The organism is Streptomyces sp. NPDC057002, from assembly GCF_042673825.1.
Classification (GTDB): domain Bacteria; phylum Actinomycetota; class Actinomycetes; order Streptomycetales; family Streptomycetaceae; genus Streptomyces.
Genome location: NZ_JBHURZ010000005.1, coordinates 261336 through 315896, shown reverse-complemented (window position 1 = coordinate 315896; position 54561 = coordinate 261336). Strand labels below are relative to the sequence as shown.

Genomic DNA, 54561 nt, shown 5'->3' with positions numbered 1-54561 from the left:
GCCCGGCTGGCACTCCCCGGTGACCGTCTCCATGGCCTACGAGGGGGAGCGCACGATGGTCTCGCACGGCCATGAGCCGCCCCCGGAGGAACCGGCCCCCGAGTGCCCGCCCCGCGCCCGTGCCGCCGTCGCCTCCCTCGCACCGGGCGTGAGCGCGCCCTGGATCGCCCAGGCCGCGAGCAAGGGCACCCGGGTCTTCGGCGACGTCGGCTGGGACGACACCGGCGCGTGGGACCTGGCGGCACTGCCCGACCTGCGGCACTGCGAGGCCTTCCTGCCGAACGCGGAGGAGGCCATGCGCTACACGGGCGCCGACTGCCCGCGGGCCGCGGCGCACGCCCTGACCGAGTACGTGCCGCTCGCGGTGGTCACGCTCGGGGCGGACGGGGCGTACGCGGTGGACCGGCGTACGGGGGAGACGGCGGAGGTGCCGGCCATCGAGGTCGAAGCCCTCGACCCGACGGGGGCCGGTGATGTGTTCGTCGCCGGGTTCGTCACCGGCACCCTGGCGGACTGGCCGCTCGCGGACCGGCTGGCCTTCGCCGGGCTGACCGCGGCGCTGTCGGTGCAGGAGTTCGGCGGGTCGTTGTCCGCGCCGGGGTGGTCGGAGATCGCGGCGTGGTGGCGGAAGGTGCAGTCGGTCCAGGGACAGTCGCCGACGGCGCTGCGACGGTACGGGTTCCTGGCGGGGCTGGTGCCGGAGAAGCTGGTCAGACCCTGGCCGTTGCGGCGGGCCGTTCCCACGATCGGCTTCAGGCGCTCGGCGTGATGTCCAGGCCTGCTCGGGGCTCCGGTTACGGGGAACTGTCGCCCCCGTTTCCAACCCCACCCCTAAAAGCCCTACGGCCTTGTCAGTGCTCCGTCGTACCCTTGGAATCGCGAGGCCGCCCTCAGCTACGCGGCCGTGACGAGGAGGAACCGCAGGCCTTAAGCGCCGGCCCATGACTCAGACACCCACAGCTCACACCCCCGCGCAGGAGCAGGCGAGAGCGCAGTTCACCGTCCCCGCCCAGCACCCCATGGTGACCGTGCTGGGGTCCGGCGACAGCCTCCTGCGCGTGATCGAGAAGGCCTTCCCGGCGGCCGACATCCACGTCCGGGGCAACGAGATCAGCGCGGTCGGCGACCCAGCGGACGTCGCCCTCATTTCGCGCGTGTTCGACGAGATGATGCTCGTGCTCCGCACCGGGCAGCCGATGACGGAGGACGCAGTGGAACGCTCGATCGCCATGCTCAAGGCGAGCGAGAACGGGGAGAGCGACGGCCAGGAGACCCCGGCCGAGGTGCTCACGCAGAACATCCTGTCCTCGCGAGGCCGCACGATCCGCCCCAAGACGCTCAACCAGAAGCGCTACGTGGACGCGATCGACAAGCACACCATCGTCTTCGGCATCGGCCCCGCCGGCACCGGCAAGACATACCTGGCGATGGCCAAGGCGGTGCAGGCCCTGCAGTCCAAGCAGGTCAACCGCATCATCCTGACCCGCCCGGCGGTCGAGGCCGGAGAGCGCCTCGGCTTCCTCCCGGGCACGCTCTACGAGAAGATCGACCCGTATCTGCGCCCGCTCTACGACGCGCTGCACGACATGCTCGACCCGGACTCGATCCCGCGGTTGATGGCGGCGGGCACCATCGAGGTCGCGCCGCTGGCGTACATGCGTGGCCGGACCCTCAACGACGCCTTCATCATCCTGGACGAGGCCCAGAACACGAGCCCCGAACAGATGAAGATGTTCCTCACCCGCCTCGGCTTCGAGTCGAAGATCGTGATCACGGGTGACGTGACGCAGGTCGACCTCCCGGACGGCACCAAGAGCGGTCTGCGGCAGGTGCAGGAGATCCTGGAGGGCCTGGACGACGTCCACTTCTCCCGGTTGTCGTCGCAGGACGTGGTCCGGCACAAGCTGGTGGGCCGTATCGTCGACGCGTACGAGCAGTACGACACCAAGCACGGCACCCAGAACGGCGGGCACAAGAGCCGCGGCAAGTCCGTGCACAAGGGGAAGTAGACAAGCACAACACCATGTCGATCGACGTCAACAACGAGTCCGGCACCGAGGTCGACGAGCAGGCGATCCTCGACATCGCCCGCTACGCACTCGCACGGATGCGCATCCACCCGCTCTCCGAGCTCTCGGTGATCGTCGTGGACGCCGACGCCATGGAGCAGCTCCACATCCAGTGGATGGACCTCCCCGGCCCCACGGATGTCATGTCCTTCCCGATGGACGAGCTGCGCCCGCCGTCCAAGGACGAGGACGAGCCGCCGCAGGGGCTGCTCGGCGACATCGTGCTCTGCCCCGAGGTCGCCACCAAGCAGGGAGCCGAGGCCGACACGCAGCACTCCATGGACGAGGAGCTCCAGTTGCTCACCGTCCACGGAGTGCTGCACCTGCTGGGCTACGACCACGAGGAGCCGGACGAGAAGGCCGAGATGTTCGGCCTCCAGGCGGCCATCGTGGACGGCTGGCGCTCGGAGCGGGGCCTGACCGGCCCGTCCCCGGCGCCGACGGTCTCGTAGAGCCGGCCGATGAATCCGCAACTCGCCCTGGGCGCGGTCGCCCTGGTCGTCGTGGCCTGGCTCGCCGCCTGTGCGGAGGCGGGCCTCGCGCGGGTCTCCAGCTTCCGTGCCGAGGAGGCCGTGCGTTCCGGGCGCCGCGGCAGCGCCAAGCTCTCCCAGGTCGCCTCCGACCCGACCCGCTATCTGAACGTGGCGCTGCTGGTGCGCGTCGCCTGCGAGATGGCCGCCGCCGCGCTGATCACCTACGGCTGCCTGATGGAGTTCGACAACACCACCGAGGCCCTCCTGGTCGCCATCGCGGTCATGGTCCTCGTGTCGTACGTCGCCGTCGGCGTGTCCCCGCGCACCATCGGCCGCCAGCACCCGCTGAACACGGCGACGGTCTCGGCGTACGTCCTGGTGCCCCTGGCCAGGATCATGGGCCCGATCCCCTCGCTGCTGATCCTCATCGGCAACGCGCTCACCCCCGGCAAGGGCTTCCGCCGCGGCCCCTTCGCCTCCGAGGCGGAGCTGCGCGCGCTGGTCGACCTCGCCGAGAAGGAGTCCCTCATCGAGGACGAGGAGCGCCGCATGGTGCACTCGGTCTTCGAGCTGGGCGACACCCTCGTCCGTGAGGTCATGGTCCCGCGCACGGACCTGGTGGTCATCGAGCGTTTCAAGACCATCCGCCAGGCCCTCACCCTCGCCCTGCGCTCCGGCTTCTCCCGCATCCCGGTGACCGGTGAGAGCGAGGACGACATCGTCGGGATCGTGTATCTGAAGGACCTGGTCCGCAAGACACACATCAGCCGCGACGCCGAGTCCGAGCAGGTGTCCACGGCGATGCGCCCGGCGTTCTTCGTGCCCGACACCAAGAACGCGGGCGACCTGCTGCGCGAGATGCAGAAGGAGCGCAACCACGTCGCCGTCGCCGTCGACGAGTACGGAGGCACCGCCGGCATCGTCACCATCGAGGACATCCTCGAGGAGATCGTCGGCGAGATCACCGACGAGTACGACCGCGAGCTGCCCCCGGTGGAGGATCTCGGCAAGGACCGCTTCCGGGTCACCGCCCGGCTCGACATCGGCGACCTGGGCGATCTGTACGGCCTGGAGGAGTTCGACGACGAGGACGTCGAGACGGTCGGCGGGCTGCTGGCCAAGGCACTGGGCCGGGTTCCCATCGCGGGTGCGTCGTCCGTGGTCGGCCTGCCCGACGGCAGGGAACTGCGGCTGACGGCGGAGGCCGCGGCCGGCCGCCGCAACAAGATCGTGACGGTGCTCGCGGAGCCGGTGGAGCCGGCGGACGCCGCTCAGGAGGAGACGCCGGAATGACCCCGCAGGAGCTGCGCGCGTTCTGCCTGTCCTTCAACGCGGCGGTGGAGGACTTCCCGTTCCGCCCGGAGATCTCGGTCTTCAAGGTCCAGGGCAAGCTGTTCGCCCTGTCGCATCTCGACGAGCGGCCCCTGAAGGTCAACCTCAAGTGCGACCCGGACGACGCGGTCCGGCTGCGCGGCGAGCACGAGGGCCTCGTCGTTCCCGGCTGGCACATGAACAAGCGCCACTGGAACACGGTCACGGCCGACGGCGAACTCCCGGACCGGCTGGTCCGGGAGCTCATCGAGGACTCCTACGACCTCGTCGTCGCGGGCCTGCCGCGAGCGGACCGCCTCCGTCTGGACCGTCCCTGAGACCGTCCCTGAGACCGGGCCGGGGCGGCCGCTACGTATGCTCGGATCATGACCGACAGCAGCGCGCTCGACCCCGAGGACCGCAAGATCGTCACCCTGGCCCGTTCCGCGCGGGCCCGCAACGGCGTGCCCGAGGGGGCGGCCGTACGGGACGAGACCGGACGTACGTATGTCGCGGGGACCGTGGCCCTCGACTCCCTGAAGCTCAGTGCCCTGCAGACGGCGGTGGCGATGGCGGTGGCCTCGGGGGCGACGTCCCTGGAGGCGGCGGCGGTCGTGACCGAGGCGGAGACCGCGGCCGCGGAGGACCGGGCGGCGGTACGGGACCTCGGCGGCGCGGGGACGCCGGTGTTGGTGGCCGGGCCCGACGGGACGGTCAGGACCACCGTGACCGCTGGTTGACGGGTTGGCCGAACTTCGATGTAACCGGCGGTAATTAGGCCAGATTTCAACCTTGCCGCCGCCTGCCCCACACGCATCAATGGAACCGTCAGTTCCGACGGACCGTCAGGTTCGACTCTCGGCAGTGTGTCCGCATCCATGTGCCGAGCGGTCCACCCCCCCCACGGAAACGGAGCCGGAATCCCATGAGATGCAAGCGAATCGGAGCAGGTGCGGCACTGGCGGCCGGGGCCCTCGCGGTCAGCGGGCTCGCCTTCGCCCCCGCGGCGCTCGCCGTCACCCCCCAGACGGCGACGATCAGCGCGGACTGCGGCACCTTCGGCAGTGGCGAGGCCACGCTCACGGCCACGCAGAACGGCACGGCCGCCACCGTCACCGTCAAGTCCTCGGCGATCACCGCGCCGATCGCCCTGGGCGCGGACTCGATCGCGTCCTCGCTCACCCTGGTGAAGTCCGGCGGCGGCACCGTCGTCTTCGCCGGTACGGAGAATCCGGCGATGGCCGCCGGTGCCCCCGTCGAGGTCGGCCCCCTCAGCGGCACCGTGGCCTCCGGCGACAGCCTGGAGGCCTTCGGCGGCTCGCTGAAGATGACCGTCTTCGGCATCACCATCACCTGCACGGCGACGGGGCCGCAGTCGCCGGGCCCGTTCGTGTTCGACTGATCCCGGCCGGGCCGGGCGCGACCTACAGCGCGTCCGGCCCGCGCTCGCCCGTCCGCACCCGTACGACGGTGTCGACGGGCAGCGACCACACCTTCCCGTCGCCGATCTTGCCGGTGTGCGCGGCCCTCACGACCGCGTCGATGACCGCCTCGGCGTCCGCGTCCTCGACGACGACCTCGATACGGACCTTGGGCACCAGGTCCACCTGGTACTCGGCGCCGCGGTACACCTCGGTGTGGCCGCGCTGCCGGCCGTAGCCGCTGGCCTCGCTCACGGTCAGGCCGTGCACGCCGAGCTCCTGCAGGGCGTTCTTGACCTCGTCGAGGCGGTACGGCTTGACGATCGCGGTGATGAGCTTCATGCCTGGGGGGTGACCTTCTGGGCGTGGGGGACGACGGAGGAGGAGACCGGGGCGCCGTGGCCCAGGACCCCGTGATCGTAGGCCGTCTCGGCGTGCACCGTAAGGTCCAGGCCGGTCCGCTCCTGCTCCTCGCTCGCGCGGAAGCCCATCGTGACGTCGATCAGCTTGCCGATGCCGTACGTCACGGCGAACGCGTACACCGCCACCACGACCACGGCCACCACCTGCTTGCCGAGCTGGGCGAGGCCGCCGCCGTAGAGGAGGCCCTCGGCGCCGCCGGTCATCGAGTCGACGGCGAAGACGCCGATGAGGAGCGTGCCGATGACACCGCCGACCAGGTGGACGCCGACGACGTCGAGGGAGTCGTCGTAGTCGAGCTTGAACTTCCAGCCGACGGCGTAGGAGCAGACGGCGCCGGCGGTGAGGCCGACGACCAGGGCGCCGAGCAGGGAGACCGAGCCGCAGGACGGGGTGATGGCGACCAGGCCCGCGACCGCGCCGGACGCGGCGCCCAGGGTGGTGGGGTGGCCGTCGCGCTTCTGCTCGACGAAGAGCCAGCCGAGCAGGCCGGTGCAGCCCGCGGCGAGGGTGTTGAGGAACGCGGCGGCCGCGAGGCCGTTGGCGCCGAGGGCGGAGCCGGCGTTGAAGCCGAACCAGCCGAACCAGAGCAGACCGGCGCCCAGCATCACCATGGGCAGGTTGTGCGGGCGCATGGAGTCCTTCTTGAAGCCCAGGCGCGGGCCCAGGACCAGGCACAACGCGAGCCCGGAGGCGCCGGAGACGATCTCGACGGGCAGACCGCCGGCGAAGTCCAGGGCACCCAGCTTGTCGAGGATCCAGCCACCCGGGCCCCACACCCAGTGCGCGACCGGAACGTATACGAGCAGCGCCCACACCGGTACGAAGACCAGCCACGCCCCGAACTTCGCCCGGTCGGCGACCGCGCCGCTGACCAGCGCGGCCGTGATGATCGCGAAGGTGAGCTGGAAGGTGGCGAAGAGGAGGGTGGGGACGGTCCCCTGGACGCTGTCCGGGCCGAGGCCGCTCATGCCGATGTGCTCGAGGCCGCCGATCAGCCCGCCCGCGGCGTCCTCGCCGAAGGTGAGGGAGAACCCGGCCGCCAGCCACACCACCGTCACCAGGGCGATCGACACGAAGCTCATCATCAGCATGTTGAGCACGCTCTTCGTACGGACCATGCCGCCGTAGAAGAGGGCCAGGCCGGGAGTCATCAGCAGAACGAGGGCGGTGGCGGCGAGCAGCCAGGCGGTGTCGCCGGTGTCGGCGCTTGCGGCGGCCAAGGACACGGTGTCTCCAACGGGGTGGGGCTCCGGGGGCTCGTCAGAGGTTCACCGGCGTCCGTTTCCGGTTGCGTACGGGTGTGTTTCCGTGACGTTTCGTTGCGTGAGGGTTTCCGGGAGCTCACGGGCCGGGCGGCGTTCGGGCGCCTGTGCGGCGGGGGTCTGTGGATCAGGGAGAATGGGCGCCATGAGCGTTCGTACCCAGTCATCCGAAGAGTCGGCCGAAGCTGTCCACAGGGCTGGCTTCGCCTGCTTCGTGGGCCGTCCCAACGCGGGCAAGTCCACCCTCACGAATGCTCTGGTCGGCCAGAAGGTGGCGATCACGGCGAACCAGCCGCAGACGACGCGGCACACCGTGCGGGGCATCGTGCACCGCCCGGACGCGCAGTTGATCCTGGTCGACACCCCGGGACTGCACAAGCCGCGCACGCTCCTGGGCGAGCGGCTGAACGACGTCGTGCGCACGACGTGGGCCGAGGTGGACGTGATCGGCTTCTGTCTGCCGGCGAACGAGAAGCTCGGCCCCGGCGACCGCTTCATCGCGAAGGAACTGGCGTCCATCAAGAAGACGCCGAAGATCGCGATCGTCACCAAGACCGACCTGGTGGACGGCAAGACGCTCGCCGAGCAGCTCATCGCGATCGACCAGCTCGGCAAGGAGCTCGGCTTCGAGTGGGCGGAGATCGTCCCGGTGTCGGCGGTCGGCGACCAGCAGGTGAACCTGCTGGCCGACCTGATCGTCCCCCTCCTGCCGGAGGGCCCGGCGCTCTACCCCGAGGGCGACCTGACCGACGAGCCCGAGCAGGTCATGATCGCGGAGCTGATCCGGGAGGCCGCGCTGGAGGGCGTCCGCGACGAGCTGCCGCACTCCATCGCCGTGGTCGTCGAGGAGATGCTGCCCCGCGAGGACCGGCCCGCCGACAAGCCCCTGCTCGACATCCACGCCTTCGTCTACATCGAGCGCCCCAGCCAGAAGGGCATCATCATCGGCCCCAAGGGCAAGCGCCTGAAGGAGGTCGGCATCAAGTCCCGCAAGCAGATCGAGGCGCTGCTGGGTACGCCGGTCTTTCTCGACCTCCATGTGAAGGTCGCGAAGGACTGGCAGCGGGATCCCCGGCAGTTGCGCAAGCTGGGTTTCTGAGGGCCGGCTTCTCGGTCATCCGGCTCCGCCCTTCAGGTCTGCCGTGCGCGGCACGCGGAGATCCCCGGGCTGCTGGGCGCGGAGGAGCGACCTGTAGTGCTCACTGCTGTCGAGGAGCTCCCCGTGGCTGCCCGTGGCGACGACCTGGCCGGCGTCGAGGACGACGATCAGGTCCGCGGCGCGGATGGTCGACATGCGGTGCGCGATCACCAGCAGCGTGCACTCGCGCGCCGTTTCCCGCATCGACCTGCGCAGCGCCGCTTCGCTGACCGCGTCCAGATGGGCGGTCGGCTCGTCCAGCAGGAGCAGGCGCGGCCGGGCCAGCAGGGCCCGGGCGATCGCGATCCGCTGGCGCTCGCCGCCGGAGAGCGCCATGCCGTGCTCCCCGGCGTCGGTCTCCAGCCCCTCCGGCAGTCGGGCGATCAGGTCCGTGAGGTGTGCCAGCTCGACCACCCGGTCCAGCTCCTCCGGCCCGGCGTCCGGAACGGCGTAGGTCAGGTTCTCCCGCAGCGTGCCGTACAGCACCGGGGCATGCTGTTCCACCAGACCGACCCGGGCCCGGTGTTCGGCTCGGCCGGTCTCCCGTATGTCACGGCCGCCGAAGAGGATGTGGCCGCGGTCCGGGTCGTAGAACCGCTCGATCAGCGCGAACACGGTGGACTTGCCGACTCCCGAGCTGCCGATCAGGGCGACATGGGAGTGCTTCGGCGCTTCGAAGGTCACGCCGCGCAGGACGGGGCGTCGTGGTTCGTAGCCGAACCACACGTCGCGGAACTCCAGCGCGGGCGGTGGCGGCCGGGCGCTGCCGCCGGCCGCCGGGCCGGCCGCCGGAGCCCCGGCTGCTGACACGGCGTCCTGCTCCGCGGGCAGCTCGAGCACTTCCGTGACCCTGCGGTACGCCCCGACGCCTTGCTCCATGGTGCTGAGCGACTGGAAGAGCATGCCGATCGGCTCCACCAGGTAGATCATGTACAGCAGGAAGGCGGCGAGGTCGGCGACGGACCCCTGCCGGTCGGCGACGCGCACGCCGCCGATGAGCAGCACGACGACGAACGATCCCTTGACGGCCAGTTGGATCGCCGGTGCCACCACGGCGTCCAGCTTCGCCATGCGCACGCTTCCCACGTAGGCCGATCTGGCTCCCCCCGCGATGCGGTCGGTCTCGCGCTGCTCGGCGCGGTTGGCCCGGACGGTGCGGATGGCACCGAGCGCGCGCTCCAGATCAGCGGTCATCGCGCCCGTCGCCCGCTGCGTGAACAGCGACGCCACCTCGATGCCGTGCAGCACCGAGACGACGATCACGGCGGCGATCGCCACCATGCCCAGCACGACAAGGAACATCAGCCAGTCGAGCCAGATCATCAGCACCACGATGCCGATCAGTCCGATCGCACCCGTGATCGCTTCGGTGAATCCCTCCGCGACGAGCAGCCGCAAGGTCGTGCTGTCGGTGCTGGTGCGCGAGATCAGGTCGCCGATGCGGTGGCGGTCGTAGACGGCCATGGGCAGCCGCAGCACGTGCTTGATCAGGCCGAGCCGGATGCCCAGGACGATTCCTTCGCCCGTGCGGGCCAGGACGAACTGGGCGAGGCCCTGCACCAGCGCCTGGGCGAGGAAGAGGACGACGAGCAGGGCCAGGGCGGGGCCGATCGCGGTGCCGGACGCGGTCGACTCGATCACGCGCTTGACCAGCAGCGGCTGGGCCAGGCTCAGAGCCGAGGCCCCGAGTGTCAGCAGGACGGCGAGGGCGACCCACCGCCGGTGGCCGTGCAGCAGGCGCAGAAATTCCCACGGGGCGGTCCGGCTCCGCTCCACGGTCTCATCCGTCGCGTCGGGCTTCATGGACCACGGCCTCGCGGCTGACGGAACCAGGGGCGCAGGGCACGGTGAACAGAGGGCGGAAGTAGTCGGGCGGGTGGTTCTCTCCCACCGGCACTCCTTCCGCCTCCACCCAGGCGTGCGCACCGAAGGGCGGCAGACGCCGCGCGCCCACGCACCAGGTCGGCCACTGGCCGTGCAGGCGGCACAGCAGGATGGTGGCCAGGGACCGGGGCAGGCACCCTTCCCGCCCTCCGCACGCCAGGCTGACGGCGACGACGGAGTCCCGGGCGGAGCGGGTCTGTTCGAGGGTGGCCGGACGGGCGCCCCGGCGCAGCCACTCCAGCACCGTCCTGATGCGCCGTGGGCGTCGGTGGGCCAGCAGCCGCGCGGCGCCGACGGCGAGCCGGACCGGGATCCGGCGCCGCAGGGGCACCGAACGCGGGTCGTGGAAGATCGCCTCCGGCGAGGTCATCGCCGACTCCTCCCCGCCCGTCGGCCGCGTCCGTGCGGCCATCGGCCGTGCGCCCCACGGCCGGAGTCGTCCTCGCCCAGGCCTGCCGAACGCAGCTCGCCGACCAGCTCCCGGACGTCCCGCTGCGCGGTGCCGATGTCCACCGCGTACTCCTCGCTGAGCTTGCGCGCGGCAGCTGCTTCGGTGCCGCCGTCCAGCAAGGTCCGCAAGGTGAGGGCGGCGCTGGGATTGAGCGTCCAGTACTGGTCGCGGTCCTCGTCGAGGAGCGCGATTCCGTAGTCCGTCTCTGCCGTGAACACACCCTCACGCAGCTTGAATGCCATCGGCCCTCTCCAGCTCCAGTGTGCGGAGCCACAGCTCGCACACCACGGTCTGGTACAGCGCGTCGAACGGCAGGGTCGGGGGCAGCGGCCGACCGCACGTCTCGCGCAACACCTCCGCGTCGATCAAGCCCGCCCGGGCCAGCCGGGAGTCCTCGCACAGGGCCAGCAATTCGCCACGCTGCTCCCGCATCCCGGCCTCCGCCTCGTACGAGCCCTCGTCCTTGGTGTGGCGGGTCAGGCTCTCGTCGGGAACGATGCCGCGCATCGCCTCGACGATGAGCGGTTTGTACCGCCAGGGGGAGATCCTGTCCTGCGGCCGTACCGCCAGGCCCGCTTCGATCACGCGGTCGTCGTAGTAGGGCGCGGCGAGGGTGAGCCCGGTGCGGGTGGCCAGCTGCCCCACCTGCCTGACCATGCGGGCGTTGTTTCCCATGGCCTCCAGCTCGATGTGCTGTCCGCGCCGCTCGGCCAGTGGTTCGGCGGTACGCGCCGCGGTGCGGATCAGCTCTCGTACGGCCTCGACGGCGTCCGGTGCCGCCCATGGGGGGAGCCGCGGTGGCGTCCCCCAGTCCAGCGCGGGCGCCTCCAAGGGGGGTGGTACGTCGGTGAGCAGCTCGCCGGCTCGGGCGAGCCAGGCGCGGTAGGAACTGTTGTCCCACAGCTGCCGGAGCGTTTCCCGATACGGCCACGGGCCCTGGGCGGCGAAGCCGCGCAGGCGCTGCCACGCGGTCCTGGGGTGGGTTCGTATCAGCGTGTGCAGATGCGCGGGTGAACCGGCGAGCAACTCGTCCCCGCCGAAGCCCGTCAGGTGCATGCGGGAGCCCCGTGCCGCGGCCAGCCGTGGAATGACCAGACAGCGGCTGGGATGCATCATCGCCGGGCACGGCTCGTCGAAGCGTTCGTCCACCTCCCGAAGGCCCTCGAACACCATCGGCAACCGGTCTCCGGCGATGACGTGGTGTCCGACGCCGCCCAGTCCCGCGACCGTCCGGCGGGCCCAGGTCACGTCGTCGCACAGGGGGTCGAGGCCGTCGGCGGTGTAGGCGATGACCTTCGCCGTGCCGCGTGCGGCCAGAGCACACACCGAGGTCGAATCCAGCCCGCCCAGGTCGCAGCTCACCAGGTCCCGTCCCCGGACGCGGACCTCCACCGCCGTCGAGAGCGCCTCCCGCAACGCCGGCGCGCCCTCGGCCATCGGCACCACCGGCTCGGGAGGGGCCCACCATGCGACGGGCCGTCCCCGGCCGTCGGTGTCGAGCGCCAGGTAGTGGCCGATTCCCACGGTGCTCACCTCTCGCCACACCGGCTCGCCGGCCAGCGGGTGGGGGGCGCACGGATTCAGCAGGCGGGCCGCCAGGCGCTGCTCGTCGACGTCCGCGTGGAGCAGGGCGGCCAGGACGTCGGCCCGGTCCGCGGCCACGGTGGCGTCACCGATCCTGGCGTGGAACACCCGGCGAAAGCCGGTGAGGCTGCCCTGGACACGCACCCGTCCGGTGACCGAGGCGATCAGATGGGAACTCCCGGCCATGCCACGGGCCAGACCGTCCAGGCCGGAGAGGGTGTCGACGCGGCCGGCCGCGAAGCCGAGCCGGTCGGGGGTGATGGCGTGTTCACCGACGACTGCGATCTTCGTCCGGCCCGCCTCGCCGACGGCCAGGGCATCGATGGCCCAGCGGCCGAGCAGCCACGGCCGTCCCGATGGGTGGCTGACCTCCTGGACCCTCCGGGTGCGGAGCGCGGCAGCCACCCGGGCCGCCGAAGCGCAGTCCGGAAGGACGACCAACCAGCCCGGCCCCTCGCCGGAATCAGGAGAATCGACCATGCCGGTGCTTTCCTGATCTGGGCGGCAGGACTTGATGCCCTACCGCCACCTGGAGATCTCGCGCCGGTGGAACAACCGGCGGATCAGAAGAACCTCCTCCGGAAGAACCAGAACCGTTCCGGTCCGGCCCTGAAGCCGAGACCGGTCTTGCGGAATGAGCCGACCGCGGTCAGCGTCGGACGCTCGTAGGTGCGCATGTCGTTGCACCTCCTGAACTGCGCGCGTCGCTATCGGTTATCTACTCCACAATAGCCACTAGTGCTATCAAATGACCAAAATGTCCAGCTCTGTTGTTGATTCAATCTTCAGGACACAGTGCATCGCGTCATAACGCCGTCGCCAGGCTCGCCCAGACCGCGTTGCCGCCCGTGAGGGGTGAGCGGACGATTCCCCAGCTGTCGGCTATCTCGCGGACGAGCAGGAGCCCGCGGCCGTGCTCGTCGTCGGGGCCGGGGCGGCAGTCGGGGATGCCGCGGCCCGTCAGGTCGCCGTCGTGCACCTCCAGCCGGAAGCGGTCGTTCGCCACCCGCGCGACGCCGCAGAGTATCCGCTCACTGAGCGTGTGCAGCACGGCGTTGGTCACCAACTCGGACACGAGCAGGACGGCGTTCGCGCACACCTCGTCGGGCACCTGCCACGAGGTCAGCCGTGCTTGCGTGTCATGACGGGCCACTCTGACGCTGGTCCGGTGGGGCGGTAGTTCCAGCCATTGCGTACGGCCCGGGCGCACCGCGTCCGGGAACCGGGGGGTGGAAGTCGTGTGGGGGGACACGGCGGTCGCCTTCCGTGGGGGGTGGGAAGGGGCGAGGCGGACAACGGACCGGCCGGAAAAGGGGAGTGGGGGGTTCCGGCGCCCTGGTCACACAAGTAACTATGCTCGCAGAGCAGTTCACGCTGCAACCATCTCCCTGATAATTTCAAACGGAACGCATCGCACCGCTCCGTGGTCCGACAGGACGATCAAGTCCCCGCCCGCCCTGCGCCGATGACGAACCCTCAGGAGGTACGGCGTGAACGACGCGCGATCAGGCACCGGCGCCGGCGCACCCACCGTTCTCCGCATGATTCTCGGCCGGAGGCTCCAGGAAGCCCGGCAGAGCGCGGGCCTCTCGCTCGACGACGCGGCCAAGACCCTGCGCGTGACACCGCTGACCATCCGCCGCCTGGAAAAGGCCGAGGTCGGCCTGAAGATCCTCTACGTCGAGAAGCTGCTGGAGACCTACGGCGCCGGCCGTCAGGAGATCGACGAGTTCGTCACCCTGGCCGAGCGGGCCAACGAGCCCGGCTGGTGGCACCCGTACCGCGATGTGATGCCGTCCTGGTTCACCGCCTACGTGAGCCTGGAGACCGGCGCCAGAACGCTGCGCACCTATGAGCCGCAGTACGTCACCGGCCTGCTCCAGACGCCCGGGTACGCGCGTGCCGTGCTGGGCGGGGGCTTCCCGAACGACGACGAGGAGGACCTCCAGCGGCGCGTGGAGCTGCGGCTGCGCCGCCAGAGCCTGCTCACCAGACAGGACGCGCCCACGCTCTGGGTCGTCATGGAGGAGGCCGTGCTGCACCGCGTGGTGGGCGGCCCCGAGGTGATGCGGGAGCAGATCGACCGGCTCCTGGAGGCGTCCGAGCTGGAGCACGTCAGCGTCGACATCGTGCCGTTCGCCGCGGGCGCCCACGTCGGGGCGTGCGCGCCGTTCACCTACTTCCGGTTCGAGGAGCGGGAGCTGCCCGACATCGTCTACAGCGAGCTCCTCTCCGCCTCCGTCTACCTCGACCAGCGGGCCGACGTCGTGGCTCATCTGGAGGCGCACAACCGGCTGTCTCTGAAGACCTCGTCCGCGGACAGCAAGGCGCTGTTGAACCGCATGCGGAAGGAGTACGCATGACCATCGCCGAGGGCACCGTCTACAACGGGATGCCCGCGTCGGACCTGGGGGAGCAGGGCTGGGAACGGCCCTGGAGCGGTCCGAACGGGGGGCAGTGCGTGGAGGCCAAGCAACTCGCCGACGGCCGCGTGGCGGTCCGGCAGTCCACGGATCCGGCCGGTCCCGCGCTGATCTACACGCCCGAGGAGATCACCGCGTTCGTCGCGGGGGTCAAGCAGGGCCTCGCCGACCATCTGACGGCTCACTGAAGCCCCACTGAGCCGGACTCGCACCACCACCCCCCACCGAGAGGCACAGCATGACCCAGTCGCAGGCCGCGCGGGACATAGACACCAGCAGGCCCCACTCCGCCCGCATGTACGACTACTACCTCGGCGGCAAGGACCACTTCGAGGTCGACAAGCAGGCCGCCGAACGGGTCGCCGAGGCCTACCCCGCCATCTTCGTGTGCGCCCGCGAGAACCGGGCCTTCATGCACCGGGCCACCCGGGTCCTCGCGCGCGAGCACGGCATCCGCCAGTGGCTGGACATCGGCACCGGCATCCCCACCGAGCCCAATCTGCACCAGGTGGCCCAGTCCGTGGTCCCCGACGCCCGGGTGGTCTACGCCGACAACGACCCCCTCGTCCTCAAGTACGCCGAGCGCCTGATGCGCAGCTCCGCCGAGGGCCGCACGACGTACATAGAGGCGGACGTCAACGACCCCCAGACGCTGCTGAACGCGCCCGCGCTGGCCGAGATCCTGGACCTGAGCCGCCCGGTCGCGCTGTCCCTCAACGCCCTGATGCACTTCGTCACCGACGCCCAGGACCCCTACGGCATCGTGCGCCGCCTGCTGGACGTCCTGCCCTCGGGCAGCGCCCTGGCGCTGAGCCACTGCACGCCCGACTTCGACGCCCCCACCTGGCAGAAGGTCACCGACATCTACACCACGGCCGGGACGCCGGTGCAGTTCCGCTCCCAGGCCGATGTCGCCCGCTTCTTCGACGGCCTTGACCTGCTGGAGCCGGGCGTCGCCGTCGGCCACCGCTGGCGCCCGGACCCCACCGACGGCGACACCCCGACGGACGCCGAGGTCAGCCTGTGGACCGGCGTGGGCATCAAGCCGTAGCGCCCGCAGCGTCCTGCGCCTTCAGCAGCTCCCGGTACCAGCGGTACGACGACTTCGGGGTCCGCTCCTGGGTCTCGAAGTCGACATGGACCAGGCCGAAGCGGCGTGCGTAGCCCTCCGCCCACTCGAAGTTGTCGAGCAGGGACCAGACGAAGTAGCCGCGCACGTCGACGCCCGCCTCCAGCGCCCGGTGCAGGGCGCGGACATGGCCGTCCAGGTAGGTGATGCGATCCTGGTCGTCGAGGCCCGGGTACGAGCAGCCGTTCTCGGTGATGACGACGGGCGGGAGCCGGTCGCCGTAGCGCTCGCGGAACGTCGTGAGGAGTTCGGTGAGGCCCTCGGGTACGACCGGCCAGCCGAAGTCCGTGACCGGGTGACCCGCGATCTCCCTTACGGAGAAGGGCAGTTCGGCGGGCATGGAGACGCCGCCGAACTCGATCTCCGTGCCCTGCGGAGCGCCCACCCGGGTCGGCGCGTAGTAATTGACGCCGTACCAGTCGACCGGCTCGGCGATCACCTTCAGATCGGCCTCGACGTCCCCGGGCATCAGCTCGCCGATGCCGTCCGGGTACCGGCCCAGCAGCAGCGGGTCCGCGAAGAGGCGGTTCAGCAGCAGGTCGTAGAACTCGGCCGCCTCCACGTCCGCCGCCTCGGTCGACGCCGCCCAGGTCGGGCCGTGCGAGTTGGCGACGCCGATGTCCGTGGCGCCCGAGGCGCGCAGGGCCCTTACGGCCAGGCCGTGGGCCAGCAGCTGGTGATGAGCGACCGGCAGCGCGTCGAACAGCAGCTTCCTGCCCGGTGCGTGCACGCCCAGGGCGTGGCCCAGCAGGGTGTGCTCGGCGGGCTCGTTCAGGGTGATCCACTTCGTGACCCGGTCACCGAGCCGGTCGGCGACCAGGGACACGTACTCGGCGAAGCGGGCGGCCGTGTCCCTCTCCAGCCAGTCCAGGTCCGCCGGCAGGTCCCAGTGGAACAGGGTCGGCACCGGGCGGACGCCCGCCGCGCACAGGTCGTCGACCAGCCGGTCGTAGAAGTCCAGGCCCTTCTCGGAGCGCACCCGCGGCCAGGAGACCGAGAAGCGGTACGCGTTCACGCCCAGCTCCGCCAGCAGCGCCACGTCCTCGCGGTGGCGGTGGTAGTGGTCGCAGGCCACCGCCGCCGTCGAGCCGTCCTTCACCCGTCCCGGCTCGGCCGTGAAGGCATCCCACACGGACGGCTCGCGCGCGTCCGCAGCGCCCTCGATCTGGTGCGCCGAGGTCGACACGCCCCAGAGGAAACCGGCCGGGAAACGGGGAATCGGGTTGCCTGCGTCAGTCACCATGCGCGGATCATCCGTACCGGCGGTAACTCAAGTCAACAGGCCGCCGCCCAGGACCTGTTACGCGCCCTCCTTGAGGACCCGCGAGATCAGCTTGCGCTGCTCGTCCGTCAGCCGGGGGTCCGAGCAGTAGACCGTCTTGCCGTCCACCGTGATCTGGTAGCTGAAACCGTCCGGCACCCCGATCGGCGGAGTGCCCCGGCCGGCGGCCACCGCCTGCTCGGCCAGGGCGTGCCATTCGGCGGCATCGGGGCGGCCCGAGGTGTCCACCTCGGCATGCCGCTCGATGCCCGCGAACCCGCCTGTGCGCCTCACCTGAATCCGCATGGCACCTGTCTAGTACGGAACTACAGGGTCCGCACCCCGACCTGCTCCCAGGCCTTCGAGACGGCGTCCAGTTCCTCGCCGTCGCCGAAGCGCTCCCGCGCGGCCTTGACGGTGAGCGTGGCGAAGTCGGTGAACATCGCCTGCTCCTTCAGCTCGCCGCCGGTCAGCACGTCGTACCAGACCTGTCCCGCGCGCTCCCAGGCGTGGCCGCCGAGGGCCGTGGCCGCGAGGTAGAAGGCGTGGTTGGGGATGCCCGAGTTGATGTGGACACCGCCGTTGTCGCGGCCGGTGCGGACGAAGTCGTCCATGGTCCCGGGCTGCGGGTCCTTGCCGAGGACGTCGTCGTCGTACGCCGTCCCCGGCTCCTTCATGGAGCGCAGCGCCACGCCCGTCACCCGCGGGGCGAGCAGGCCCGCGCCGATCAGCCAGTCGGCCTCGGCGGCGGTCTGGCCGAGCGTGTACTGCTTGATCAGCGCGCCGAAGACATCCGACACGGACTCGTTCAGCGCACCGGGCTGGCCGAAGTAGGTGAGGTTCGCGGTGTACTGCGTGACGCCGTGGACGAGTTCGTGGCCGATGACGTCGATGGGGATGGTGAAGTCGAGGAAGATCTCCCCGTCGCCGTCCCCGAAGACCATCTGCTCGCCGTTCCAGAAGGCGTTGTTGTAGTCGCGGTCGTAGTGCACGGTCGCGTCCAGCGGCAGGCCGTTCCCGTCGATCGAGTCGCGCTGGTACGCCGTGAGGAGCAGCTCGAAGGTGGCGCCGAGGCCGGCGTAGGCGCGGTTGACCGTGGCGTCCTTGCCGGGCTTGTCGCCCTCGCCGCGGACCTTGTGTCCGGGCAGGTCGGTGCCGTGCCGGGCGTCGTGGATCGTGCGCTGCGGCTTGCCGTCGGCGACCGAGGCGACGGCACTCGCGCCGATGACCGTGGTCAGGCGGCGCTGGGTGCGCTCGAAGGCGTCACGCTGGAGGGTGCGGCGGGCCGGGCCGGCCAGCGCGGGGTCCTCGGCCTGGGCGAGCTTGTCGAGGACATGGGGCGGAACGATGGTGCAGAAGACGGGCTCGAAGCCCCCGTGAGTCGTCATGCCTGGCACCTTTGCACTGCGTGACGAGCCTGTCACCGGTCGCCACCATGATTGGTGAAATACGCGGACAAGCGACTTCACGCTCCGTGATTGAGTGGTATGGCGGTGGTATAGCGAAGTGGCATAGCGCACTTTTTATCCTGTATGTGAGCCCGGTCCCGCATACTGATACGGATCCGCACACCTGGAGGGCCTCGGCTAGCATGCTGCGCATCATGCGTTTCGGGCTGCTTCTCCTTAGCTGCCGCGGCGAGGGCCTGTAGTCGAGGCCGACCCCCTCCCCGCGGAGCTTGGTGCTGCGTCGTCGGCCGTCCTTCCGGACATCCTGAGGAGCCCCCGCATCATGGCGAACCGCCAGCAGCCCAGCACCATGCCGATCCGCAAGTACGGCCGCTACGAGCAGGTCGACATCCCGGACCGCACCTGGCCGTCCAACCGGATCACCACCGCCCCCCGCTGGCTCTCCACCGACCTGCGCGACGGCAACCAGGCCCTGATCGACCCCATGTCGCCGGCCCGCAAGCGCGCCATGTTCGACCTGCTGGTCAAGATGGGCTACAAGGAGATCGAGGTCGGCTTCCCGGCCTCCGGCCAGACCGACTTCGACTTCGTGCGCTCCATCATCGAGGAGCCCGGGGCCATCCCCGACGACGTCACCATCTCCGTGCTGACCCAGGCCCGCGAGGACCTCATCGAGCGGACCGTGGAGTCCCTGAAGGGCGCCAAGCGCGCCACGGTCCACCTGTACAACGCCACGGCCCCCGTCTTCCGCCGGGTCGTCTTCCGCGGCTCCAAGGACGACATCAAGCAGATCGCGATCGACGGCACGCGGCTGGTCATGGAGTACGCGGAGAAGCTGCTGGGCCCGGAGACGGAGTTCGGCTACCAGTACAGCCCCGAGATCTTCACGGACACCGAGCTGGACTTCGCGCTGGAGGTCTGCGAGGCGGTCATGGACGTCTGGCAGCCCGGCCCGGGCCGCGAGATCATCCTCAACCTGCCGGCGACCGTCGAGCGCTCCACGCCCTCCACCCACGCCGACCGTTTCGAGTGGATGGGCCGCAACCTGACCCGTCGCGAGCACGTGGTCCTCTCCATCCACCCGCACAACGACCGCGGCACGGCCGTCGCCGCCGCCGAGCTGGCCCTGATGGCCGGCGCCGACCGCGTCGAGGGCTGCCTGTTCGGACAGGGCGAGCGCACCGGCAACGTCGACCTGGTCACCCTGGGCATGAACCTCTTCTCCCAGGGCGTCGACCCGCAGATCGACTTCTCCGACATCGACGAGATCCGTCGTACGTGGGAGTACTGCAACCAGATGGAGGTCCACCCGCGCCACCCGTACGTGGGCGACCTGGTCTACACGTCCTTCTCCGGCTCCCACCAGGACGCCATCAAGAAGGGCTTCGACGCCATGGAGGCCGACGCGGCCGCCAAGGGCGTCACCGTCGACGACATCGAGTGGGCGGTACCCTACCTGCCGATCGACCCCAAGGACGTCGGCCGCTCCTACGAGGCGGTCATCCGGGTCAACTCGCAGTCCGGCAAGGGCGGTATCGCGTACGTCCTGAAGAACGACCACAAGCTGGAACTGCCGCGCCGGATGCAGATCGAGTTCTCCAAGCTCATCCAGGCGAAGACGGACGCCGAGGGCGGCGAGGTCACGCCGAAGGCCATCTGGGGGGCCTTCGAGGACGAGTACCTGCCCAACCCCGAGAACCCGTGGGGCCGGCTCCAGGTCAAGAACAACCAGTCGACCACCGACACCGACGGCGTGGACACACTGAAGGTGGAGGCCACGGTCGACGGCCAGGACACCGTGCTGACCGGCTCGGGCAACGGCCCGATCTCGGCGTTCTTCGACGCGCTGCAGTCCGTCGGCATCGACGTACGGCTGCTGGACTACCAGGAGCACACGATGAGCGAGGGCGCCTCCGCGCAGGCCGCCTCCTACATCGAATGCGCCATCGACGACAAGATCCTGTGGGGGATCGGAATCGACGCGAACACGACGCGCGCCTCTCTGAAGGCGGTCGTCTCGGCCGTCAACCGCGCGACGCGCTGACCAGTCGTAGCGGGATTGCGGGCCTTGCGTGCCGTCTGACGGCACGCAAGGCCCGTTCTTTCTCCTCCGGCGGGGAGGCCCCGGCGACCATTGGCGCCCAAGGGGATGTCAACACGTGTACCCGTGATCGCTGGTGGGGGTGATAGAGCGTGATCGGAGGCACGCGTGTGCGGTTCTCGGGCATACCTACCGACTGCGTGTGTCGTCCAGAGCCCGCGCCGCGCTGGAGGCGGAGTGGGATCGCTGTCGGTGGGTCTGGAACGAGTGTGTTGCCCGCTCCCGGAAGACCCAGCAGGACAGCGAGGCGTGCGGGGCCGCCCTGCTGGACAAGATGCTGACCAAGGCACGCGCCGTCACCGCGTGGCTCTCAGACGGCTCCTCGGTGTCACAACAGCAGGTCATCCGAGACTTCGGCAAGGCTCGCGCGAAGGCGCTCAAGGACATCAGGGAGCGCCTGCCGCAGTGTCGGCGGGCCGGGATGCCCACACACAGGAAGAAGCGCGACGCGCTGCCGACACTGAACTACACCAGGCGCGGTTTCCGTCTCAGGAGCAGTCGCCTGCACCTCGCGGGCGGCATCGTGCTCAGCGTGGTGTGGTCACGGGACCTGCCAGCCGCACCATCCTCCGTCCGGGTGTACCGCGACAGCCTGGGCCACTGGTACGCCTCGTTCGTCGTACCCGTCCAGCTTGAGCCGCTGGCCGGCACCGGTGCGGTGATCGGGGTGGATTGGGGCGTGCGGCAGACTGCCACAACCACGTCTGACGCCCACGACCTGCCCCACCCCGAGCACGGCAGGAAGGCGCGAGCGAAGCTGAGTCGGTACGACCGGATGATGGCCCGCCGCAAACCCGACAAGGGGCAGGCTGCTTCGAAGGGCTACCGTGAGGCGAAGAAGCTGCGGGCGAAGACGTACCAGAAGGTCGCCCGGCAGCGGCAGGACACCGCCCGCAAGTGGGCCAAGCGTGTCGTGGCCGACCACGACACGATCGCTGTGGAGGACTTCCGTCCGAAGTTTCTCAGCCAAACCAGCATGGCGCGCAAGGCTGCCGACGCGGCGATCGGTTCCGCCAAGCAGGCATTGCTGGAGATGGGCCGCAAGCACGGGCGCGACGTGCGCCTGGTACATCCCGCGCACACCACCATGGACTGCGCATCGTGCGACGCGAGAACCAAGCACGCACTGCCGCTGTCGGAACGCACTTACACCTGCACCGCGTGCGGAGCCGAATCCCCCAGGGACAAGAACTCCGCACGTGTGATGCTCGTCCGGGCTGGTCTGAACCCGGCTGGTGCTGAGGGCATAGGACCTCCTGGAGTGCTGCTCCAGGAGGCGGCCTGAGCCAGGGATCCCTTCCTCTCAGGGAGGGGAGCAGTCAAATACCGGCCAATCCCTGTGAGGGTCACGGAAAGGTCTCCTCCGGGGTGCTGACTCCTCCTCATGGATGTGGCTAACATCACGCAAGCGCGGCGACGCTGCCGTGCGGCGTGACGGAGGTGCGACGTGCTGCCAGGACGGGGACGAAACGGCCATGCCGCCAGGTTTTCGAGCATCCTGGGCACCCGTATCGCATGGACCGCGGCCGGTGACGGGGAGTTCTTCTGCCCCGGCTGCGGCGGCGACCGCAACTACCAGCGGCTGACCGGACAGCGCCGCTTCACCCTGCTGGGCCTGCCCGTGCTGCCGCGCGGCGAGACCGGCCCGGTGGTGGAGTGCGCCGCCTGCCGCCGCCACTTCGGCACGGACGTCCTCGACCATCCGACGACCATCCGCTTCTCCGCGATGCTCCGCGACGCCGTGCACACCGTCGCCCTCGCGGTACTGGCGGCGGGCGGTGCCGGTTCCCGTACGGCACTGGAGGCGGCCGTGCTGGCCGTGCGCGCGGCCGGCTTCGACGACTGCACGGAGGAGCAGCTGGCCGCCCTCGTCGAGGCGCTGGAGGCGGACACCGGCCGGATCTCCGGCGAGCCCTGCGGTGCGGGGCTGGCCATAGAGCTCCACGAGGCACTGGACCCGCTCGCCCCGCACCTCGCCACCGTGGGCCGCGAATCGATCCTGCTCCAGGGTGCCCGCATCGCCCTGGCGGACGGGCCGTACACCCCGGCCGAGCGGGACGTCCTCGCGACGGTGGGGGCGGCGCTGACCATCTGCTCGGACGACGTGACCCGGCTGCTGGCGGCCGCCGCCCGTACGCCGTCGTAGGACACGTCGCCGCGATACTCCCCGGGGAGTAACCGGCGGCCCGTGCCGCCCCGGGCAGTACCCCTCAACTCGGCCTCGCGCCCGACGAACCCGTCGCCGCGTGCCGGGAGTCTGGAGAGCGTTCCAGACACCCGACGCGGAGGGAGCCCGGCTGATGGGGGACACAAGGACACGTACGGGGCGACGGCGGGCCGTGCCCTGGGCGGTGGTGGGGCTGTGGCTGGCCGCGCTCGTACTGCTCGGGCCGCTCGCCGGGAAGTTCGCCGGCATCCAGCAGAACCGCGCGGTCGACTATCTGCCCGACAGTGCCGACTCCACCCAGGTGGCCCGCGTCCAGGACCGGCTGCCCGGCGGGGAGTCGACCGACCTGGTGCTCGTGTACCACCGGGACGGCCCTCTGACCGACGCCGACCGGCGCACCGCCGCCGAGCAGATCGCCGAGGTGAGCGGCGCCTACGATCTGACGGGTGGCGAGGTGCGGGGCGTCCCGTCCGAGGACGGTTCCACCCTGATGTACCCGGTCTCCAGCACCCAGCCGGGCCAGGACGAGGAGGCCCGGGACGCCTTCGTCGACGGGGTGCGCGACATCGCCGAGGGCGGCGGCGGGCTGAGTGTCGAGGTCGGCGGGCCGGGGGCGCTGAACACCGATATGAACAAGGTGTTCGGGACGCTCGATGCCACGCTGCTGCTCGCCACGCTCGGTGTCGTCACCGTGCTGCTCGTCCTCATCTACCGCAGCCCCTTCCTGTGGCTGGTCCCGCTCGCCGTCGCGGGCGTCGCCGCCGCCACGGCGATGGCCGCCGGGTACGGGCTGCACGAACTGTTCGACGTCACCGTCACCGGCCAGAGCGGCGGTGTGATGACCGTGCTGGTCCTCGGCGCCGGCACCGACTACGCGCTGCTGATCGTCTCCCGCTACCGCGAGGAACTGCGGCGCCACGAGCGGCCGTACGACGCCATGCGCACCGCACTGCGCGGCTGCGGACCGGCCGTCCTCGCCTCCTCGGGGACCGTCGCGGCCGGGCTGCTGTGCCTGCTCGCCGCCGACCTCAACAGCAGCAGCGGCATGGGGCCGGTCGGCATGGTCGGGGTGCTCGCCGCGCTGGTCGCCATGACGACCCTGCTGCCCGCGGTGCTGGTCCTGCTCGGGCGGCGCGTCTTCTGGCCGCTCATCCCCGCGTTCGGGAGTGAGCCGAAGGCCCGGCGCTCGCTGTTCGCCGCGATGGGCACCTCGGCGACGCGCCGGCCCGCCCTGGTGCTGGTCGGTGGGGGCGTGCTGCTGGGTGCCCTCGCGCTCGGCATGCTCAATCTGACCGGCAGCATCAAGCAGGAGGACTCGTTCACCGAGCGGCCCGAGTCGATCACCGCGATGCAGACGCTGGCCCGGGAGTATCCCGAGCGGAGCAGCCGGCCCGTGACGGTCATGGCGCCCGAGGGGCGGGCCGAGGCGGTGGCGGAGCGGGCCCGTGAGACCGACGGGGTCGCCGAGGTGGTTCCCGGGCGGAGTGGTTCCGGGTGGACGGAGATCGCCGTCTTCACGACCGCCGCGCCCGAGACGCCGTCGGAGACCCGGACCATCGAGGCGTTGCGGGCCGGGCTGGATCCTCAGGGTGCGTATGTCGGCGGGCCCAGCGCCCAGCAGATCGACCTGGCCGACAGCGAGTCCAGGGACCGCAAGGTGGTCGTGCCGTTGGTGCTCGTCTCGGTGTTCGTCATCCTGGTCGGCCTGTTGCGCAGCCTCGTCGCGCCGTTGCTGCTGCTGGCGGCGGTGGTCGCGGTGTGGGGTGCGGCGCTGGGCATCGGCGGGCTGGTGTTCGAGCCGGTGTTCGGGTTCGGCGGTACGGATCCGGGGCTGGGGTTGCTGTCCTTTGTGTTCCTGGTCGCGCTGGGTGTGGATTACGGCATCTTCCTGATGCACCGGATGCGGGAGGAGTCCGTGCGGGGGGCCGAGCCGGAGGTGGCCGCGTTGACCGCGTTGCGGACGACGGGTGGGGTGATCGCCTCTGCGGGGGTTGTTCTCGCTGCGACGTTCGCTGTGCTGACGACCTTGCCGATGGTCGGGCTGGTGGAACTCGGGTTTGTCATCGCTGTGGGGGTGTTGCTGGATACGTTCCTTGTGCGTACGTATCTGGTGACCACGGCGAGTGTGCTGCTGCGGCGGCGGGTGTGGTGGCCGGGGAGGCTCTCGCGGGCACCGGAACTGCCTGTCGAGGCTGAGGCGGGGCGGGTCCGCAGCCCGGCGTAGCGGGGTGCCGCTGCGCCCACCCGTGCCGCCCTTAGCGGCATGCATGCCCGCAGTTGAGAGAGCCGAGGATGTGACTGTGCAGGCACCCACCACCGGTAGTCGGGTCATGGCCGCGATCAACCGTGACCCCCTGACCGCCCCGCACGCCCTCCGGAACGACGCCCTGCTCGCGGTCGCCGCCGCCGTGGTCGCCGTCGGGCTCGGGCTGCTCGGGGGTGACGGGGGCGGGCCCGATGCGCTGGGGTGGGTGCTGCTGGTCGCGTGCAACGTGCCGATCGCGTGGCGGCGGCGTCGGCCGTTGCTCGTGCTGCTCGGGGTCGTGGCCTGTGTCGCCCCGTACCACGCCCTCGACAACCCCCACTCCGCGCCGACCCCGGCCACGTACATCGCGCTCTACACCGTCGCCGTCACCGGCCGCCCGCTGCGTGCCGTCCTGGTCGGGGCCGGCACCCTCACCCTCTCGACCAGCACGATGCTCACCATCAACGCCCACGAGGCCCTGAGGATGCTGCAGATCTCGGGCTGGGTGGTCGCCGTGCTGTTCTGCGGCGTCGACGTGCGGTTCTACCGCCAGTACGTCGCCTCCATCGTGGAGCGGGCCGAACGCGCCGAACGGACAAGGGAGGAGGAGGCCCGGCGGCGGGTCGCCGAGGAGCGGCTGCGGATCGCCCGGGATCTGCACGACCTGCTCGCCCACAGCATCACCCTCATCGGCGTGCAGACCTCCGTCGCCGCCCATGTGCTGTCCGCCGACCCCGAGCGGCTCGACCGGGAGACGGTCGCCAAGGCCCTCGACGACATCGCCGAGACCTGCCGCAGCGCCCGCGGCGAACTCCGTACGACGCTGGAGGTGCTGCGCGAGCACGGCCCGCCGGAGGCCCGCGGCCCGCTGCCCGGCCTCGACGGCCTGCCCGATCTGGCTCGGGCCGCGCGGCTGGCCGGTGCCCGGGTCGAGCAGAACGTACGGATACGGCACGCGCCGCCCGCCGTCGGCGCCGCCGCCTACCGCATCGTGCAGGAGGCCCTGACGAACGCGGTGCGGCACGCGGGCCCCGGCGTCTCGGTCCGTGTGGAACTGGACGAGCGGCAGGGCGCCCTGCGTCTGTCGGTCAGCGACGACGGCACCGGGCCGGCCCCGGGCGGCACTCCGGGCTTCGGACTCGTCGGAATGCGGGAGCGGGCCCGCAGCGTGGGTGGCACACTCGACGCCGGACCGCGCCCCGGGGGCGGCTTCGAGGTGGCCGCGGTCCTGCCGCTGACCACGACGGGGAAGGGGAAGAGGACCGGATGACCATCCGCGTACTGATCGCGGACGACCAGACCCTGGTGCGGGAGGCGTTCGCGATGCTCGTGGAGTCGGCCCGCGACATGGAGGTCGTCGGCCAGGCCGCCACCGGCAGGCAGGCCGTGGAGCTGGCCCGCAGCGGGCGCGCCGACCTGGTGGTGATGGACATCCGCATGCCCGACCTGGACGGTATCGAGGCGACCCGGCTCATCGCGGCCGACGACGACCTCGCGGGCGTCCGCGTCCTGGTCCTCACCACCTACGACACCGACGAGTACATCGTGGACGCCCTGCGTGCCGGCGCCTCCGGGTTCCTGGTCAAGGACACCAGGCCGGCCGAACTCCTCGACGCCATCCGCACGGTCGCGGCCGGGGACTCCCTGCTGTCGCCCGGGCCCACGGCACGGCTGATCGAGCGGTTCCTGCGCAGCCCTTCGGCACCGGCGACCGGCGGGCCGGAGTGTCTGTCCGAGCGCGAGCGGGAGGTGCTGGCGCTGGTCGCGCGCGGCCTCAACAACACCGAGATCGCAGAGGTGTTGGGCCTGAGCCCGCTGACCGCGAAGACCCACGTCAGCCGCATCATGGGCAACCTGGCGGCGCGGGACCGGGCGCAGTTGGTCATCGTGGCGTACGAGTCGGGGGTCGTGACACCGGGGAACATCTGACGGACAGGCACCATCCGACGCCCCCGCTTCAGGAGCAGGATGAGACTCCTCAGCCGCACCCTCCTCGTCACCACGGTCCTCTTCACCGCCGTCACCGCGACGACCACCGCGACGACCTCCGCCTCGGCCACCCCCGGCTGTACGTCCTCCGTCCCGTACGTCTCGGGCGAGGGCGGCTACGACACGTACCGCATCCCCGCCGCCGTCACCACGCGCAAGCACACCGTCCTCGCCTTCGCCGAGGGCAGACGCGGCGGCGCGGGGGACACCGGCGCCATCGACGTCGTCCTCAGGCGTTCGGCGGACGGCGGCTGCACCTGGGGCCCGCTCACCGTCGTCGCCGCCGGGAAGGGCGACACCCGGGGCAACCCGGCCCCCGTCGTCGACCCGCGCACCGGCGCGGTCGTGCTCCTCACCTCCTACAACAGCGGCAAGGTGACGGAGGCCCAGATCATGCGGGGCGAGGTCACGCCCGAGCAGAGCCGCCGGGTGTTCGCGCAGCACAGCCGGGACGACGGCCGGCACTTCACCGCACCCCGTGAGATCACCGCGCAGGCCAAGCGCGCGTCCTGGCGCTGGTACGCGACCGGCCCCGGCCATGCGATCGCTCTCACCCGGGGCCCGCACGCGGGCCGGCTGGTCGTCCCCGCCAACCACTCGGCGGCCCCGCCCGCGGGCTCCCCGGACACCGGCCAGGAACCCCGCTACTACGGCGCCCACGCGCTCCTCAGCGACGACGGCGGCAGGACCTGGCGGACGGGCTTCGTCGACGACTCCTACGACGGGGTGAACAACGCCAACGAGTCGATCGCCGCCCAGCTCCCCGACGGCAGGGTCTACTTCAACGCCCGCGACCAGCACGGCACGAGCCCCGGCAACCGCCTCGACAGCCACTCGCGCGACGGCGGCCGGTCCCTCGACCGGCCCTACACCGTGCAGCCCACCCTGAACGAGGTCCCCATCGTCCAGGGCAGCGTCCTGCAACTCGCCGGGAAGCGCGCGCCGTTGCTGTTCTCCGGCCCGTCCGTCCCCACCGCGCGCAGGGCGATGGCCCTCTGGCGCAGCACCGACGACGGCGCCACGTTCACCAAGGCACTGACGCTCTCCCAGCAGCCCGCGGCCTACTCCGACCTGGTGCCGCTCGGCCGGAAGACGGTGGGGATCCTCTACGAGACGGGAGTACGGGGGACCTACGAGACGATCGAGTTCCGCCGCCTGCCCGTCGGTGACCTCTAGAGCAGCCCGGCCGCCGCCAGGTACTTGCCGACCCGCTCCACCTCGTCCGGCGACAGCGGCACCTGCGGCTCCGCCGTCGCCGGGCAGTCGATCACTCCCCGCAGGTGCAGCGCGGCCTTGAAGGCGCCGATCGCCGAGGAACCGGGGCCCATCCGGGCCGGGTCGCCGACCGTCACCATGCCGAACAGGGCGCACAGCCGCTCCTGTTCGGCACGGGCCTCCTCCCAGTCCCCGGCGCGGCACAGGCGGTCCAGACGGACATAGCCGTGCGGGTCGACGTTGCCGAGGCCGGGCACCGTCCCGTCCGCGCCGAGCGCGAGCGCCGCGTCGACGATCAGCTCGGAGCCGGTCAGCACGCTGAAGCCGGTGATGCCCTGGCGGTCCCGGGCGCCGGTCAGGACCTGGCGGAAGGCGGCCAGGTCGCCGCTGGAGTCCTTCAGACCGGCCAGGACACCGTCGGCGGCCAGTTCCAGGACCACGTCCGCGGGCAGCTTGGTGTGGACGGCGACGGGAAGGTCGTAGGCGATGACCGGGACGGGGCTGCCGGCCGCGACCGCGCGGAAGTGGCGGGCGATCTCCGCCGGGTGGGTGCGGGCGTAGAACGGGGCGGTGACGACGACCGCGTCCGCTCCGGCCGCCGTCACCGACGCGACATGGTCCAGGACCCGGGCCGTCGTCATGTCGATCGCCCCGGCCAGCACCGGGAGCTTCCCGCTCACATGGGCCGCGACCGACTCGACGACCAGCCTGCGCTGCCGGTCCGGCAGATACGCCGCCTCGGACGTGGAGCCGAGCACGAACAGTCCGCTCACTCCGCCGGCCAGCAGATGGTCGACGAGCCTGAGCAGCGAGGGGACGTCCACCTCGCGGTCCGGTGTCAGGGGCGTGCACACGGGCGGGATGACACCGGTCAGCGGGGTGAGGGTCATGGAGCCTCCATCGGGGCGCTCTGGCGGACGAGGTCGCGGGTCGACTCGTCCTCCTGGACAGGATGGTGGCAGCGGAAGCGGTGCGCGGGGGCCGACGCGGCCGAGAAGTCCGGCATCGTCTCCGCACATGTCCCGTCCGCCTTCCAGCAGCGCGTCCGGAACGGGCAGCCGCTCGGCGGGCGGGTCGCCGACGGCACCGGACCGACCAGCGGGATCGGGTCGATCGGGTCGAGCAGGCCGGGCGTGGCGGAGAACAGGGCGCGGGTGTACGGGTGCCGGGCCCGGTCGGTGACCAGGGCGGCCGGGGACTCCTCCACGATCCGGCCCAGGTACATGGTGATCACACGGTCGCTCATCCGCCGCACCGTCTGGATGTCGTGCGAGACGAAGACCAGGGCCAGCCCCAGGCGTTCCTTCAGATCCAGCAGGAGGTTGAGGATCTGGGCCCGGACCGACACGTCCAGGGCGCTCGTCGGCTCGTCCGCCACGACCAGGTCCGGGTCCAGCGCCAGCGCCCGGGCGATCGCGACGCGCTGCCGCTGCCCGCCCGACAACTGTCCCGGCAGGGCGTCGGCGAGGGCCCGGGGGAGACCGACGAGGGACATCAACTCCCGCACCCGGTCCTCGCGGCTGCTTCTGGTGCCCCGGTCGTGCACGTCCAGCGGGTCCCGCAGGATCTGCCGGACGGGCAGACGGCGGTTCAGGGCCGTCGACGGGTCCTGGAAGATCATGCCGGTACTGCTGCCGACGGCCCGCCGGCGCTCCGCGGCCGGCATCGTCCACAGGTCCCGGCCCCGGAAGGACACCGTCCCCCGGGTCGGCCGTTCCACCCCCACCAGGACCTTCGCCAGCGTGGACTTCCCGCAGCCCGACTCGCCGACCACACCGACGGTCTCGCCGGGCGCGATGGCCAGGTCGGCGCCGGTCAGGGCGTACACCCGGTCCCGGGTGAACAGGCCGCCGCTGCGGGCCTTGTGGACGACGTGAGCATCCGTCAACTCCACGAACGCACTCATGACACCGCCTCGGGCTCGGTGGCCGACAGCTCTATGGCCGGGTGATGGCAGGCCGCCGTGTGCGCCTCGGGGCCGGTCAGGACCGGAGCCGTCGTCCGGCAGATCTCGCTCGCGCGCGGGCACCGGTCCGCGAACCGGCAGCCCGCCGGGAAGTCGGCCGGAGACGGCACGACGCCCTTGATCTGCGTCATCCGCTCCTGCGCCGACTCCAGCGACAGCACACTGCCGAGCAGACCGCGTGTGTAGTGGTGGGCCGGAGCCTCCACCAGGTCGGCGGTCACACCCGTCTCCACGATCTGCCCGCCGTACATCACCACCACCCGGTCGGTGACGTCCGCGATCAGCGCCAGGTCGTGCGAGACGAGGATCAGAGCGAAGCCCAGCTCCTCGCGCAGCCGCAGCAACAGCTCTATGACCTGGGCCTGCACGGTCACGTCGAGGGCGGTCGTCGGCTCGTCGGCGACGATCAGCTTCGGGTCGCGCGACAGCGCCATGGCGATCAGGACGCGCTGGCGCTGCCCGCCGGACAGTTCGTGCGGATAGCTGCGCAGGGTGCGTTCGGGGTCGAGGCCGACCATCGTCAGCAACTCGGCCGGACCGCGCCGCCCGCCGCGCCGGACGACCTGCTTGAGCTGGGCGCGGATCGTCATCGCCGGGTTCAGAGACGACAGCGCGTCCTGGTAGATCATGGCCATCTCGTGGCCCAGGAGCTTGCGGCGTACGCGCATCGGCTCGGCGATCAGATCCCGCTGCCGGAACCGCACCTGTCCGCTGACGCGCGCCCCCTTCGGCTGGAGGCCCATCACCGCCAGCGCGGTCAGCGACTTGCCGCAGCCCGACTCGCCGACCAGGCCCAGCACCTCACCGGGATGCACCTCGAAGCTGATGCCGTCCACGATGTCCACGCCGCCGTGCCGCTGGTCGAAGCCGATCGCGAGGTTCTCCACCGCGAGCACGGGCTGACCGTCCCGGGGCAGCCGGCGGGCCCGGGCCCGCAGCCGCCGGGCCGCCTCCGCCAGGCCGGGCAGTTGCACGACCTCCCCGCTGCCGGGCTCCGGCGCCTCGAGCCGGTCGTCGCCGGGCGCCTCCACCTCCCGGGCCGACGGGGCCGCCCACGCGTCGGACACGCCCTCGGACAGGATGTTCAGCGACAGCACCGTGACCAGCATCAGCAGCCCGGGGAACACGGTCGCCCACCAGCCGCCGGTCAGCACCATGTTCTTGCCGTCCGCGATGACACTGCCCCAGGACGGGTCGGGCGGCCGTACACCCGCCCCGATGAAGGACAGCGACGCCTCGAAGACCACCGCCTCGGCGACCTGGACCGTGCAGAACACCAGCACCGGGGCGGCACAGTTGATCGCCACGTGCTTCAGCACGATGTGCGGGGTCCGCGCGCCGATCACCCGTTCCGCCGTCACATAGTCCTCGCCGTACTGGTCCAGGACGTTCGCCCGGACCACCCGGGCCACCGGTGGCGTGAACAGGAACGCGATCGCGCAGATCAGCACCGTGATGCCACCGCCGAACACGGCCACCAGCACGGCGGCCAGCGCGATGCCCGGGAACGCCATCACGACGTCCAGACAGCGCATCAGCGTCTCGTCGACCGCCTTGCGCGAGGTGGCCGCGATCGCCCCGAGCAGCGCGCCGACCACCAGCGCCAGGCCGGTGGCGCCGAGCCCGATCGCGAGCGACCAGCGCGCCCCGTACATCAGCCGGCTGAGGATGTCCCGGCCGAGGCTGTCCTGCCCCATCCAGTGCTCGGCGGACGGATGCCCGGTGCCGTCGACCGGCGGCTGCTGGTCGAGCGGGTCGTGCGGGGCGAGGAGCGGCGCGAGCAGCGCCATCAGGACGACGACCGCCAGGAAGCAGACGGCGACCTTCGACAGCAACGGCAGCCGGCGCCAGCCGCGCAGCCGTACCCCGGGCCGGGACAGCGTCTCGGTGAGGCTCTTGCGGGTCATCATGTGGTCGCATCCCTCAGTCGCGGGTTGACCAGCAGGTAGAGGACGTCGATGACGAGGTTCACGACGACGAATCCGGCCGCGGTGGTCAGGACGACGCCCTGGACGACGGCCGGGTCGCCGTTCTTCACGGCGTCGATCATCAGCTTGCCCATGCCCGGCAGCGAGAAGATCGTCTCGATGACGACCGCGCCGCCGAGGAGATAGCCGACGCGCAGGCCGAGCACGGTGAGCGGGTTGATGAGCGCGTTCCGCAGCACGTTCCGACCCACGACAACCCGGGGCGGCAGCCCGCTGCCGATCGCCGTCCGTACGTAGTCCTTGTCCAGCTCCTCCACCACGGCCGTCCGCACGATCCTGGTCAGCTGCGCCGCCACCGGCAGTGACAGCGCGAAGGCCGGCAGGGTCATGGTCTTCAGCCAGCCGGTGATGGAGTCGGCCGGGTTGATGTAGCCGCCGGTCGGGAACCAGCCCAGATCGACCGCCAGGTACTGGATCATCAGCAGCGCCAGCCAGAAGCCGGGCGCGGCGACGCCGGTCAGCGATACGACCCGGATGATCTGGTCGGGCAGCCGGTCCCGGTAGATCGCCGCGGTCACCCCGCCCAGCAGGGACAGGACGACCGCGATGCCCAGGCCGAGGAAGGTGAGCTGGAGGGTGAGCGGCAGCGCGGTGGTGACCTGGTCGATCACCGGCGCCCGGGTCAGCGCGCTGGTGCCCATGTCGCCGTGCAGTACGTCGGCGACGAAGTCCACGTAGCGCACGGGCAGCGGGTCGAGCAGGCCGTGTTCCTCCCGGAAGTCGTGCAGCTGCTGGGGTGTCGGGTTGGCGCCCTGGAAGAACGCGGACGCCGGGTCGACGTCCGAGAACCGCATCACCAGGAACACGAACAGCACGATGCCGAGCATCAGCGGCACGAGCAGGGCGATACGGCGGAGCAGGATCCGTACGACGGCGATCACGTGGCGAAGGCCCCCTGTCCGAACAACACGGCTAGGCCCACTTGGCCTGGAGGAGGTTGATTCCGGGGTACGGCTGCGGCCTTATCCCGCTGAGCCGCTTGGGGTTCCAGGCCGTCATCAGCTCGTTGTGGACGACCGGGTAGAGCACGGCCTGTTCGGCGACGACGTCGATGTAGTCCTGGACCATCGTCTTCTTCTTCCCGGCGTCCGGCTCCCGGGTGGCCCGGTCCATGTCCCTGAAGAGCGCCTTGGCGACGGAGTCGCCGGCCCACCGCGTGTACTGCATCCACAGGTTCTCGGGCCCGTAGTTGTAATGCATGATCAGATCGGCGTCGAGGCCGAACTGGTTGGGGTTGGAGGCGGCGGCGACCACCTGGTAGTCCTGCTTCTGGTCCATCTTGGTGAAGACGGCCGTGGTCTCCTGCGGGGACAGGGTCGTGCGGACACCGATCGCGTCCCAGGAGGACTTGATGGTCGGCAGGCAGTCCACGATCCAGCTGACGTTCACCGCGAGGATCTCGATGCTCAGCCCCTTGACCCCGGCGGCCTTGAGCAGCGCCTTCGCCTTGTCCGGGTCGTACCCGTAGACGGACTTGGCCCGGCGGTAGGACGGGTTGCTCTCGTCGAGGAAGGAGCTCGCCGGCTTCCCGCGCCCCTTGAGCGCGACCTCCACCATCTTCTCGGTGTCGATGGCGTAGTGCAGGGCCTGGCGCACGCGCACGTCGTCGAAAGGCTTGTGCTTGGTGTTGAACATCAGGAACAGGTTGTTCATCCCGGCTCCGCCGGCGACCGTCATGCCGCCGCTCTCCAACTGCCCGATGTTGGCGTACGGGATGTTGTCCGCGATCTGCGCTCCCGCGCTCGACCCCGAGATCTTCGCGACGCGGGGCGCGGCGTCCACGATCGTCAGCCAGTTCATCTTCCGGAAGGCGGGCTTGCGCGGCCCGTTGTAGTCGGCGAACGCCTCGAAGGTGGTGTTCGACTTGGGGTGGTGCGCGGTCTGCCGGTACGGCCCCGACCCGACGGCGAGCCCCTTGATGGCGTCGTCCCAGCCACCCGGCTCGGAGAACACGTGCTTCGGCATGATCTTGGCGAGCGTCAGCCGGGAGAGCCCGTCCGGGAACGGGAACTTGAGCACGAGCTCCACATTCTGCGCGTCGATCTTCCGGACCTCCTTCAGCCAGCTCGCGAAGAAACCCTTGGCGAGGGTCTGGGTGTCCGGGTCGAGGATCCGCTGGAAGACGAACACCACGTCGTCGGCGGTCACGGGCTTGCCGTCGTGGAACTTCGCACCGGCCCGCAGCGTGAACTTCCAGGACGTGCTGTCCGGGTCCTTCGGCACCTCGGTCGCCAGGGCCGCGTACGGCTCGCGGGAGATCGGGTCGGTGTCCAGCAGGCCCTCGTAGATGTGGTTGTTGGCGGCCATGCAGAACGCGGACGCCGTCTGGGTCGGGTCCCAGCTGCCGTCGTTGCCGTAGCCGATCACCGCGGTGAGCGTCCGGTCCTTGCCGTCGCCCCCGCCGGTCTCGTTGGTGGACTCCGGCCCGGACGAACAGGCCGACAGCGAGGCGGAGACGGCCGCGGCCGCGCCCAGCGCGCCGGTGTACTTCAGGAAGGTCCGGCGGTGCGGCGCCGGTACGTCGTGGGTCACGTCGCGCACGGGTCCTCCAGCGGTGAGGTCTGGAACGGTGTGAAGAGGCGGGAGATACGACGTCCTACGTCCTGGCGGTCAGCGCGACCATAGGAGGGGGCGTGAGGGCGGTCAAGGGGTCGCACACGAATGGCGTATCTGCCAGAGGTCGCACCAATGGCGCTGTGAAATGGCGTGAGTTGACGGCCTATCAGGGCCTGCCCGGCACTGGGTACCGCCAGAGGTGGGACGTGGGACGTCCGGGGCGCGTACGATGCGGCGCATGTCCGAGGAGCCCAGGACCAGCCGGATACAGCGCCAGGTCGTCCAGCTCATCCTCGACCGCAGACTCACCGCCGGCGCGCCGCTGCCCACCGAGGCCGAACTGATGGAGACCCTCGGCGTCAGCCGCAACTCCGTCCGCGAGGCCCTCAAGGCCCTCCAGGCCCTCGACATCGTCGAGATCAGACACGGCTACGGCACCTATGTCGGCCAGGCCTCCCTCACCCCGCTCGTCGACGGCCTGACCTTCCGCACCCTGGCCCGGCACGACGACGACACCGGCGCCCTCGCCGAGATCCTCCAGGTCCGCGAGGTACTGGAGGAGGGCCTGATCCGCCGGGTCGCCGCGACGCTGACCGAGGCGGAACTGGACAAGCTGGAGGGCGTGGTGACCCGTATGGAGTCGGCCAGTGCCCTAGCCCGGTCCTTCCCCGACCTCGACCGCGAGTTCCACGAGGCCCTGTACGCCTCCCTCGGCAACGCTCTCGTCCCCCAGCTCCTCGCCGCCTTCTGGACCGTCTTCCGGCGGGTCTCCGGCGCCCGCGGCTGGACCGACGACCCCACCCCCGAGATCACGGTCCGCCGTCACCGCGACATCGTCACCGCCCTGCGCGCCCGCGATGTGGAGGGCGCGCAGCGGGCGATGGCGGTCCACTTCCGGGGGATCGAGGCGCGGGCGGCGGAGGAGTCGCGGGGGGTGGGGTGATTCCGCTCCCGGGCGGGCTGGTGCCCAGCATGATGAGGGGCGTGACCGAGCTGTGGAACGAGAGTGACGCCGGCGTCCTGAGACTGCCTTCCGGCCGATTGGTGCGGGGGCGGGGCCTCCGCCACCCCCTGGACCCCGCCGCGCCCGTGCCCTCCTACGGTGTCTACCTGCTCGGCGCGCAGCCGCCCGAGGTCCCCTGGGGGTCGGGCTGGATCCGCTGGCCCGACTTCCGCCTTCCGGCGGACCGGCCGGCCGCCCGTCTGGTGCTGGCCGACGCGTGGGAGCGGGCCGCCGGGGAGCGCGTGGAGATCGCCTGCGGCGGCGGACGCGGCCGCACGGGCACGGCCCTGGCCTGCCTCGCCGTCCTGGACGGGGTGCCGGGGGAGGAGGCGGTGGCGTATGTGCGGCGGCACTATGACCGGCATGCGGTGGAGACGCCCTGGCAGCGGCGGTACGTGCGCCGGTTCGGGGAGGGGGGAGTCTGATGGCCCTTATGAGCCTCTCCTTCGGCGCGGTGCCTCATACCTTGGTCGGACTGCCGTAGACCGACGGCCGACAGCGGACTCGGCACCCGCCTCGGCACAGTAACCGGTATGGAAGAGACCAAGGGGAGCAAGCAGGCAAAGGAGATCAGCCGGGCCGCGTTCCTGGCCGGGACGGCGGCGGTGGGGATCGCCGGGGCGGCCGTGGGACCGGCCGGACAGGCCCGGGCGGCGGAAGTCCGGCACGCTCGCGGGCTGCGCCGCCATGGCGTCGTCTACACCGTCGGGGCGGGGGAGACACCGGGTACCGCGTGGAGCGCGCGCCGGATGCGGGCCGACGTACGGGCCATCCGTGACGACCTGCACGCCGACACCATCGACGTCACGGGGGACGGCGTCGAACGGCTCACCGCCACCGCCGCCGAGGCCGCCGAACGCGGGCTGCACATCTGGCTGCAGCCGACCCTCGGGGACGCCCCGCAGCGGGACATCCTGGAACACCTCGCCGAGACCGGCCGGTTCGCGGAACGGCTGCGGAGGCAGGGCGCGAGTGTCGACCTCAGCGTCGGCTGCGAGTTCTGGCTGTTCGTCCCCGGCATCCTGCCGGGCGACACGGTCCTGGATCGCGTCAGGCACCTCCAGAACGGCACGGTCGACTGGCCGCGGACGTTGCGCCGGCTCGCCGAGTTCACGGCGAAGGCCGCGAGGGTCGGCCGCTCCGTCTTCAACGGCAACCTCAGCTACGCCGCCGCCCAGAGCATCGACGACCCGGACTGGAGCCTCTTCGACATCGTCGGCATCGACTACTACTCGTACTTCGAGAAGCGGTCCGACTACGTCCGGGAGCTGAAGCAGTACCTGCGCTGGGGCAAGCCGCTCGCCATCACCGAGTTCGGAACCTGCGCGTACGTCGGCGCCCCCGAGACGGGCGGCCTGGGCTGGGACATCGTCGACTACGACAAGGAGCCGCCGGAGATCAAGGGCGACCCGGTCCGCAGCGAGCGCGTCCAGGCCGACTACGTGGGCGAGCTGCTGGACGTCTTCACGGCGATGGGCCTGTACGGGGCGATGACCTTCGAGTTCATCAGCGCGGACGCCCCGCACCGCCCGGACGAGCCCCGGCTCGACCTCGACATCGCGACGTACGCCATCACCAAGGCGATCAAGGACCGCCCGGACGACCCCGACTCCGGCTGGCACTGGGAGCCGAAGGAGGCGTTCCACGCGGTGGCCCGCCGCTACGCCCGACGGGCGCGGCCCGGGTCGCGGAGGGACCATGGCTGAGGAGGTGCGCCTATGGAATGGACCCTTGAGGTCGTCGCCGTACCGGTCACCGACCTGGACCGGGCCAAGGCCTTCTACGTGGACCGGTGCGGATTCCGCGCCGAGATCGACGCGTCGTTCTTCGAGGGCGTGGGCCGCTTCGTCCAGCTCACGCCGCCCGGCTCCCGCTGCTCCATCGTGCTGGAGTCCGGGATGCCGGACGCACCGGGGCAGCCTCGTGCGGCCCCGGGGTCCCTCCAAGGCCTCCAGCTCTGTGTCACGGACATCGAGAAAGCCAGGGCGGAGCTGGTGGGACGCGGGGTGGAGGTATCGCCGGTCCTGCATGTGAGCGCGTCCGGCTGGGCGGAGGGCCGGGGCGAGGAGGGCTGGAACTCCTTCCTCTTCTTCCAGGACCCCGACGGCAACGGCTGGGCGATCCAGGAGGCCCCGGCGCCGCTCGCCCAGCGCTAGGCGCAGTACGTGTCCCGGTCCGGGCGCTCGCCCGTCGCGAGGAAGCGGGAGACGGTCCGGTCGCCGCAGGCGTTGCCGTTGGCGAGGTAGGCGCCGTGGCCCGTGGAGTTCACCGTCACCATGACGGCCCGGTCACCGAAGGCGCGCCGGAGCTCGCGGGCCCCGCTCAGCGGGGTGGCGACGTCCCGCTCGTTCTGGACGAGCAGGATGTTGGAAGGGCCGTCGCCGGTGATCCGTACCGGCGACTCCTTCGGCGTGAACGGCCAGGCGGCACACGGCATCGCGCCGCGCGGCATGCCGGCCGTGAGGGGGAACTCGGCCCGGCTCTTGTCGGTCCCCTTCTGGTAGTGGGCGGTGGACTTGGGCCAGGCGATGTCGTTGCAGAGGATGCCGACGCCGACCGCGGCGGCGTTCTGCGTCTCCGGCTCGGGCGGAGCCTCGGGTACGGGCGGCACGGTGCCCTTACGCGTGGCCAGGATCATTTCCGCCAGCACGGGGTAGTCGTCGGGGCCGTACAGGCTGTTGAGCATGGTCTGGCGCAGGACGTTGCCGTTCAGCTCCGCGGGGTCGGCACCGGGCCAGGGGAGCGGCTCGCGGTCGAGCCGCTCGGCCAGCCGCAGGAAGAGGGGGCGTACGTCGGCAGCCTTCCGTGCCAGTCGGTACGGATTCCCGGGCCGGGACGCCCACTTGGCGAACTCCGGGAAGTTGTCCTCCACGCCGTCCTCGAACGCGGCGAGCCAGGCGCGTCCCACGCGGGTGTGGTCGGGGTTGTCGTTGCTGTCCAGCACGATGCGGTCGGTGCGGTGCGGGAACAACTGGCTGTAGAGGGAGCCGACGTACGTGCCGTACGAGTCGCCCCACGCGGAGATCCGGCTTTCACCCAGCGCGGCCCGGACACGGTCGAGATCGCGGGCCTCGTTGGCGGAGCTGATGTGCCGTATCAGCTCACCGCCGTTACGAGCACAGGCGCCGGCAATACGCCGAGCGGTGGCCATGGTCTCGGTGACAGAACCGTCCGGGGCGGGCCAGGGCAGCTTGGCGAGGGCGAGATCCTCGCTCTCGAGCCCACATGTGGTGGCACTGGAGGGAGCCATCCCCCGCGGCGCGAACCCGACCAGGTCGTAGACGTCCCGCACGCTTTGCGGCAGCCGCTGCCCCTTGCCCGACGGATCCTCGAGACTGACCCCACCGGGCCCGCCGGGGATCAGTAACAGCGCACCCCGGCGAGCGGACGGTTTCTCACTCGGGATCCGGGAGACGGCGATCTGGATCTTCCGCCCGTCGGGGTCGGAGTAGTCCAAGGGCACGTCGACGGTGGCACACCGCTGACGAGGGTCGAGGCCGGTGCCCTCGCACTTGGTCCATTCGAGGGACTCGGCATCGGCGGCGGACGCACCGCTGCCAGGCCCGGCCAGCCCGAGCACGACACCCACGGCGGCGATCAGCGCGGCGTTCTTCGTGATCTGCTTCATGTGCAGCAGCGTGACCGACTCCGGGAGGCTGTCCCATCCGGGTAACTGCCGGACAGGGCAGGGGGATTACCCCAGGACCGGACATCAGGAGACCTCCAGTTTCTTGTTCGGGCAGTGAATGACCCGCCGTAGACGCCCGGGGTGGGGTGCCCTGCGGCGGGCCGGGGTGTGTCAGGCGAGGGTGGGGTAGTCGGTGTAGCCGCGGTGATCGCCGCCGAAGGTGTCGCGGCCGGGCTGCCCGCGGAGGAGCAGGACGCCATGATCCGCGTACTGGCCCGGATCGAGGACAGTCTCAGCGAGGCGGTCGGTCGCCAGGCGGCGGCCTCAGCATGAAGACGTCGATCGGGTCCTGGGTCTCGACCGCGAATCCGTGGCGTTCGTAGAGGCGGCGGGCCGGGCTGCCCTGGAGGACGTTCAGGCGTACGGGTTCGGCATCGGCGTCGGTGCGGGCCAACAGGGTGCGCAGGACTGCCGAACCGAGGCCCCGGCCCTGGAGGCCGGGATCGAGGTAGAAGTGCTCCAGCCAGGTGCCGTCCTCAGCCGGACGCAGCGTGACGCTGCCCGCGAAGGTGCCGCCGGCCTCGATGACCGAGGTGTGCCGCGGGGCGAAGCCGTCTCGCAGCCGCTGCCTGACCCGGTGCGCGTCGTAGCGGCCCAACCGCTCCAGATCCGGGCGCATCACGATCGCCCGCAGTTCCGCGATCGGCTCGACGTCCGCCGGTTCGGCGGGGCGCATGGTCCAGTGCACGCGCGGATTATGTCAGCGGCGGCAGTGGTGACGTATGAACAGGCTCCAGGCGGCGGTCCCGACCAGGACCACGGGGCCGTCTTCCAGCTTGCTGTCCCGGACGGGCACGGTGCCGGGGATTCCGTCGGCGACCTCGAGGCAGTTGCCGCCATCGCCGTTGCTGTAGCTGCTCTTTCGCCAGCGGGCGTTGCTCAGGTCGTAGGAGTGCATCGTTTGAAATCCTCAGCCGCCGATCGGATCAGGGCGAGGGACGCCTCCGGCGACAGCGCGGCACCCCTGAGCAGATCGTAGGCGCGCTGTGCACGCTTCACCATGGCCGGGTCGTCGATCAACGTTCCCGAAAACGACGTCTCTGTATAGGCGACGGGCGGCGCGTCCTCGAACTCCATGAACCGAAGCGAGCCGTTGTTGGCCGGAGCCCCTGCCGAGAACGGGAGCACCTGCAGCACCACCTTCCGTGCGCTCGCGAGATCGGCCATGTGGTCCAGGGCCTGGGCCGCCACGTCAGGACTGCCGACCGGGATCCGGAGCACGGTTTCGTGCACGACCGCCCAATACACGGGCCTTGTAGCGTCATCGAGGATCTGGGCGCGTTCCACGCGGGCGGCGACTCTGTCCTCAATGAACTCGTCCGCCGCGAATGGGTGCGTCGCCAGGGTGAGTGCCCTCGCGTACGCAGGCGTCTGAAGAAGACCGGGCACGACCGTCGGTTCGAACTCGCAGATCGCTGTCGCCTGCTTCTCCAGCGCCAGCACCTCCGCGAAATAATCCGCATACCGCTTATCGTCAATCAGCTTCCTGCACAACCGCTCGAAAATACCGTCGGTTTGCAGAACCCCGTCGATCCGCTGCGCCACATCCAACTGTGGCTTGCGAATGGCCTGTTCGAACTGGCCGATGTATCCGCCGGAGACGAAAACCCGTGACCCCAGCTCCACCTGGGTGATCCCCGCATCCTCCCTCCGCCGCTTGAGCTCCGTGCCGAAGAACTCCCACGCCGCTTGCCGAGAACCGTTGGCCATTGCCGAACCCCTTTGTGCTGCCCCGCAGTTGTAGGGCACAGACCCCTCCCGAGTGTAGGCGCGCAGCGTCACCGTAGGGATGCGAAGAGTGAAACCGCAAAAGGAAGGGGAGCACGGTGGAGGCACGACACTCGGCGCACTGCGTCGAAGAAGCGGAGGACGCGGTGAAAGAATTGCGGGCAGAACTCGCGAAGGCGGGAATTACCCTGCCGTCACTGGGCCTGGACCCGGTGAGTCTTGCGCGGGAAGCACCCTGTCCGCTCGTGGAATTGGGCCGGTGTTCCGTGGAGACCGCCCGGCGGCTCGCGGCGGTGCTGCGATGAAGCCCCCGGTCGGCGCGTATGTCGTGGACACCCGCACTGGACGCATCGGCATCGTCATGGGGCATGAGGGGCCCTACGTGCAGCTGCGGCCGTACGGGGGCGGGAAAGAATGGGACGTGGACCCCGGCGCCGTCCGGCACGCCACCCCGGCCGAGCGGCTGAGCGCGGCGACGGCGTACGCCAACGCCCGCAGCAGGGGAGAGGTCCCTTGACCCGGGTTACGCGGGTGACCCGGGTAACCCCGGTGCCCCGGTGACCCTGCGAGAATGACGCCATGAGTCTGTTCCGCGACGACGGCATCGTGCTGCGCACCCAGAAGCTGGGTGAGGCGGACCGGATCATCACGCTGCTCACGCGCGGTCACGGACGGGTACGGGCCGTGGCCCGGGGCGTGCGCCGGACGAAGTCGAAGTTCGGTGCGCGCCTCGAACCCTTCTCGCACGTCGACGTGCAGTTCTTCGCGAAGGGGAGCGAGCTCGTCGGGCGCGGGCTGCCGCTGTGTACGCAGAGTGAGACCATCGCGCCGTACGGCGGCGGGATCGTCAGCGACTACGCGCGGTACACCGCCGGGACCGTCATGCTGGAGACCGCCGAGCGGTTCACCGATCACGAGGGGGAGCCGGCCGTGCAGCAGTATCTGCTGCTCGTCGGCGGGCTGCGGACCCTCGCCCGGGGAGAGCACGCCTCGCATCTCGTGCTCGACGCCTTCCTGCTGCGCTCCCTCGCCGTCAACGGCTACGCCCCGAGTTTCACGGACTGCGCGAAATGCGGGATGCCCGGGCCCAACCGGTTCTTCTCGGTCGCCTCGGGCGGTTCCGTCTGCGTGGACTGCCGGGTGCCCGGCAGCGTCGTACCCTCGCCCCAGGCCCTCGAACTCCTCGCCGCGCTGCTTACGGGAGACTGGGACACCGCGGACGCGTGCGAGGCGCGGTACGTCCGCGAGGGCAGCGGGCTGGTGTCCGCGTATCTGCACTGGCACATGGAGCGCGGGCTGCGTTCCCTGCGGTACGTGGAGAAGTAGGCCCGGCCGTACAGACGTATTGCAAGCGAGTACGAGGAGCGAGAGACACATGGCCGTACGCGGGATCCTGGGGCGCCAGCGCCGGGAGTACAGGACGCCGGAGCAGCACCCGTCCGGCGCACGGCCGCCGAAGCTCGGAGAGCTCGTACCGAAGCATGTGGCGATCGTCATGGACGGCAACGGACGATGGGCCAAGGACCGGGGCCTGCCGCGTACCGAGGGCCACAAGGTCGGCGCCGAGCGGGTGCTGGACGTGCTCCAGGGCGCCATCGAGATGGGCGTCGGCGCGATCTCCCTGTACGCCTTCTCCACCGAGAACTGGAAGCGCTCGCCCGACGAGGTGCGCTTCCTGATGAACTTCAACCGGGACTTCATCCGCAAGACCCGCGACCAGCTCGACGAGCTCGGCATCCGGGTGCGCTGGGTGGGCCGGATGCCGAAGCTGTGGCGTTCCGTGGCCAAGGAGCTCCAGATCGCCCAGGAGCAGACCAAGGACAACGACCGGCTGACCCTGTACTTCTGCATGAACTACGGCGGACGGGCCGAGATCGCCGACGCCGCGCAGGCGCTGGCCGAGGACGTGAAGAGCGGGAAGCTCGACCCGTCGAAGGTCAACGAGAAGACCTTCTCGAAGTACATGTACTACCCGGACATGCCGGACGTGGACCTGTTCCTGCGCCCGAGCGGTGAGCAGCGCACCTCCAACTACCTGATCTGGCAGAGCGCCTACGCCGAGATGGTCTTCCAGGACGTGCTGTGGCCGGACTTCGACCGGCGTGACCTGTGGCGGGCGTGCCTGGAGTTCGCCTCGCGCGACCGGCGGTTCGGCGGGGCCATCCCGAACGAGGAGCTGCTGGCCATGGAGGGCAAGCAGGAGTAGGCCCCACCGGCCTCCCTGGGCCCGGCAGCCCCTGCGGTGGCAGCCGGGCCGTACCGGCGGTGTGCTGGTGGCATGGGTTCGACGGCCGTCAGCGCGCCTCGGAGGACGAGCAGGCGGGCCGGGGCCTTCGTCGCGGCCTCGCTCGCCCTGCTCTGCATCCAGCTGGACTTCTTCGCGCTCAACCTGGCCATCCCCGGCATCTCCGCCGAGCTGGACACGACGGTCTCGGCGGCCCAGTGGACGCTGTCCGCCTACATGCTCGCCATCGGCTGTCTCTTCATCGTCGGCGGGCGGCTGGGCGATCTGCTCGGCCGCCGTCCGATCCTGCTGATCGGGACCGGCCTGTTCGCCGCCGCCTCCGTCGGCTGTGCTCTCGCTCCCACCCTGGGCGTCCTCGTCGTGTTCCGGGTGGTGCAGGGCGCGGGCGCGGCGCTGATCTTTCCCGTGTCGGTCTCCGTCGTCAGCAACGCCTTTCCCGAGGAGACCCGGGCCCGGGCGCTCGGCGCGATGTTCGGGATCGCCAACGTCGGCACCGCCCTCGGGCCGTTCGTCGGAGGTGGCTTCACCGACGGCCCCGGCTGGCGGTGGATCTTCTGGCTGCTGGCGCCGCTCAGCGCCCTCTCCCTGCTGATCGCCCTGCGGTACGTCCCCGACTCCCGGGACGAGAGCGCTCCCCGCCAGATCGACCTGCCCGGCTGTCTGGCCGTGGTGACCAGCCTGGCCGCCCTGACCCTCGCCGTGGAGCGGGGCAGCGCCTGGGGCTGGGACCACGCGCGCACACTCACCCTGCTGGGCGTCGCGGTGGTGGCCGGTGCGCTGTTCGTCCTGCGGGAGCGGACCTGCCGGCATCCGCTGGTCGACTTCCGGCTCTTCCGCAACATCCGCTTCGACCTCGTCACCGTGATGGGGTCGGTGGCCAACATGGGATACGCCGTCACCGTGTTCCTCGCCACCCTGCAGTTGCAGCAGGTGCGGGGCCTGTCCGCGATCCTGTCCGGCACGGTGTTCCTCGCCCCGGCCGTGATGGTGGCCTGCGCCGGGCCCATCGGCGCCTGGCTCTCCACCCGGATGCGTCCCACCAGCGTCATGGCCCTGGCCGGGACCATCGCCGGCACCGGCATGATCGGGCTGAGCTGGGCCTGGTCCTGGTGGGTATACCTGCCCGTCTTCACCTGGTCCGCGCTCGGCCTCGGCCTGGGCTGGACCTTCGCCAGCGTGGCCACCCAGCAGGTCGTCCCGCCCGCCCGCGCCGGCGAGGCCTCCGGGGTCGTCCTCACGGCCCTCGTCACCATGGGCGCCATCGGCCTCGCGGCCGTAGCGGCGGCGATCACCTCCCTCACCCCGGAGACCGGCCCGGAGCACGCCTACGACCTCCTCCTGCGCATCGGCGGCGTCGTCATCCTCGCCTCGGCCGCCCTGTCGCTGCTCGTCCGCCGCGGGCTCACCGCCCGCGGCCTGGTGCCGTCCGCCTGAGGATTTTTTGGCAAGGGCAGGACGGTCGGCCACGCCCCGGCCGCCACCGGGCCACGCGAAGTTCACGTACCGACTCGACGATGCGGCGGATCACCCGGTCTGCCGCATCAGTCGCTTTGATGCGGTCCTGAACGAAACGGCACCTCCATGAGACGCCTCACCCCCGCTCTGGCCCTCGGCCTCGCGACCCTGGTGGTGGCCCCGTCGGCCGCCCAGGCGACGGACCACCACACCGGCCGTGACTCCGGCGCTGTCCGCGACAGCTTCGGCACCAAGGCCTCCTACGCCCCGCAGCAGAACACCCACTCCTACCAGCGGCCCCCGGCCGGTTTCACGGCTGTCTTCACCGAGAACGTCTCCCGGCACGGCTCCCGCGCCGCCACCGACAGCGAGGACGGCGACCTGATCCTCGCCCTGTGGGACAAGGCGCAGGGCGAGGGGCAGCTCACCCGCGCGGGGCGGGAGTTCGGGCCCAAGGTGCGGGCGCTGCTCGACGCGATGTCCAAGGTCGGATACGGCAACCTCAGCGGCCGCGGCAAGCAGGAGATCGAGGGCACGGCCGTCCGCATGGAGCAGCGACTGCCCGGGCTGTTCCGGCAGATCGCCAAGGACGGCGACAAGATCGACGTCGTCAGCTCCGGGCAGGGGCGGGCCGTCGACAGCGGCAACCTGTTCGCGACGACCCTCGGGAACACCGACCCGGCGCTGAAGCCGCTGATCGGCCCGGCGCGCGCCGACGCGAACCTGCTGTACTTCCACAAGGCGGCCGGGGGTGCCGCCTACCGCGACTACATCGACAACGACCAGCGCCTCGCGGACACGCTCAAGAGCCTCACCGACCAGCCGAAGACCCACCGGGCCGCCCGCAGCGTCCTGAGTGAGCTCTTCACCCCGCCCTTCGTCCAGCGGATCACCGACGGCGAGTTCGCCTCGATCGGCACCGAGGTGCAGGCCGCGCAGGCCGTCTACAACCTGTACGCCATCGCCCCGGCCATGAGCGCGGAGAGCCCCGGCGGCAAGGGCTGGGGCATGGAGCGGTACATCTCGCGCGGCGACGCCGCCTGGTTCGGATACCTCAGCGACGTCGAGGACTTCTACGAGAAGGGCCCCGGCTTCGCCGACAGCGACATCACGTACAAGATGGCGGACGTCCTCCTCGACGACTTCTTCAAGCAGGTCGAGGCCAAGCGCGCCGGCACCAGCGACCTGGGCGCGGAACTCCGCTTCACGCACGCCGAGGAGATCATCCCCCTCGCGGCCCTGATGAAGCTCCCGGGCAGCACGCAGGGCGTGACGGCCGAAAAGCCCTACACCTACGCCGACAACACCTGGCGCGGCGCCTCGGTCGCCCCCATGGCCTCCAACATCCAGTGGGACGTCTTCCGCAAGGGCAGCACCTATCTCGTGCGCATGCTCTACAACGAGAAGGAGACGGCCTTCAAGCAGGGCTGCCACTCCATCGCCAAGGGCAGCAAGTTCTACGACCTCAAGGAACTGGAGCGCTGCTTCAATCGAAGCTGAAGGTGACTAACTCAGGGGCGCGGGGAACTGCGCGACAAGCCCCCACGCACCCGCAGCCGACAAGTCACCGGTCAGAAGCCGCGCAATCCGCACAGGTCCCAAAAATCTCCACCGTATGAGCCACGTTCACATACCCATGCTCCGCGGCGATGGCATCCGCCCACTTCTCCACGGCAGGCCCCTCCACCTCGACAGCCTTGCCGCACCCCCGGCACACAAGGTGGTGGTGATGGTCATCCGTGGAGCAACGGCGGTAGACGGACTCGCCGTCGGCGGTACGCAGGACGTCGACCTCACCGGCGTCGGCGAGGGACTGGAGCGTGCGGTAGACCGTGGTGAGCCCGACCGAGTCGCCCTTGTGCTTGAGCATGTCGTGCAGGTCCTGCGCACTGCGGAACTCGTCGACCTCTTCCAGGGCCGCCGACACGGCGGCCCGCTGCCGGGTGGCGCGGCCCTTCACGGACGGTCCAGCGGTCGTCACCGTTGCCTCCTCACGTCTGCCTTGCCCGGGTCATTGTGCCAGCCCGGGATGGGGGCGGTCAGACGCCGACTTCGTCGGCCGCCCCCCGGGTACCCGGAATCGCGCACTCGCCGGGGTCGTGGGCGGATTGCGCGGAAGCCCGGGCGCGGGCGCGGCGGCGGGCCAGCGGAGCCGCGAGCGCCGTCAGCACGATGAACGCGCCGATGGTCAGCAATACGATCGTCGCACCGGGCGGGACGTCCTGGTAGTACGAGGTGACCGTGCCGCCGATCGTCACGCTCACACCGATGGCGACGGCGATCACGAACGTGGCCTTGAAGCTGCGGCTGATCTGCTGGGCCGCCGCGACGGGCACCACCATCAGCGCGCTGACCAGCAGCAGGCCCACCACGCGCATCGCCACCGTCACGGTGACGGCCGCGGTGATCGCCGTCAGCAGGTTCAGGGCGCGCACCGGAAGGCCCGTCACCCGGGCGAACTCCTCGTCCTGGCTGACCGCGAACAGCTGCCGGCGCAGGCCGAGCGTGACCAGGACGACGAAGGCGGCCAGTACGCAGATCGCCGTGACGTCCGACTCGGACACCGTCGACAGGGAGCCGAACAGGTACGACGTCAGATTGGCGTTGGAGCCCGTCGGCGCGAGGTTGATGAACATCACACCGCCGGCCATGCCGCCGTAGAAGAGCATCGCGAGGGCGATGTCGCCGCGGGTCTTGCCGTACCAGCGGATCAGCTCCATGAGGACCGCGCCGAGGACGGAGACGAGGGTCGCCATCCACACCGGGGACCAGGTCAGCAGGAAGCCGAGGCCGACGCCGGTCATCGCCACGTGGCCGATGCCGTCGCCCATCAGGGCCTGGCGGCGCTGGACCAGATAGATCCCGACCGCGGGGGCGGTGATGCCGACCAGGACGGCGGCGAGCAGGGCCCGCTGCATGAAGGCGTAGTCGAGGAAGTCCATCAGCTCAGCAGTCCCGTACGGATCGGTTCGGCGCCCGCCGGTGCGTGCGGGTGTACGTGGTCGTGGCCGGGGAGGGCGTGCTGTCCGACCGCCTTCGGGGGCGGTCCGTCGTGCACGACGCAGCCGTCGCGCAGGACGACCGCCCGGTCGATGAGGGGCTCCAGGGGGCCCAGTTCGTGCAGCACGAGCAGCACGGTGGTGCCCTGGGCGACCTGCTCGCGCAGCGTGTGCGCGAGCACCTCCTGGCTGGCCAGGTCGACGCCCGCCATCGGCTCGTCCATGATCAGCAGCTCGGGTTCGGAGGCGAGGGCGCGGGCGATCAGGACCCGCTGGTGCTGGCCGCCCGAGAGCGCGTCGACCGAGTCCTTGGCCCGGTCCGCCATGCCGACGAGCTCCAGCGCCTGCCGTACGGCCTTGTGGTCGGCCTTGCGCAGCACGCCGAAGCGGGCCCGGGACAGGCGGCCGGAGGAGACCACCTCGGTCACCGTGGCGGGCACGCCGCCCGCGGCCGTGGTGCGCTGCGGGACGTAGCCCACGCGCCGCCAGTCGCGGAACCGCGCGCGGTCCGTGCCGAACAGCTCGATCTCGCCGGCGCCGGTCTGCACCTGGCCGATGATGCTGCGCACGGCCGTGGACTTGCCGGAGCCGTTCGCGCCGAGCAGCGCGACGACCTCGCCGCGACGCACGGTGAGGTCGATGCCGCGCAGGACGGGGCGCGAGCCCAGTTCCGCGCGGACGCCGCGCAGGGATACGACGGGCTCGGTCATGCCGTCCTCCGATGAGTGAGTCACTTGGCTCCCAGAGCCGTCTGCAGGGCCTTGAGGTTGGCTTCCATGACCTGGAAGTAGTCGTCGCCCCGGGACTTGTCGGTGATGCCCTCGAGCGGGTCGAGGACGTCCGTCTTCAGGTTCGCGTCCCGGGCCAGGGTCTTCGCGGTCCGGTCGGAGACCAGGGTCTCGTAGAAGACGGTGGTGACGCCGTCGGCCTTGGCCTCCTGCTGGAGCTCCTTGACCCGGGCGGCGCTGGGCTCGCTCTCGGGGTCGACGCCGGAGATGGCCTCCTGGGTGAGGCCGTAGCGCTCGGCGAGGTAGCCGAAGGCGGCGTGGTTGGTGAAGAAGACCTTGGACCTGCTGTCCTTCAGGCCGTTCTCGAAGTCGCTGTTCAGGCCGCCCAGCTTCTTGACCAGGGCCTCGGTGTTCTTCTTGTAGTCGGCCGCGTGATCCGGGTCGGCCTTCTCGAAGGCCTCGCCGACGCCCTGGGCGATCTCGGCGTACTTCACCGGGTCCAGCCAGACGTGGGGGTCGCGGCCGTGCTCCTCTTCCTCGGAGGAACCTTCGGAGTGGCCCTTCTCACCCTCGTGGCTGTGCCCGGCGCCGCCGTGGTCCTCGAGGTGGGTCAGCGAGGCCGCGTCTATCTTCGTCTCGATGCCGGTCTGCGAGACGGCCTCGTCGACGGCGGGCTGGAGCCCCTTGAGGAAGAGCGCCGCGTCGGCCTCCTCGAGCTGGGCGCGCTGCTTGGTGCTGATCTCCAGGTCGTGCGGTTCCTGGCCGGGCTCGGTCAGACTGGTGACGTTCGCGTGGTCGCCGCCTATCTGCTCGGCGAGGAACGCCATCGGGTAGAACGACGCGACGACGTCGAACTTCTCCGTGTTGCCCGTCGCCGCGCTGTCGCTGGAGCAGGCGGTCAGAGCGCCGAGGCCGAGAGAGGCGGCCGCGGCGGCGGGTATGAGGCGTCGTCGTACGTTCATGACACTCATTTTCAACAAATATGGAAACCGTTGTCAACAAACGTCCTGAACTGGGCCGGGAAACAGGGCGCGCGGCCCTCTGGCGGTCGCCGAGGGGGGAGCGATTTGATTGGAGGGGCGTCCCCGCCGGTAACCTGAATCATTCGCTGGAAGCAACTCGCTTCGTCGCCCGTCGTCGTAATGAAGAGAGCACCGTGGCCGCCGACAAGATCGACACCATCGTCAGCCTGAGCAAGCGCCGTGGCTTCGTATTCCCCTGTAGTGAGATCTACGGCGGTCAGCGCGCCGCCTGGGACTACGGCCCGCTGGGTGTCGAGCTCAAGGAGAACCTCAAGCGTCAGTGGTGGCGCTACATGGTGACGTCGCGCGAGGACGTGGTCGGTATCGACTCGTCCGTCATCCTGGCCCCCGAGGTCTGGGTCGCCTCCGGCCACGTCGCCACGTTCACGGACCCCCTCACCGAGTGCACCTCCTGCCACAAGCGGTTCCGCGCGGACCACCTGGAGGAGGCCTACGAGGAGAAGAAGGGCCGCGCCCCGGAGAACGGGCTCGCGGACCTCAACTGCCCCAACTGCGGAAACAAGGGCACCTTCACCGAGCCCAAGCAGTTCTCCGGCCTGCTGTCGACCCACCTCGGCCCGACGCAGGACTCCGGCTCCGTCGCCTACCTGCGGCCCGAGACCGCGCAGGGCATCTTCACCAACTTCTCCCAGGTGCAGACCACTTCGCGCCGCAAGCCGCCGTTCGGCATCGCCCAGATGGGCAAGTCCTTCCGCAACGAGATCACGCCCGGCAACTTCATCTTCCGCACCCGCGAGTTCGAGCAGATGGAGATGGAGTTCTTCGTCAAGCCGGGCGAGGACGAGAAGTGGCAGGAGTACTGGATGGAGCAGCGCTGGAACTGGTACACCGGTCTCGGCCTGCGCGAAGAGAACATGCGGTGGTTCGAGCACCCGAAGGAGAAGCTCTCCCACTACTCCAAGCGCACCGCCGACATCGAGTACCGCTTCCAGTTCGGCGGCAGTGAGTGGGGCGAGCTCGAGGGCGTCGCCAACCGCACCGACTACGACCTCGGTGCCCACTCCAGGGCCTCCGGCCAGGACCTCACCTACTTCGACCAGGAAGCCGGTGAGCGCTGGACGCCGTACGTCATCGAGCCCGCGGCCGGTGTCGGCCGCTCGCTGCTGGCGTTCCTGCTCGACGCCTATGTCGAGGACGAGGCGCCCAACGCCAAGGGCAAGATGGAGAAGCGCACCGTGCTCCGCCTCGACCACCGCCTCGCGCCGGTCAAGGTCGCGGTGCTCCCGCTGTCCCGGAACCCGGAGCTGTCCCCGAAGGCCAAGGGCCTCGCCCAGGCGCTGCGCCAGAACTGGAACATCGACTTCGACGACGCCGGCGCCATCGGCCGCCGCTACCGCCGCCAGGACGAGATCGGTACGCCGTTCTGTGTGACCGTCGACTTCGACACGCTCGAGGACAACGCGGTCACCGTCCGCGAGCGTGACTCGATGAAGCAGGAGCGGGTGTCCCTCGACCAGATCGAGGGGTACCTGGCGGCCCGCCTGGTCGGCTGCTGATCCCTCTTCGCGTGCACGACGGTGCCGGGTTCCTCTTCGGAGGGGCCCGGCACTTTCGCGTTCACGGGAGTGGTCCTCCAGCGGGGCGGTCGATTGGACCTGTTTCCCGGGGTGGCACCTCGCGAGCATGGCCCTCATGAGTATCGCGTTCCTGCTGACCACTCTGGTCGTCGTGGCCACGCCCGGCACCGGCGTCGTCTACACCCTCGCCGCCGCGCTCTCCCGTGGGCGGCGGGCCGGTGTTGTCGCCGCGTTCGGGTGCGCGCTCGGGATCGTGCCGCATGTGCTGGCCACGGTGACCGGGCTGGCGGCGCTGCTGAATGCCAGTGCCGCTGCCTTCCAGGTCCTCAAGTACGCCGGTGTCGCCTACCTCCTCTACATGGCGTGGGCGACCGTGCGGGACAAGGACGCGATCGCCGTCGAGGAGGGCACCACCCCGGACTCGGCGCGGCACGTGATCGTCCGGGCCGTGCTGATCAACATCCTCAATCCGAAGCTGACGATCTTCTTCTTCGCGTTCCTGCCGCAGTTCGTGAGCCCGCACGAGCCGCGCGCGCTGACGCGGATGCTGGCGCTGAGCGGGGTGTTCATGCTGGCGACGTTCCTGGTCTTCGCGGCGTACGGCGTCCTGGCCGCGTCCGTGCGCAGCCACGTCACCTCCCGGCCGAGGGTGATGGCGTGGCTGCGGCGGGGGTTCGCGGGGTCGTTCGTGGCGCTGGGGGCGAAGCTGGCGTTCACGGCGCGGTAGCCGGTAGCCGGTAGCCGGTAGCCGCTAGACAGCGAGACGGGTGACAAGTATCGAATGACAGATATTGAAATCTGTCAGCTGTCATGGCATGGTGGTTGGCATGACGATGCGAACCCGCCCCCTCGGAACCACCGGCCCCCAGGTCTCGGCCCTCGGTCTCGGCTGCATGGGCATGTCCGCGCTGTACGGCGCGGCGGACCGGGCCGAATCCATCGCGACCCTCCACGCGGCGCTCGAAGCGGGCGTCACCCTGCTCGACACCGGCGACTTCTACGGCATGGGTCACAACGAGTTGCTGATCGGCGAGGCCCTCCGCGCGGCCCCCGCGGCCCGGCGTGAACAGGCGCTGGTCAGCGTGAAGTTCGGCGCCCTGCGCGGCCCGGACGGCAGCTGGCTGGGCTATGACGGCCGGCCCGCCGCCGTGAAGAACTTCGCCGCGTACTCCCTCCAGCGGCTCGGCGTCGACCACATCGACGTCTACCGCATCGCCCGCCTCGACCCGGACGTGCCGATCGAGGAGACCGTCGGCGCGATCGCGGAACTCGTCGAGAAGGGATACGTGCGGCACATCGGCCTGAGCGAGGTCGGCGCCGAGACCATCCGCCGGGCCGCCGCCACCGCGCCGATCTCCGACCTCCAGATCGAGTACTCCCTCATATCGCGCGGCATCGAGGACGAGATCCTGCCGACCACGCGTGAGCTGGGCATCGGGATCACGGCGTACGGGGTGCTCTCCCGGGGCCTGATATCGGGCCACTTCACCGCGGACCGGCAGCTCGGCGCGGGAGACTTCCGGGCGATGTCGCCGCGCTTCCAGGGCGAGAACCTCCGGCACAACCTGGACCTGGTCGAGGCGCTGCGGAAGATCGCCGAGCAGAAGGGCGCCAGTGTCGCGCAGACGGCCATCGCCTGGGTGCTCGCCCGCGGTGAGGACATCGTGCCCCTGGTCGGCGCCCGCCGCCGCGACCGGCTCACGGAGGCGCTGGGCGCGCTGGACCTGACGCTGGACGCGGCCGACCTGGCCGCGATCGAGGAGGCCGTGCCGGCCGGTGCCGCCGCCGGCGACCGCTACCCAGCGGCCCAGATGGCGCACCTCGAGAGCTGAACCGGGCTCCGGGTACGGTCAGGGCATGGCACCGACCAGCGAGACCCTGACCGCCGAGCGCATCCTCGAGGCCACCGAGGAGGTGCTGCGGCGCCACGGTCCGGCCAAGGCCACCGTCGTGGACGTCGCCCGGGCGCTCGGTGTCAGCCACGGCAGCGTCTACCGCCACTTCCGCACCAAGGCGGCGCTGCGCGAGGCGGTCACCAAGCGCTGGCTGGACCGCACGTCCGGGGAGCTGTCCGGCATCGTCGCCGGCGGCAGCGTCCCGGAGGCCCGGCTGCGGGAGTGGCTCGCCGCACTGTTCGCCGCGAAGCGCCGCAAGGCGGGCGAGGACCCGGAGCTGTTCGCCACATACATGGTCCTCACCGACGAGGCCGGTACCGCGGTCGGCGAGCACATCACCGACCTCACCGCCCAACTGGCCCGCATCATCCGGTCCGGCGTGGAGACCGGCAGCTTCACCGCCACCGACCCGGAGGCCTCGGCCCGCGCGGTCTTCCAGGCGACGGGGCGGTTCCACGACCCCTGCTATGCGCGGGAGTGGGAGCAGCCCGGTGTGGAGGGGGAGTTCGAGGTGGTGGTGGAGCTGGTGGTGCGGGGGCTGCGGCCCTGAGGGGATCGCCGTACCGGGTGCGCGCCGGCCGGAAGGGGCACAGGATGGGAAGGGAGGGGTGGGTCGCCGCGCGGGGTGCGCCGAGAAGGGGATGGCGATCGTGGATCTCATACTGCGCCCGGGAACTTCGGCCGATGCCGCAGAGTGCGGAAGGATCTGTTACGAGGCCTTCGCCGGCATCGCCGAGGAGCACGCTTTTCCTCCCGACGTCCCGAGCCCCGAGGTGGGTGTCGCGCTGATCGAGGGAGCCTTGACGCACCCGGGCTTCTACAGTGTCGTCGCCGAACTCGACGGGCGGATCGTGGGCAGCAACTTCCTCGACGAACGCTCGACCGTCGTCGGGGTCGGGCCCGTCACCGTCGACCCCGCCGGGCAGAACGCGGGCGTGGGCCGCCGCCTGATGCGGGACGTGATGGAGCGGGCCGATGAGCGCGGGGCGCCGGGCATCCGGCTGCTCCAGAGCGGCTACCACAACAGATCGTTCTCGCTCTATGTGAGCCTGGGCTTCGCCCACCGGGCCACGATGGCGTGTGTGCAGGGCCCGCCGATCCGGCGTGCGCTGCCGGGGTACACGGTGCGGGAGGCCACGGACGCGGACCTCGGCGCCTGCAACGACGTGTGCCGGCAGGTCCACGGCGTCGACCGTGGTGGTGAGGTCGCCGACGCGCTCAAACAAGGCACCGCCCGAGTCGTCGAGCGTGGGGGACACGTCACCGCGTACGCCACCGACCTGGCCTTCTTCGCGCACGCGGTGGGCGAGACCACGCCGGACCTCCAGGCGCTGATCGCCTCGGCCGAGCAGTTCGGAGGCCCGGGCATCCTGGTACCGGCGGGCGACAGCGTGCTGCTCAGGTGGTGCCTGTCCAACGGCCTCAAGGTCGTGCAGCTGATGAGTCTGATGACCATCGGCCTGTACAACGAGCCCGACGGGGCGTACCTGCCCTCGATCCTCTACTAGGGCCACACGACCGGCCGTTCACGCCGCCGTCGGGTCCACCGTCGCCTGATGGGCCTCCGCCAGATGTTCCTCCGCCTTCAGCCAGGGCAGGAACTGCGCTCCTCTGCGCCAGCCGCAGGTGTCGCATCTGATCGTGCGCTGCATGCCCGTGCGCTGTACCCGCACCACGTGTTCGCGGCCGTGCTGGTCCCAGCGGCTCACCTTGCTGGTGTCGATCTGCGTCATGACGCCTCCCGCGTCCAGGAATCCGGCCCGTCCGGTCCGCTCGCAGTAAGGAGTCTGCGGCA

General features: G+C 70.6%; 58 protein-coding genes (1 of these 58 cut by a window edge). 33 read left to right on the top strand and 25 right to left on the bottom strand.

Annotation, left to right across the window (positions count from 1 at the left end; genetic code table 11):
- From ACFT32_RS25645 to ACFT32_RS25615, 7 genes are all read left to right on the top strand, one after another.
- On the top strand, nt 1–769 hold the 3' portion of the coding sequence (locus tag ACFT32_RS25645) for a carbohydrate kinase family protein (protein ID WP_382493502.1). It extends 365 nt beyond the left edge of the window; the window shows 769 of its 1134 coding nt (coding positions 366–1134); its start codon lies beyond the left edge, outside the window; its stop codon occupies nt 767–769.
- Nucleotides 770–941: 172 nt separating this feature from the next.
- Nucleotides 942–2009 carry a PhoH family protein gene (locus tag ACFT32_RS25640; protein ID WP_184592509.1) on the top strand — a complete coding sequence of 356 codons (1068 nt, stop codon included), beginning with the start codon at nt 942–944 and terminating at the stop codon, nt 2007–2009.
- A gap of 14 nt (nt 2010–2023) precedes the next feature.
- Nucleotides 2024–2521, top strand: coding sequence for an rRNA maturation RNase YbeY (gene ybeY / locus ACFT32_RS25635; RefSeq protein WP_184592507.1), 498 nt, complete (start codon nt 2024–2026; stop codon nt 2519–2521).
- A 9-nt stretch (nt 2522–2530) separates the two neighbouring features.
- Nucleotides 2531–3835: a hemolysin family protein gene (locus tag ACFT32_RS25630; protein ID WP_382493497.1), complete on the top strand. Its 1305-nt coding sequence runs from the start codon at nt 2531–2533 to the stop codon at nt 3833–3835.
- Entirely contained in the window at nt 3832–4191 is a 360-nt protein-coding gene (locus ACFT32_RS25625) for an MmcQ/YjbR family DNA-binding protein (protein WP_382493496.1), read from the top strand. The genes ACFT32_RS25630 and ACFT32_RS25625 overlap by 4 nt, the downstream gene beginning before the upstream one ends.
- Before the next feature lie 48 nt (nt 4192–4239).
- Nucleotides 4240–4593, top strand: coding sequence for a cytidine deaminase (locus ACFT32_RS25620; RefSeq protein ID WP_382493493.1), 354 nt, complete (start codon nt 4240–4242; stop codon nt 4591–4593).
- Nucleotides 4594–4778: 185 nt separating this feature from the next.
- The gene (locus ACFT32_RS25615; protein WP_382493491.1) at nt 4779–5255 is read left to right on the top strand and encodes a hypothetical protein; all 477 of its coding nucleotides are present in this window, start codon (nt 4779–4781) and stop codon (nt 5253–5255) included.
- A 22-nt stretch (nt 5256–5277) separates the two neighbouring features.
- On the opposite strand, the gene ACFT32_RS25610 is transcribed toward ACFT32_RS25615, so the two are convergent.
- On the bottom strand, nt 5278–5616 hold the full coding sequence (locus ACFT32_RS25610) for a P-II family nitrogen regulator (protein WP_382493488.1): 339 nt from the start codon (nt 5614–5616) through the stop codon (nt 5278–5280).
- Nucleotides 5613–6923: an ammonium transporter gene (locus ACFT32_RS25605; protein ID WP_382493485.1), complete on the bottom strand. Its 1311-nt coding sequence runs from the start codon at nt 6921–6923 to the stop codon at nt 5613–5615. Before ACFT32_RS25605 ends, ACFT32_RS25610 begins: the two co-directional genes overlap by 4 nt.
- A 172-nt stretch (nt 6924–7095) precedes the next feature.
- On the opposite strand from ACFT32_RS25605, the gene era reads away from it, so the two are divergent.
- On the top strand, nt 7096–8058 hold the full coding sequence (gene era / locus ACFT32_RS25600) for a GTPase Era (RefSeq protein ID WP_382493482.1): 963 nt from the start codon (nt 7096–7098) through the stop codon (nt 8056–8058).
- Nucleotides 8059–8073: 15 nt separating this feature from the next.
- Here the strand turns inward: era and ACFT32_RS25595 are convergent, their stop codons facing one another.
- The 6 genes from ACFT32_RS25595 to ACFT32_RS25570 all read right to left on the bottom strand — a co-directional run bounded on the left by ACFT32_RS25595 (nt 8074) and on the right by ACFT32_RS25570 (nt 13169).
- Nucleotides 8074–9900 (bottom strand): ABC transporter ATP-binding protein, encoded by a 1827-nt coding sequence (locus ACFT32_RS25595; protein ID WP_382493479.1) that lies wholly within the window; start codon nt 9898–9900, stop codon nt 8074–8076.
- Nucleotides 9878–10351, bottom strand: a complete 474-nt coding sequence (locus tag ACFT32_RS25590) for a lasso peptide biosynthesis B2 protein (protein ID WP_382493476.1) — start codon at nt 10349–10351, stop codon at nt 9878–9880. Before ACFT32_RS25590 ends, ACFT32_RS25595 begins: the two co-directional genes overlap by 23 nt.
- A complete protein-coding gene (locus ACFT32_RS25585) occupies nt 10348–10674 on the bottom strand; it encodes a lasso peptide biosynthesis PqqD family chaperone (RefSeq protein ID WP_382493473.1) in 327 nt (108 codons plus the stop codon). Before ACFT32_RS25585 ends, ACFT32_RS25590 begins: the two co-directional genes overlap by 4 nt.
- Nucleotides 10655–12496, bottom strand: coding sequence for a lasso peptide isopeptide bond-forming cyclase (locus ACFT32_RS25580; protein ID WP_382493470.1), 1842 nt, complete (start codon nt 12494–12496; stop codon nt 10655–10657). Before ACFT32_RS25580 ends, ACFT32_RS25585 begins: the two co-directional genes overlap by 20 nt.
- An 83-nt stretch (nt 12497–12579) precedes the next feature.
- Nucleotides 12580–12693 (bottom strand): keywimysin-related RiPP, encoded by a 114-nt coding sequence (locus tag ACFT32_RS25575; RefSeq protein ID WP_107092234.1) that lies wholly within the window; start codon nt 12691–12693, stop codon nt 12580–12582.
- A 128-nt stretch (nt 12694–12821) separates the two neighbouring features.
- On the bottom strand, nt 12822–13169 hold the full coding sequence (locus ACFT32_RS25570) for an ATP-binding protein (protein ID WP_382493467.1): 348 nt from the start codon (nt 13167–13169) through the stop codon (nt 12822–12824).
- 337 nt (nt 13170–13506) lie between these two features.
- Here ACFT32_RS25570 and ACFT32_RS25565 point away from each other — a divergent pair, with 337 nt between their 5' ends.
- The 3 genes from ACFT32_RS25565 to ACFT32_RS25555 are packed head-to-tail and all read left to right on the top strand — an operon-like array spanning nt 13507 to nt 15490.
- On the top strand, nt 13507–14379 hold the full coding sequence (locus ACFT32_RS25565) for a helix-turn-helix domain-containing protein (RefSeq protein ID WP_382493465.1): 873 nt from the start codon (nt 13507–13509) through the stop codon (nt 14377–14379).
- Nucleotides 14376–14627 carry a DUF397 domain-containing protein gene (locus ACFT32_RS25560; RefSeq protein WP_189723446.1) on the top strand — a complete coding sequence of 84 codons (252 nt, stop codon included), beginning with the start codon at nt 14376–14378 and terminating at the stop codon, nt 14625–14627. The genes ACFT32_RS25565 and ACFT32_RS25560 overlap by 4 nt, the downstream gene beginning before the upstream one ends.
- 50 nt (nt 14628–14677) lie before the next feature.
- Nucleotides 14678–15490 (top strand): SAM-dependent methyltransferase, encoded by an 813-nt coding sequence (locus ACFT32_RS25555; RefSeq protein WP_382493462.1) that lies wholly within the window; start codon nt 14678–14680, stop codon nt 15488–15490.
- Here ACFT32_RS25555 and ACFT32_RS25550 read toward each other — a convergent pair.
- From ACFT32_RS25550 to ACFT32_RS25540, 3 genes are read right to left on the bottom strand one after another with little or no spacing between them, the layout of a single operon-like run.
- Entirely contained in the window at nt 15480–16811 is a 1332-nt protein-coding gene (locus ACFT32_RS25550) for a GH1 family beta-glucosidase (protein ID WP_382493459.1), read from the bottom strand. The two genes, ACFT32_RS25555 and ACFT32_RS25550, sit on opposite strands and share 11 nt — an antisense overlap.
- Nucleotides 16812–16868: 57 nt before the next feature.
- Nucleotides 16869–17135, bottom strand: coding sequence for a protealysin inhibitor emfourin (locus tag ACFT32_RS25545; protein WP_184592473.1), 267 nt, complete (start codon nt 17133–17135; stop codon nt 16869–16871).
- A gap of 20 nt (nt 17136–17155) precedes the next feature.
- On the bottom strand, nt 17156–18217 hold the full coding sequence (locus ACFT32_RS25540) for a M4 family metallopeptidase (RefSeq protein ID WP_382493456.1): 1062 nt from the start codon (nt 18215–18217) through the stop codon (nt 17156–17158).
- Nucleotides 18218–18560: 343 nt separating this feature from the next.
- Between ACFT32_RS25540 and leuA the strand changes: the two genes are divergently transcribed.
- The 7 genes from leuA (at nt 18561) to ACFT32_RS25505 (ending at nt 27916) form a co-directional block, all read left to right on the top strand.
- Nucleotides 18561–20282: a 2-isopropylmalate synthase gene (gene leuA / locus ACFT32_RS25535; protein ID WP_382493453.1), complete on the top strand. Its 1722-nt coding sequence runs from the start codon at nt 18561–18563 to the stop codon at nt 20280–20282.
- A 199-nt stretch (nt 20283–20481) separates the two neighbouring features.
- Nucleotides 20482–21624, top strand: coding sequence for an RNA-guided endonuclease InsQ/TnpB family protein (locus tag ACFT32_RS25530; RefSeq protein WP_382493451.1), 1143 nt, complete (start codon nt 20482–20484; stop codon nt 21622–21624).
- 162 nt (nt 21625–21786) lie between these two features.
- On the top strand, nt 21787–22485 hold the full coding sequence (locus ACFT32_RS25525; protein WP_382493448.1) for a TerB family tellurite resistance protein: 699 nt from the start codon (nt 21787–21789) through the stop codon (nt 22483–22485).
- A 154-nt stretch (nt 22486–22639) separates the two neighbouring features.
- A complete protein-coding gene (locus tag ACFT32_RS25520) occupies nt 22640–24730 on the top strand; it encodes an MMPL family transporter (protein WP_382493445.1) in 2091 nt (696 codons plus the stop codon).
- A 43-nt stretch (nt 24731–24773) separates the two neighbouring features.
- Nucleotides 24774–26021, top strand: coding sequence for a sensor histidine kinase (locus ACFT32_RS25515; RefSeq protein WP_382493442.1), 1248 nt, complete (start codon nt 24774–24776; stop codon nt 26019–26021).
- The gene (locus ACFT32_RS25510) at nt 26018–26680 is read left to right on the top strand and encodes a response regulator (RefSeq protein WP_382493439.1); all 663 of its coding nucleotides are present in this window, start codon (nt 26018–26020) and stop codon (nt 26678–26680) included. Before ACFT32_RS25515 ends, ACFT32_RS25510 begins: the two co-directional genes overlap by 4 nt.
- Nucleotides 26681–26719: 39 nt before the next feature.
- The gene (locus tag ACFT32_RS25505) at nt 26720–27916 is read left to right on the top strand and encodes an exo-alpha-sialidase (RefSeq protein WP_382493436.1); all 1197 of its coding nucleotides are present in this window, start codon (nt 26720–26722) and stop codon (nt 27914–27916) included.
- Here ACFT32_RS25505 and ACFT32_RS25500 read toward each other — a convergent pair.
- Genes ACFT32_RS25500 through ACFT32_RS25480 form a run of 5 tightly spaced genes read right to left on the bottom strand, consistent with a single transcriptional unit; the run spans nt 27913 to nt 34450 of the window.
- Nucleotides 27913–28845, bottom strand: coding sequence for a dihydrodipicolinate synthase family protein (locus ACFT32_RS25500; protein WP_382493433.1), 933 nt, complete (start codon nt 28843–28845; stop codon nt 27913–27915). The two genes, ACFT32_RS25505 and ACFT32_RS25500, sit on opposite strands and share 4 nt — an antisense overlap.
- Nucleotides 28842–29861 carry an oligopeptide/dipeptide ABC transporter ATP-binding protein gene (locus ACFT32_RS25495; protein WP_382493430.1) on the bottom strand — a complete coding sequence of 340 codons (1020 nt, stop codon included), beginning with the start codon at nt 29859–29861 and terminating at the stop codon, nt 28842–28844. Before ACFT32_RS25495 ends, ACFT32_RS25500 begins: the two co-directional genes overlap by 4 nt.
- Nucleotides 29858–31831 (bottom strand): dipeptide/oligopeptide/nickel ABC transporter permease/ATP-binding protein, encoded by a 1974-nt coding sequence (locus tag ACFT32_RS25490; protein WP_382493427.1) that lies wholly within the window; start codon nt 31829–31831, stop codon nt 29858–29860. The genes ACFT32_RS25495 and ACFT32_RS25490 overlap by 4 nt, the downstream gene beginning before the upstream one ends.
- A complete protein-coding gene (locus ACFT32_RS25485; protein WP_382493424.1) occupies nt 31828–32790 on the bottom strand; it encodes an ABC transporter permease in 963 nt (320 codons plus the stop codon). The genes ACFT32_RS25490 and ACFT32_RS25485 overlap by 4 nt, the downstream gene beginning before the upstream one ends.
- Before the next feature lie 31 nt (nt 32791–32821).
- Nucleotides 32822–34450 (bottom strand): ABC transporter substrate-binding protein, encoded by a 1629-nt coding sequence (locus tag ACFT32_RS25480; protein WP_382493421.1) that lies wholly within the window; start codon nt 34448–34450, stop codon nt 32822–32824.
- A 244-nt stretch (nt 34451–34694) separates the two neighbouring features.
- Between ACFT32_RS25480 and ACFT32_RS25475 the strand changes: the two genes are divergently transcribed.
- The 4 genes from ACFT32_RS25475 (at nt 34695) to ACFT32_RS25460 (ending at nt 37624) form a co-directional block, all read left to right on the top strand.
- Entirely contained in the window at nt 34695–35408 is a 714-nt protein-coding gene (locus ACFT32_RS25475; RefSeq protein ID WP_382493419.1) for a FadR/GntR family transcriptional regulator, read from the top strand.
- Between the two features lie 32 nt (nt 35409–35440).
- Nucleotides 35441–35893 carry a protein phosphatase gene (locus tag ACFT32_RS25470; protein WP_382494634.1) on the top strand — a complete coding sequence of 151 codons (453 nt, stop codon included), beginning with the start codon at nt 35441–35443 and terminating at the stop codon, nt 35891–35893.
- A gap of 108 nt (nt 35894–36001) precedes the next feature.
- The gene (locus tag ACFT32_RS25465; RefSeq protein ID WP_382493417.1) at nt 36002–37174 is read left to right on the top strand and encodes an abortive phage infection protein; all 1173 of its coding nucleotides are present in this window, start codon (nt 36002–36004) and stop codon (nt 37172–37174) included.
- Nucleotides 37175–37186: 12 nt separating this feature from the next.
- A complete protein-coding gene (locus ACFT32_RS25460) occupies nt 37187–37624 on the top strand; it encodes a VOC family protein (protein ID WP_382493414.1) in 438 nt (145 codons plus the stop codon).
- On the opposite strand, the gene ACFT32_RS25455 is transcribed toward ACFT32_RS25460, so the two are convergent.
- From ACFT32_RS25455 to ACFT32_RS25440, 4 genes are all read right to left on the bottom strand, one after another.
- On the bottom strand, nt 37621–39096 hold the full coding sequence (locus ACFT32_RS25455) for an alpha/beta hydrolase (protein ID WP_382493411.1): 1476 nt from the start codon (nt 39094–39096) through the stop codon (nt 37621–37623). The two genes, ACFT32_RS25460 and ACFT32_RS25455, sit on opposite strands and share 4 nt — an antisense overlap.
- A 292-nt stretch (nt 39097–39388) precedes the next feature.
- Complete coding sequence (locus ACFT32_RS25450) at nt 39389–39832, bottom strand: GNAT family N-acetyltransferase (protein ID WP_382494631.1); 444 nt, start codon at nt 39830–39832, stop codon at nt 39389–39391.
- Nucleotides 39833–39856: 24 nt separating this feature from the next.
- On the bottom strand, nt 39857–40054 hold the full coding sequence (locus ACFT32_RS25445) for a DUF397 domain-containing protein (protein WP_382493408.1): 198 nt from the start codon (nt 40052–40054) through the stop codon (nt 39857–39859).
- Nucleotides 40036–40866 carry a Scr1 family TA system antitoxin-like transcriptional regulator gene (locus tag ACFT32_RS25440; protein ID WP_382493405.1) on the bottom strand — a complete coding sequence of 277 codons (831 nt, stop codon included), beginning with the start codon at nt 40864–40866 and terminating at the stop codon, nt 40036–40038. The genes ACFT32_RS25445 and ACFT32_RS25440 overlap by 19 nt, the downstream gene beginning before the upstream one ends.
- Before the next feature lie 116 nt (nt 40867–40982).
- Between ACFT32_RS25440 and ACFT32_RS25435 the strand changes: the two genes are divergently transcribed.
- The 6 genes from ACFT32_RS25435 to ACFT32_RS25410 all read left to right on the top strand — a co-directional run bounded on the left by ACFT32_RS25435 (nt 40983) and on the right by ACFT32_RS25410 (nt 46084).
- Entirely contained in the window at nt 40983–41189 is a 207-nt protein-coding gene (locus ACFT32_RS25435) for a hypothetical protein (RefSeq protein WP_229845541.1), read from the top strand.
- On the top strand, nt 41186–41401 hold the full coding sequence (locus ACFT32_RS25430; RefSeq protein WP_382493403.1) for a hypothetical protein: 216 nt from the start codon (nt 41186–41188) through the stop codon (nt 41399–41401). The genes ACFT32_RS25435 and ACFT32_RS25430 overlap by 4 nt, the downstream gene beginning before the upstream one ends.
- A 62-nt stretch (nt 41402–41463) precedes the next feature.
- On the top strand, nt 41464–42210 hold the full coding sequence (gene recO / locus ACFT32_RS25425; RefSeq protein WP_382493401.1) for a DNA repair protein RecO: 747 nt from the start codon (nt 41464–41466) through the stop codon (nt 42208–42210).
- A gap of 49 nt (nt 42211–42259) precedes the next feature.
- Nucleotides 42260–43090, top strand: a complete 831-nt coding sequence (locus ACFT32_RS25420) for an isoprenyl transferase (RefSeq protein WP_382493399.1) — start codon at nt 42260–42262, stop codon at nt 43088–43090.
- A 72-nt stretch (nt 43091–43162) separates the two neighbouring features.
- Nucleotides 43163–44563, top strand: coding sequence for an MFS transporter (locus ACFT32_RS25415; protein ID WP_382493397.1), 1401 nt, complete (start codon nt 43163–43165; stop codon nt 44561–44563).
- A 147-nt stretch (nt 44564–44710) separates the two neighbouring features.
- Entirely contained in the window at nt 44711–46084 is a 1374-nt protein-coding gene (locus tag ACFT32_RS25410; protein WP_382493395.1) for a histidine-type phosphatase, read from the top strand.
- 64 nt (nt 46085–46148) lie between these two features.
- On the opposite strand, the gene ACFT32_RS25405 is transcribed toward ACFT32_RS25410, so the two are convergent.
- From ACFT32_RS25405 to ACFT32_RS25390, 4 genes are read right to left on the bottom strand one after another with little or no spacing between them, the layout of a single operon-like run.
- The gene (locus tag ACFT32_RS25405) at nt 46149–46565 is read right to left on the bottom strand and encodes a Fur family transcriptional regulator (RefSeq protein WP_382493393.1); all 417 of its coding nucleotides are present in this window, start codon (nt 46563–46565) and stop codon (nt 46149–46151) included.
- Nucleotides 46566–46623: 58 nt separating this feature from the next.
- Nucleotides 46624–47526: a metal ABC transporter permease gene (locus tag ACFT32_RS25400; RefSeq protein ID WP_382493391.1), complete on the bottom strand. Its 903-nt coding sequence runs from the start codon at nt 47524–47526 to the stop codon at nt 46624–46626.
- A complete protein-coding gene (locus tag ACFT32_RS25395) occupies nt 47526–48293 on the bottom strand; it encodes a metal ABC transporter ATP-binding protein (RefSeq protein WP_382493388.1) in 768 nt (255 codons plus the stop codon). Before ACFT32_RS25395 ends, ACFT32_RS25400 begins: the two co-directional genes overlap by 1 nt.
- Nucleotides 48294–48313: 20 nt before the next feature.
- Entirely contained in the window at nt 48314–49273 is a 960-nt protein-coding gene (locus tag ACFT32_RS25390; RefSeq protein WP_382493385.1) for a metal ABC transporter substrate-binding protein, read from the bottom strand.
- A gap of 194 nt (nt 49274–49467) precedes the next feature.
- Here ACFT32_RS25390 and ACFT32_RS25385 point away from each other — a divergent pair, with 194 nt between their 5' ends.
- The 5 genes from ACFT32_RS25385 (at nt 49468) to ACFT32_RS25365 (ending at nt 54274) form a co-directional block, all read left to right on the top strand.
- The gene (locus ACFT32_RS25385; protein WP_382493382.1) at nt 49468–50850 is read left to right on the top strand and encodes a glycine--tRNA ligase; all 1383 of its coding nucleotides are present in this window, start codon (nt 49468–49470) and stop codon (nt 50848–50850) included.
- Nucleotides 50851–50986: 136 nt separating this feature from the next.
- Nucleotides 50987–51598 (top strand): LysE family translocator, encoded by a 612-nt coding sequence (locus ACFT32_RS25380; protein WP_382493379.1) that lies wholly within the window; start codon nt 50987–50989, stop codon nt 51596–51598.
- Nucleotides 51599–51698: 100 nt separating this feature from the next.
- Nucleotides 51699–52703 (top strand): aldo/keto reductase, encoded by a 1005-nt coding sequence (locus ACFT32_RS25375; protein ID WP_382493376.1) that lies wholly within the window; start codon nt 51699–51701, stop codon nt 52701–52703.
- Nucleotides 52704–52728: 25 nt separating this feature from the next.
- On the top strand, nt 52729–53316 hold the full coding sequence (locus tag ACFT32_RS25370; RefSeq protein ID WP_382493373.1) for a TetR family transcriptional regulator: 588 nt from the start codon (nt 52729–52731) through the stop codon (nt 53314–53316).
- A 91-nt stretch (nt 53317–53407) separates the two neighbouring features.
- Nucleotides 53408–54274, top strand: coding sequence for a GNAT family N-acetyltransferase (locus ACFT32_RS25365; RefSeq protein ID WP_382493370.1), 867 nt, complete (start codon nt 53408–53410; stop codon nt 54272–54274).
- Between the two features lie 18 nt (nt 54275–54292).
- Here ACFT32_RS25365 and ACFT32_RS25360 read toward each other — a convergent pair whose 3' ends face one another.
- Nucleotides 54293–54499 (bottom strand): hypothetical protein, encoded by a 207-nt coding sequence (locus ACFT32_RS25360; protein WP_382493367.1) that lies wholly within the window; start codon nt 54497–54499, stop codon nt 54293–54295.
- Nucleotides 54500–54561 lie beyond the last annotated feature (62 nt).

What these genes read in the sequence shown, in the direction of transcription:
- ACFT32_RS25450 (WP_382494631.1), bottom strand. Translation starts at nt 39,832, where the DNA reads ATGCGCCCCGCCGAACCGGCGGACGTCGAGCCGATCGCGGAACTGCGG.
- ACFT32_RS25585 (WP_382493473.1), bottom strand. Translation starts at nt 10,674, where the DNA reads ATGGCATTCAAGCTGCGTGAGGGTGTGTTCACGGCAGAGACGGACTAC.
- era (WP_382493482.1), top strand. Translation starts at nt 7,096, where the DNA reads ATGGGCGCCATGAGCGTTCGTACCCAGTCATCCGAAGAGTCGGCCGAA.
- ACFT32_RS25470 (WP_382494634.1), top strand. Translation starts at nt 35,441, where the DNA reads ATGAGGGGCGTGACCGAGCTGTGGAACGAGAGTGACGCCGGCGTCCTG.
- ACFT32_RS25370 (WP_382493373.1), top strand. Translation starts at nt 52,729, where the DNA reads ATGGCACCGACCAGCGAGACCCTGACCGCCGAGCGCATCCTCGAGGCC.
- ACFT32_RS25640 (WP_184592509.1), top strand. Translation starts at nt 942, where the DNA reads ATGACTCAGACACCCACAGCTCACACCCCCGCGCAGGAGCAGGCGAGA.
- ACFT32_RS25560 (WP_189723446.1), top strand. Translation starts at nt 14,376, where the DNA reads ATGACCATCGCCGAGGGCACCGTCTACAACGGGATGCCCGCGTCGGAC.
- ACFT32_RS25615 (WP_382493491.1), top strand. Translation starts at nt 4,779, where the DNA reads ATGAGATGCAAGCGAATCGGAGCAGGTGCGGCACTGGCGGCCGGGGCC.
- recO (WP_382493401.1), top strand. Translation starts at nt 41,464, where the DNA reads ATGAGTCTGTTCCGCGACGACGGCATCGTGCTGCGCACCCAGAAGCTG.
- ybeY (WP_184592507.1), top strand. Translation starts at nt 2,024, where the DNA reads ATGTCGATCGACGTCAACAACGAGTCCGGCACCGAGGTCGACGAGCAG.
- ACFT32_RS25545 (WP_184592473.1), bottom strand. Translation starts at nt 17,135, where the DNA reads ATGCGGATTCAGGTGAGGCGCACAGGCGGGTTCGCGGGCATCGAGCGG.
- ACFT32_RS25375 (WP_382493376.1), top strand. Translation starts at nt 51,699, where the DNA reads ATGACGATGCGAACCCGCCCCCTCGGAACCACCGGCCCCCAGGTCTCG.
- ACFT32_RS25505 (WP_382493436.1), top strand. Translation starts at nt 26,720, where the DNA reads ATGAGACTCCTCAGCCGCACCCTCCTCGTCACCACGGTCCTCTTCACC.
- ACFT32_RS25550 (WP_382493459.1), bottom strand. Translation starts at nt 16,811, where the DNA reads ATGGTGACTGACGCAGGCAACCCGATTCCCCGTTTCCCGGCCGGTTTC.
- ACFT32_RS25580 (WP_382493470.1), bottom strand. Translation starts at nt 12,496, where the DNA reads ATGGTCGATTCTCCTGATTCCGGCGAGGGGCCGGGCTGGTTGGTCGTC.
- ACFT32_RS25445 (WP_382493408.1), bottom strand. Translation starts at nt 40,054, where the DNA reads ATGCACTCCTACGACCTGAGCAACGCCCGCTGGCGAAAGAGCAGCTAC.
- ACFT32_RS25610 (WP_382493488.1), bottom strand. Translation starts at nt 5,616, where the DNA reads ATGAAGCTCATCACCGCGATCGTCAAGCCGTACCGCCTCGACGAGGTC.
- ACFT32_RS25430 (WP_382493403.1), top strand. Translation starts at nt 41,186, where the DNA reads ATGAAGCCCCCGGTCGGCGCGTATGTCGTGGACACCCGCACTGGACGC.
- ACFT32_RS25390 (WP_382493385.1), bottom strand. Translation starts at nt 49,273, where the DNA reads ATGAACGTACGACGACGCCTCATACCCGCCGCCGCGGCCGCCTCTCTC.
- ACFT32_RS25360 (WP_382493367.1), bottom strand. Translation starts at nt 54,499, where the DNA reads ATGACGCAGATCGACACCAGCAAGGTGAGCCGCTGGGACCAGCACGGC.
- ACFT32_RS25620 (WP_382493493.1), top strand. Translation starts at nt 4,240, where the DNA reads ATGACCGACAGCAGCGCGCTCGACCCCGAGGACCGCAAGATCGTCACC.
- ACFT32_RS25440 (WP_382493405.1), bottom strand. Translation starts at nt 40,866, where the DNA reads ATGGCCAACGGTTCTCGGCAAGCGGCGTGGGAGTTCTTCGGCACGGAG.
- ACFT32_RS25400 (WP_382493391.1), bottom strand. Translation starts at nt 47,526, where the DNA reads ATGGACTTCCTCGACTACGCCTTCATGCAGCGGGCCCTGCTCGCCGCC.
- ACFT32_RS25460 (WP_382493414.1), top strand. Translation starts at nt 37,187, where the DNA reads ATGGAATGGACCCTTGAGGTCGTCGCCGTACCGGTCACCGACCTGGAC.
- ACFT32_RS25500 (WP_382493433.1), bottom strand. Translation starts at nt 28,845, where the DNA reads ATGACCCTCACCCCGCTGACCGGTGTCATCCCGCCCGTGTGCACGCCC.
- ACFT32_RS25395 (WP_382493388.1), bottom strand. Translation starts at nt 48,293, where the DNA reads ATGACCGAGCCCGTCGTATCCCTGCGCGGCGTCCGCGCGGAACTGGGC.
- ACFT32_RS25520 (WP_382493445.1), top strand. Translation starts at nt 22,640, where the DNA reads ATGGGGGACACAAGGACACGTACGGGGCGACGGCGGGCCGTGCCCTGG.
- ACFT32_RS25575 (WP_107092234.1), bottom strand. Translation starts at nt 12,693, where the DNA reads ATGCGCACCTACGAGCGTCCGACGCTGACCGCGGTCGGCTCATTCCGC.
- ACFT32_RS25415 (WP_382493397.1), top strand. Translation starts at nt 43,163, where the DNA reads ATGGGTTCGACGGCCGTCAGCGCGCCTCGGAGGACGAGCAGGCGGGCC.
- ACFT32_RS25555 (WP_382493462.1), top strand. Translation starts at nt 14,678, where the DNA reads ATGACCCAGTCGCAGGCCGCGCGGGACATAGACACCAGCAGGCCCCAC.
- ACFT32_RS25630 (WP_382493497.1), top strand. Translation starts at nt 2,531, where the DNA reads ATGAATCCGCAACTCGCCCTGGGCGCGGTCGCCCTGGTCGTCGTGGCC.
- ACFT32_RS25625 (WP_382493496.1), top strand. Translation starts at nt 3,832, where the DNA reads ATGACCCCGCAGGAGCTGCGCGCGTTCTGCCTGTCCTTCAACGCGGCG.
- ACFT32_RS25465 (WP_382493417.1), top strand. Translation starts at nt 36,002, where the DNA reads ATGGAAGAGACCAAGGGGAGCAAGCAGGCAAAGGAGATCAGCCGGGCC.
- ACFT32_RS25455 (WP_382493411.1), bottom strand. Translation starts at nt 39,096, where the DNA reads ATGAAGCAGATCACGAAGAACGCCGCGCTGATCGCCGCCGTGGGTGTC.
- ACFT32_RS25490 (WP_382493427.1), bottom strand. Translation starts at nt 31,831, where the DNA reads ATGATGACCCGCAAGAGCCTCACCGAGACGCTGTCCCGGCCCGGGGTA.
- ACFT32_RS25595 (WP_382493479.1), bottom strand. Translation starts at nt 9,900, where the DNA reads ATGAAGCCCGACGCGACGGATGAGACCGTGGAGCGGAGCCGGACCGCC.
- ACFT32_RS25540 (WP_382493456.1), bottom strand. Translation starts at nt 18,217, where the DNA reads ATGACGACTCACGGGGGCTTCGAGCCCGTCTTCTGCACCATCGTTCCG.
- ACFT32_RS25495 (WP_382493430.1), bottom strand. Translation starts at nt 29,861, where the DNA reads ATGAGTGCGTTCGTGGAGTTGACGGATGCTCACGTCGTCCACAAGGCC.
- ACFT32_RS25590 (WP_382493476.1), bottom strand. Translation starts at nt 10,351, where the DNA reads ATGACCTCGCCGGAGGCGATCTTCCACGACCCGCGTTCGGTGCCCCTG.
- ACFT32_RS25510 (WP_382493439.1), top strand. Translation starts at nt 26,018, where the DNA reads ATGACCATCCGCGTACTGATCGCGGACGACCAGACCCTGGTGCGGGAG.
- ACFT32_RS25365 (WP_382493370.1), top strand. Translation starts at nt 53,408, where the DNA reads ATGGCGATCGTGGATCTCATACTGCGCCCGGGAACTTCGGCCGATGCC.
- ACFT32_RS25515 (WP_382493442.1), top strand. Translation starts at nt 24,774, where the DNA reads ATGCCCGCAGTTGAGAGAGCCGAGGATGTGACTGTGCAGGCACCCACC.
- ACFT32_RS25420 (WP_382493399.1), top strand. Translation starts at nt 42,260, where the DNA reads ATGGCCGTACGCGGGATCCTGGGGCGCCAGCGCCGGGAGTACAGGACG.
- leuA (WP_382493453.1), top strand. Translation starts at nt 18,561, where the DNA reads ATGGCGAACCGCCAGCAGCCCAGCACCATGCCGATCCGCAAGTACGGC.
- ACFT32_RS25475 (WP_382493419.1), top strand. Translation starts at nt 34,695, where the DNA reads ATGCGGCGCATGTCCGAGGAGCCCAGGACCAGCCGGATACAGCGCCAG.
- ACFT32_RS25410 (WP_382493395.1), top strand. Translation starts at nt 44,711, where the DNA reads ATGAGACGCCTCACCCCCGCTCTGGCCCTCGGCCTCGCGACCCTGGTG.
- ACFT32_RS25380 (WP_382493379.1), top strand. Translation starts at nt 50,987, where the DNA reads ATGAGTATCGCGTTCCTGCTGACCACTCTGGTCGTCGTGGCCACGCCC.